Raw genomic sequence first — 41,720 nt, forward strand, 5'->3', positions numbered from 1 at the left:
GCCGATGGCGGGCCGCGGGTGACTCAGATGGACTTCTAGCCGCAGCTCAGCCGCGGAACCACTTGTCCTTGTCCTCCTCGGGAGAGTCGACCGGCTCGGGAGCGAACTCGGGCGTGCCCTCCGAGGTGGGCTTGACCGCGGTGTCGCCACCGCCCAGGTCGTCGTAGGACGCCTGGTCGGGGGCGGCCGGCGGGGGCGGCGGGACCTCGGCGGCGTACGGGTCGGCCGGGGCGATCGGGTCGGTGAGCGGGTCACCGGTGACCCCGGCCTGCGGGGCAGACGGCGCCGGCGGAACCGGCGGAGCCGGCGGGTAGCCGCCGTACTCGCTGCTCGAGGACGAGCCGGTGGTCGACTCCGGAGCGGCCTCTGGGGTGGACTCCGGGACGGAGCCGTTGCGGTGCAGCTTTTCGGAGGCGACCTCGGCCGCGGCCGTGACCTTCTCCTTGGCCTGCTCCGCGTAGGGACCGGCCTTCTCCTTCACCGTGGCGGCGTAGGGACCGGCCTTGGCCTTGGCGGCCTCGGCATAGGGAGCAGCCTTCTCCTTGATGGGCGCCGCCTTCTCCGAGGCGGTCGCGAGGGCCGACTGGACGCGCGGGTCATGGGTGACCTTGTTCGCGCCGGCCTTCAGCTGCTCAGACTTGTTCTTGACCAGCACGCCGACACCAACGGCAGCGATGGCAAGCAGGATGAGCTTTTTCACTTCTTGACCTTCCGAGAGACAGCTTTGGTTCTGTTTGATGGGTATACGCCGGTGAACCCAAACCTAGGCGTCAAACACAAGATCAAGTCCCCCGACATGCCTAGTCTCTAACGGACCAGGCGATTCCGTCGAGGATGTCGGACTCAGAAACCAGAAGAGACTCGACCTGCGAGCGCCTCAGGATCCGACTGAGGATCACTCCACCGGCGGCGATCACGTCCGCTCGGCCGGGGTGCATCCAGGGCAGCGCCAGCCGCTCCTCGACGGTCATCGCCAGCAGGCGGTCGACGAGCCGGTAGACGTCGTCGGGCGCGATCTCGGCGTGATCGGTGGCGGTGCGGTCGTACGCAGCCAGCTCGAGCAGCCCCATGGCCAGCTGGATCATGGTGCCGCCGACGGCGACCACGGTGTTGGCTGTGGCCGGCTCGACGGGGCAGGCGTCGAGGTGCGCGTCGATGTCGCGTACGCAGGCCTCGATCTCCTCCCGCGTGGGCGGGTCGGAGCGCAGGTGACGCTCATGCAGACGCACCGAGCCGATGTCCATGCTGTCCGCCTCGCCGACGCTCGACGCCGAGCCGTCGCCGAGGATCAGCTCGGTGGACCCACCGCCGATGTCGATCACGAGCACCGGCGGCTCCGGGGTGCCGCGCAGGTTGCGGACCGCGCCGCCGAAGGAGAGCGCCGCCTCCTCCGCCCCGGTGACGACCTCGGGCGTGACCCCGAGCCGAGCGCGTACGCCGTCGATGAAGGTCGCCGCGTTGGCGGCGTCCCGGGTGGCCGAGGTGGCCACGAAGCGCACCTTCTCGACACCGTTCTCGCGGATCAGCGTCGCGTACTCGTCGATGGCCCCGAAGGCGCGCTGCAGGGCCTCCTCCGCGAACACGCCGGTGCGGTCGACCCCTTGGCCGAGGCGGACCATGCGGGCCTCACGTACGTCCTCGTTCAGGCCGTCGGCGGTGACCGTCGCGATCAGGAGCTTGATGGTGTTCGTGCCGCAGTCGATCGCAGCAACCCTCGTCACTGCTCCTCGTCCTCCAGCTCCAGGTCCACGCAGGGACCGGACTTCCACCACTCGCCGAGGCGCTCGAGCACCTCGTCGCCGAGCGGGTTGACGCCGGGGCCCTGGGCCAGGGCCTGGCCGGCGAGGACGTGCAGGCACTTGACCCGGTTGGGCATCCCACCTGCGGAGATGCCGTGGATCTCGGGCGGGTCGCCGAGCTCGTAGCGAGCCTCGAGATAGGCCTCGTGGGCCTTGGCGTAGGCGACGGCGAGCTCCTCGTCGGACGCCAGCCGCGCCTCCATGTCCTTCATCACGTGGGTGCCCTCGAGGGTGCCGATCTTCGAGGCGGCACGCGGGCAGGTGAGGTAGAAGGTCGTCGGGAACGGGGTGCCGTTGGGCAGCCGCGGCTCGGTGGTCACCACATCGGGCAGCGAGCACGGGCAGCGGTGCCCGACCTCGTGGATCCCCCGTGGCTCGCGTCCCAGCTGTGCCGTGATCGCGGACACGTCCTTGGGATCGATCGCCATGTCTTCAGTCTTTCTTCTGCTTGGGCGGGTCGATCTCCGACTCCGGCCCGTCTCCTGTCTGCTCCGGCGGGTCACCGGCCAGCAGCACGGAACCCCACGCATCGTCCCACCAAGCCTTCGGCTGCTCCGCACTGCCCACCTTGCCGGGGTCGGTGAGCTCCGGCTCGGTCTGGATGCGCTCGCCGTTCTCGTCGAGGGCGACGTACGCCGTCTCGCCCGGCATCACGAAGCCGAACCGCTCCCGGGCCTGCTGCTGGACGTAGGCAGGGTCCTCCCAGCGACGGGTCTGCTCCTCGAGCTGCTTGATGTGTTCCTTGCGCTCGGCGATCTCGGTCTGGAGGGCGTTGATGTCATGGCGCTGCTGGATGTAGGCGCGCAGCGAGGAGGCGTAGGAGATCACCATCACGGAGGCCACGACGATGATCATCATCGCCCGGCCGGTGAGCTTGGGCCGACGCAGGCGTTTACGCAGCGCATCGATGCCGCCGATCGACGCCGGGCGGGCAGGGATGGGAGCACGCGGCCGTCGCCCCGGCCCCTGTGGGGCCCGAGGACCGCGTACGCGCTTGCTCTGACCGGGTCCCTGCGTTGCCACGTCGCTCATCCTCCCATCCACGACCTACCTCCTGGCGGCAGACGCGCGGCGGCCCGTGTCCTGAGGACACGGGCCGCCGCGGCGTACGGAACTACCTACGCCTGGTAGCGCGGGAAGGCGGAGGCGCCGGCGTAGCGGGCGGCCTCACCGAGCTCGTCCTCGATGCGGAGGAGCTGGTTGTACTTCGCGACGCGCTCGGAGCGGGCCGGGGCGCCGGTCTTGATCTGGCCGGAGCCAACGGCGACGGCGAGGTCGGCGATGGTGGTGTCCTCGGTCTCGCCGGAGCGGTGGGACATCATCGTCTTGAAGCCGGCGCGGTGAGCCATGTCGACGGCGTCGAGGGTCTCGGTGAGCGTGCCGATCTGGTTGACCTTGACCAGCAGCGCGTTGCCCTGACCGCCCTCGATGCCGCGGGCGAGGCGCTCGACGTTGGTCACGAACAGGTCGTCCCCGACGAGCTGGGTCTTGGAGCCGATGGCGTCGGTGATCGCCTTCCAGCCGTCCCAGTCCTCCTCGTCGAGGGGGTCCTCGATGGAGACGATCGGGTAGGCCGCGACGAGCTCCGCGTAGTAGGCGGTCATCTCCTCGGCGGTCTTCTTCGCGCCCTCGAAGAGGTACGCACCGTCCTCGTAGAACTCCGAGGCGGCCACGTCGAGCGCGAGGACGACGTCCTTGCCGAGCTCGTAGCCGGCCTTGCCGATCGCCTCGGCGATCAGGTCGAGGGCGGCGCGGTTGGACTCGAGGTTGGGGGCGAAGCCACCCTCGTCACCGAGGCCGGTGGCCAGGCCCTTCTCCTTCAGCACGGACTTCAGCGCGTGGTAGACCTCGGCGCCGATGCGCAGCGCCTCGGCGAAGGTCGGCGCACCGATCGGCGCGATCATGAACTCCTGGATGTCCACGTTGGAGTCCGCGTGGGAGCCACCGTTGAGGATGTTGAGCATCGGCACCGGAAGCACGTGGGCGTTGGGGCCACCGACGTAGCGGAACAGGGAGAGACCCGCCGAGTCGGCGGCTGCCTTGGCGACCGCGAGCGAGACGCCGAGGATCGCGTTGGCGCCGGCCTTGGCCTTGTTGGGGGTCGCGTCGGCCTCGATCATCGCCTGGTCGATGGCACGCTGGTCGTCGGCGTCGAAGCCCTCGACCGCGGGCGCGAGGATCTCCACGACGGCGGTCACGGCGTTCTGCACACCCTTGCCGCCGTAGCGCTCGCCACCGTCGCGCAGCTCGACCGCCTCGAAGGCTCCGGTCGAGGCGCCACTGGGGACCTGGGCGCGGGCGAAGGTGCCGTCGTCGAGGACGACCTCAACTTCGACAGTCGGGTTGCCTCGCGAATCGAGGATCTCGCGGGCGCCTACGGCGTCGATCGATGCCACTGAACTACTCCTGGGTCAGGGACGGGACGGGTGTCGTCCGTCAGCCTATTACCCGGCCGGATGGGCCTGGCGATTGGAACGTTAACCGGTCGGTAGGGCCACTCCTACCCGCGCCCACCTGGTGTTCACGTCGAGGTCCGCACCTCGTCACCACGTCGATGCCTCCGGGTGCGGTGCCGCCCGGATCGTTCCTCCGGCAACAATTCCCCGAGAGGAACCCTCACATGCATCTCCGCAAGAACCGCCTCGCACTCGCCGGGTTCGGCGTCCTGGCCATCGGGGGCCTGGGCGTCTCGCTGATGACCGTCCTCGGTGGCACCGCCACCGCCGATCCTGGCCGGCACCGCGAGTTCAGCCGGCTCGCGACCTATCCGGTCTTCCAGAACGTTCCCGCCGGGGTCGACCCGGCCGACCCGACCGTCGCCGAGATCTCGGCCGTCTCCGAGGACGGCAGGACACTGGCGTACACCGACGCGGCCGGCGGCCGGATCGGCTTCCTGGACATCACCGACCCCTCCTCGCCGAAGGGCATCGGCAGCCACGACGTCGCCGGCGCGAAGGGCGGCTCGCCGACGTCGGTCTCGATCGTGGGCGACTATGCGCTCGTCGTCGTCGACGAGTCGACCTACCCCGGCCTCGAGGACACCGAGTGGGAGGACGAGGAGCCTGCCGTCGGCACCCGTGCCGGGCGGATCGACGTGATCTCGCTGGCCGCCCCGCACGAGGAGGTGGCCTCGTACGACCTCGGCGGTCAGCCCGACTCGATCGCGGTCAGCCCCGACGGGACGTACGCCGCGATCGCGATGGAGAACCAGCGCAACGAGGCCGTCACCCCTGCCGGCGGCGAGGAGGGCGACCTGCCCCAGGCACCGGCCGGATCGGTCAAGGTCGTCGGTCTCGACGGCGAGCCGGCCGAGTGGCGGATCACCGACGTGGCGCTGCCCGCCTCGCTGTTGAAGGGGCTGGACACTCCGGAGGACGCCGAGCCGGAGTACGTCGACATCAACGCCGACAACCAGCTCGCGCTCACGCTGCAGGAGAACAACGGCGTCGCGATCATCGACCTTCCGTCCGCGACCGTCGAGACGGCGTGGAGCGCCGGGAACGCGGTCGTCTCCGGTGTGGACGCGAGCAAGGACGGGTTGTTCAACCCGGTCGACACCATCGATGCGCCGCGTGAGCCCGACTCGATCCAGTGGGTTGGCAAGGGTCTGGTCGCCACCGCCAACGAGGGTGACTGGAAGGGCGGCACCCGCGGCTGGACCGTCTTCCGCGCCGCGACCGGCGAGGTGGTCTGGGACGCCGGATCCACCTTCGAGGACCTCGCCACGAAGTACGGCCTGCACAACAACGACCGCGCCGCCAAGAAGGGCGCGGAGCCCGAGGGGCTGGCCTTCGAGACCTTCGGCGGTGTCCCGTACGCCTTCGTGGGCTCCGAGCGCAGCAACTTCGTGGCCGTCTACGACATGCGTACGCCTTCGGCCCCGAGGTTCACGCAGGCGCTGCCCGCGACCAACGGGCCCGAGGGACTGCTGCCGATCCCGTCCCGCAACCTGCTGGCGATCTCCTCGGAGGAGGACTCTGCCGAGGACCTGGTGCGGGCGTCGGTCTCGCTCTACGGGTTCGGCCGGAAGTCATCGTCCTTCCCGACCGTGGAGTCGGCCTCCCGGAACGGCAAGCCGATCGGCTGGGGTGCGCTCGGCGCGCTCTCGAAGGTGCCCGGCGAGCCCGGCAAGCTCTACGCCGCCAGCGACGCAGCCTATGCCACCGGCCGGATCTACACCCTGGACGTACGCCGCTCGCCGGCCGTGATCCGAGCCGTCCTCGAGGTCACCGACTCCTCGGGCGAGGTGGCCGAGGGGCTCGACATCGAGGGCCTGGCCGCCCGGCGTGGCGGCGGCTTCTGGGTGGCGAACGAGGGCGCGACCGGTGCAGGGAACGCGCTGCTCCGCCTCGACCGCGACGGCCGGATCGCCGAGACGGTGCCGCTGCCCACCGAGATCGCCGAGAAGGTCGGCAAGTGGGGCCTCGAGGGCGTCACGGTGACCGGGAAGCGCCGCTCGGAGAAGGTGTACGTCGCGCTCCAGCGCCCGCTCTGGGCCGACTCGACCGCGAAGAAGCCCGGCGTGGACGGCGCGAGCACCGCCCGGATCGGTCGCTACACCCCGGCGACGGGTGAGTGGGAGTGGTTCGGCTACGGCTTGGAGTCGACCTCGGTGGCCGGTGACTGGCTCGGGTTGTCCGAGATCACCGCCGTCGACGACGACACCCTCGCGATCATCGAGCGCGACAAGCAGAACGGCACCACCGCCGCGATCAAGCGGGTCTACACGATCGACGTGCCCCGCCAGGGCGTCACCGGACTCAGCCCGGTGACCCCGCTGCGCAAGCGCCTGGCGTACGACCTGCTGCCTACGCTGCAGGCCGGCCACGGATGGACCCAGGAGAAGCTCGAGGGCTTCACCATCGGAGCCGACGGACGCGCCTACGCGGTCACCGACAACGACGGCCTCGAGGATGCCACCGGAGAGACGGTCTTCCTCGACCTCGGTCGAGCAGCCAAGCGCTGAGGATCAGCATCACGCTGGCCCGTCACCGTCTCGGTGGCGGGCCAGCGTGATTTTTTGGACCGGTCAGTCTTCGGAGCAGCGGTCGGCCGGAAGATGCGTACCGGCCCACTCGGTGAGCGCGCCGAGGGTCGGCGCGAGCGCGGCACCGGATCCGGTGAGCGCGTAGCGGACCGCCACGGGCGGGCCTGGGTCGACCTCGCGGGCGAGCAGGCCCAGGCCGGCCAGCTCGCTGAGCCGCTCGGAGAGCATCGAGTCGCTGATGCCGGCCACCGCTCGCTTGAGCTCAGCGAAGCCGAGCGGGCCCTGGGTCAGGCTGCCGAGGATCACGCCGTTCCAGCGCTTGCCGAGGAAGTCGAAGGCCCGCACCAGCGCGGCACTGCACACCTGCGGATCGTGTGCGGGCTTCGTCGCGGGCATGCATCCCAGCGTACAGGACTTGCCTGAATCCCGAGGTACTACTATTTTCGAAGTAACCGGAATATCCCTAGTAACCACGGAGTTCAGAGCAACATGACCGAGACCACTGCCCTCGAGACCACTACGCTCGAGAAGCTGGACGACCGCGGCCGCCAGATCGTCTTCACCGGTGCGCGCACGTCCAACACCTTCGCCGACACCCCTGTCACCGACGACGAGCTCGCCGACGTCTGGGAGCTCACCCGCTGGACTCCGACGATGGCCAACACCCAGCCGCTGCGCGTCGTGTTCGTGCGCACGGGAGAGGGCAAGGAGCGCCTCCTCCCGCACATCGCCGAGGGCAACCTCGAGAAGACGAAGGCTGCCCCGGCGACCGCGATCGTCGCCTACGACAACAACTGGCACGAGGAGATCCCCAACGTCTTCCCGATCCGCCCGGAGATGAAGGACTACTTCGACGCCGACGAGGCCGCCCGCCACGGCGCCGGTGGCTGGTCCGCCGGCCTGCAGGCCGGCGCCTTCATCCTCGCGGTCCGCGCTGCCGGGCTCGCCGCCGGTCCGATCGCGGGCTACGACACCGCGGGCGTCGACAAGGACTTCTTCCCCGAGGGTGACTGGACCACCAAGATGATCGTCAACATCGGCCACCCGGGCGAGAACCCGTGGTTCGACCGTCTCCCCCGCGTGGAGACCGAGGCCGCGGTGAAGTGGGCCTGACCTGCTGAACTGTTCGTTCGAGGCGCTCGCCTGCCAGCACGGCAGGCGAGCGCCTTATTGTTTTCGCCGGAATACAGTTAGCCAAGCTAAACTTTGCCTCGATGTCCGTGACCCACACCAGCCCCCGCCTCACCTTCGCCATCGTCGCCATCGGCGTCTGCTCCTACTCCTTGCTGCAGTCGGTCTCCGTGCCGACGATGCCGCTGATCCAGACCGAGCTGGAGACCGACCAGGCGACAGGGTCCTGGATCCTGACCGCCTTCCTGCTCTCGGCCTCGGTCGCGACCCCGATCATCGGCCGGATGGGCGACTCCTTCGGCAAGCGCCGGATGTACGTGTGGAGCCTGGCCGCCCTCACCGCCGGCGCCCTCCTCGCCGCCGCGGCGCCCAGCATCGAGGTCATGATCGGGGCGCGGGTACTGCAGGGGCTGGGTGGCGGCACCCTGCCGCTGGCCTTCGCGATCCTGCGTGACGAGCTGCCCAAGGAGCGCGTCGCCGGTGCGATCGCGGTGACCTCGTCGCTGCTCTCGATGGGCTTCGCAGCCGGAATCGTGCTGGCAGGTCCGGTCGCCGAGACGCTCGGCTTCCGGGCACTGTTCCTGCTGCCCGCCCTGGTCGCTGCCGGTGCCGCGATCGCCGCGCTGTGGCTCGTGCCCGAGTCGCCGGTGCTCACCCGTGAGCCGATCCCGCTGCTCCCCGCCGTGCTTCTCGCCGGCTGGCTGGTCGCGCTCCTCCTCGGTGTCAGCCGGGCGCCGTCGTGGGGCTGGACCTCGCCCGCCACCATCGGTCTGCTCGGTGCCGCCGTGGTGCTCCTGGCCACCTGGATCCGGGTCGAGTGGACCGTACGCCAGCCGCTGGTCGACCTGCGCCTGATGGGCCGCCGCGGCGTCTGGACCGCCAACCTGGTCGCCCTGCTGATCGGCATCGCGATGTACGCCTCCTTCGGCTTCATCCCGCAGCTGACCCAGACCCCGCCGTCGGCCGGCTACGGGTTCGGCGCGTCGGTCACCGTCGCCGGCTACCTGATGCTCCCGACGGCCATCACCTCGTTCCTGTGCGGTCTGGTCAGCGCCCGGCTCGCCGAGCTCATCGGGATGCGCCGCATCCTGGTCATCGGCGGGCTGCTCACCGCGGTCTCCCTCGCCATGGTCGCCTTCGTCCACGACGAGCCGTGGCAGATGTGCGTCGCCGCCGGGCTCTCCGGCTTCGGCACCGGCCTGGTCTTCGCCAACCTCGCCAACGCGGTCGTCGCTGCGGTCCCACCGGAGCACACCGGCGTGGCCACCGGGATGAACGCCAACATCCGCACCGTCGGCGGCACCATCGGCACCGCGGTCATGACCTCCCTGGTCACCGCCCACACCCTGCCGTCCGGCTACCCGACAGAGCAGGGGTACATCAACGGCTTCGGCTTCCTCACCGTCGTCGCTCTGGGCGCGGCCCTCGCGGCCATGCTCATCCCCCTGGCTCCGCGAAAGGTCGCCCCCGTCGGCCGAGAGGTCACGTACGCGAGCCGAGGCGTCGCTCCCGTCGGCCGAGACGGCACCGAGATGCCGTGTCGGCCGACGTAAGTGCCGTCTCGGCCGACGTAGGTGCCTATTCGGCGGGGTGGGCGCGTTCGGCGGCCTTGGCGGCCGACCAGAGCTTCTCGACCTCTTCGAGGGTGTAGCGGCGACCGGAGGCGGCCTCGGGGCCGAAGACGTGCGGGTTGCGGCGCTTCATCTTGGCGGTGAGGCCGGCGATGACGTCGTCCATGGTGAACTCGCCGGCCTCCTCCGCGATGGCGGCGTGGAAGTAGACCTGAAGCAGCAGGTCGCCGAGCTCTTCCTTGAGGTGCTCGGGGTCGGCCTCGTCGATGGCCTCGAGGACCTCGTCGGACTCCTCGCGAAGGTACTGCGCGAGCGATGCGTGAGTCTGCGACGACTTCCACACGCACCGTTCACGCATCAGCCGCATCAGTTCGAGGAACTCGACGAGCCCCTCCCCCGATGCGTACGTCCTGCCCTCGTCGTCTGCTGGGTTCAATCCAGCGCCCCGAACGCACTCAGGCACTGCCGCAGCAGCACTCCCCGACCACCCTCCATGTCGCCGACGACCTCGTCGGAGGCGGCCTCGGCCGGCGTCATCCAGGACAGCTCCAGGGCGTCCTGGCGCGGCTCGCACTCGCCGGTCACGGGGATGACGTAGACCAGCGAGACCGCGTGCTGGCGCGCGTCCTGGTAGCGCTCGCCGGGCCACGGGAAGTATTCGGCGACGGTCACCGGCACCGTGGTCAGCGGCAGGGTCGGGAAGGCGACCGGGCCGAGGTCCTTCTCCAGGTTGCGCATCAGCGCGTCGCGGATCCGCTCCCCGTGCAGCACCCGGCCTGAGACCAGCGACCGGGTGATCGTCCCGGTCGTGGGTGAGCCGCGCAGCAGCAGCCCGACCTCGGTGACCCGGCCGTCGGGGTCGACACGTACCGGCACCGCCTCCACGTAGAGGATGGGCACGCGCCCGCGGGTCTCGCCCAGCTCCTCCTCGGAGAGCCACCCGGGCTCGGTGTCCCACTCGTTGCCGAAGGGCTCCTCAGGGAAGGACTGCTCGCCGAAAGCCTCCATCGTCATGCGTCGATCCTGCCAGACACAGGCGTACGTCACGGAGCGACGGCGCCGCAGTGTGGACTCTCACCGCCGCAGGAGGAGGAAGCTGTCGGCCTTGAACGCCTTCTCGACCATCCACCAGGAGAAGCCGTCGTAGTAGGGGCGCGCCTCGTCGCGGCCCAGGATCCGCGGCTGGGTGGCGGCGTGGTCGCGGCCCTTCCAGGTGATCGTGCACTCGCCGGCGGCCAGTACGTTGCGGACCCAGTTGGTGCCGGCACCCCACGGGAGCGTGATCACGAACTCGTCGTCGGTGTGCAGCAGTGCGACCGGGAGGCTCAGGTCGCGTCCGGTCTTGCGGCCTCGGTGGTGCACCACGGCCCAGAGCGGGAACAGGCGGCGCCCGGCCAGGGTCCGCATCATCGGGGCGGTCGCCTTCGCCATCCGCCAGGAGTCGTTGCTGGGAGTGATCGTCGTCATGCTCCCCACTGTGCCCAGGGTCGCGGGGTCGCCGCTTCCCGGACAGTGGGCAGGCGGACTGACGGGTTCCCGTCAGTGTTCCTCAGGCCGCGCCGTTGCGGATCGCCCAGGCGGTGGCCTCGGCGCGGCTGCGTACGCCGAGCTTGCGGTAGAGGTTGGCGGCGTGCCGCTCGACGGTGTGCTCGGTGATGCCGAGGTCGCGGGCGATGACAGCGTTCGTACGTCCCGTGGCGATCAGCCGCAGCACCTCGTGCTCGCGCGTGGTCAGTGCCGTTGTGGCCTGACCCGAGGCGGGCGCGGACCCGCGGTGCACCTCACCGGTCAGGAACCAGCGGCTCACCATGGCGAGGTCACGGGCTCCGCCCTCGACGAACAGCGTCGGAGTGCTGCCCTCGAGCTCGACCAGCGTCCCGTTGCGTACGCCGTCGGCCAGCCGCCGGGACACCTCGACCGGGATCTGGCTGGCTGCCTGCCGGTGCAGCACGAGCGTCGGCGCCACCACCTGGTCGAGGAGGTCGCTGACGTCCATCCGGGCGGCCTCCGCGAACCAGTCGCGGGCGACCGCGGGCGTCGCGGCGGTGCGGAACGCCTCGGCGACGCGGCCGGCGTTCTCACCCGACCCCCATCCCAGCCAGGCGGTCGCGGCGGCGTCGGCGAAGAGGTCCCAGTCCTGCTCGACCAGCGACAGCAGCGCCTGTGTCTGCGCGGGGCTCATCGCCTCGCGCATCCGCGCCGCTCCTCCGAACAGGAGCATCCGGTCGACGCGTTGCGGGTTGGCCGCTGCGTACGCCACCGCGGCCGCGACCGCGTGGTAGTAGCCGAGCAGGTTGACCCGGTCGGCGCCGACCGCCTCGATGACCGCCTCCAGGTCGCGCAGGTGTGCGTCGAGGCCGAGGTCGCCGGCGCGGCGGTCCGAGGAGCCGGTGCCGCGGCCGTCGTAGAGCACCAGCGTCAGGTCCTGGCTGAGCCGTTCGTAGGCCATCCGCAGCGCGGGCACCCGCCACTGCGCCCGGATGTTGCTGAGCGAGGGCATCCAGATCGTCACCGGCCCGCTCCCGACGGCCTGGTAGGCGATCGCGATGTCGTCGCTGGTCTGCGCGTAGCGCACCTCTGGCTCGCCGGTCACGCGGCCATTCTTGCGCGTGGAATGCCCCAGTAGCGTCGTTGTCATGAACCGAGTCCTCCTCATCGGGCTGGCGCCCGAGGCAGTCGATCTCTCCGACGCACCCATCGACCTGGCTACGTTGAAGGAGCGGATCGCCGTCGGCAACGCCGAGGTCGCCGAGGCCGGCTACGACGCGCTCTCCTGCGAGATCGGCACCGGCGTCGACAACGCCGTCTCGCAGGTGCGCGAGGCGCTCGGACAGAAGACCTGGGACATCGTCATGATCGGCGGCGGTGTCCGGGCCGTCCCGGCCCACACCGAGCTCTTCGAGGCGATCGTCAACCTGGTCCACGAGCTCGCGCCCGGAGCCCGCTTCGCCTTCAACGCCGGCCCGGATACGACCCTGGCGGCGCTGCGCCGCGCAGCCGGCACTCGCACCTGAGTCGGCTGACTCAGGTGTCGAGCCGCGCCAGGGCGGCGTCGTACAACGTCTGCGCTGCCTCCGCGGCCGCGTCGGCGGCGGCGTGCGTCACCGGCTTGCCGAGATAGTTGTTGGCGTTGCGGTCCAGGCGCATCACGTCGTAGTGGGCGGCCGCGTCACGCGGCGGCGGGGTGTCGAAGATCGCAGCGAGGAACCTGCCGACCTTCACATGGCCACCAGCGCCGTACGTCGTCTTGTAGCCATAGCCGGCAAGGACCGCCTCGCCGACGTCGTGGGCGGCCTTGTAGGCGAGGTTGTAGCGGTTCTCGGTCCGGGTGACGTTGGGTACGTCGGCGAGGGCCGACTCGGCGCCGGCGAGGAAGGCCCGGGCCTTCTTCTCATCCGGCCTCACGGCACGCAGGGCGCCGGAGCGTACGAGCGCGTCAACCGCCTTCTGCTGCGCCGGCGTCAGCGGCAGGGGCATCCGGTCCTCCTCCATAGATCTCGATCACCGGGCTGGCCCGGACCTCCTCGAGGAACCCGGTCTGCTCCTCGGCCTCCTCCGGGCTCATGATCGTCGGGTTCACGATGCGCCCGACGTTGTCGGAGACCTCCCGGCAGACGCGGTAGACCGCCCGTGCGTCGGGACTGCCGATCACCATCAGGTCGATGTCGTTCGGCGGCGGCCCCGGCTCGCCCTTCGCCCTGGCCGCGAACGAGCCGAACAGGAACGCCCGTTCGATCCCGCCGACGTCTTCGAGGGCCTCCCGGAGCAGCACGACCGGGCCGGTCACCGTCAGCAGGATCTCTCGCGTCGGCGCCAGCAGCGGGCTCTGCTCGTTTCCCCTGATCAGCCGGGTCCTGCCGACTCGGCGGTCGACGAGCAGACCCGCCTCGAGCAGCCGCGCGACCTCGCGATGGACCGTCGGATAGGGCAGTCCAGCCCGCTCGGCGAGGTCGGTCATGCTCATCTCCTCTGCCGGGAGCAGCAGTTCCGAGAGCAGCAGCGCCTGCGCCTCCGACCGGAACAGAGGCGCGAGCACCGGAGCCTGACTTCTCACAAAATGGATAATAACCTCCATTTTGTGGATATGTCACCCCTTCGGCCCGCAGCTCACGCGGCGACAGGCGTGTTCAGGGCGGCCGCGAGGCCCGGCATCCCCGACCCCACCTGGATGACCACGTCAACAGTCTCGTCCCGAAGGTGCGCTCGGTGGGTCAGCACCGTCGCAAGGACACTGAGCCAGGACTGCACGACCGCCCCCGTCACACGGTGAGCGGGTGTCGCCTGACGTACGTCATCCAGCAATGGCGCCGAAAGCGCGACCGACAGGTCGGGAAACATCGATGGACCATGGATGGCTGCGACCTGGAGATCCCCACGGGCGCCCATCACCAGCTCGTTGTCCACCAGGCGCCAAGCACGAGCTGCCGCAACAGCCGCGCCGGCGTCGACCAGCAACCCGACCACGACGTCGACAATGTGCGGCGCAGCATGCCATCGTCCATCGGGCGGCAGGCCGTCGATCGTCGCAGCGAACGCGACCGGACCCGTCCCGGTCAGCTCTTGGTCCGTGGTGAGCTGGTCCGCGACCGCAACCGTCAACAGATGACTGATCACGATCGTCTTGACCATCCGCCGAAGGTTCTCCTCCGGGAAGGGGTCGTCGCTGTTATCGCTGTCCAACCAGTCGCGCGCAGCCGGCCAAGCGGCGCGGCTCCAGGTGAGACCGATTCCGTCGACCAGCGTCGACGTGTCCTGGGCAAGGCGGTCGAGCGCGGCACTTCTCCCGACGCTTCGCGCCGCCGCGCGCGCCACCAGTTGCGGATGACCGGCGGCTCTCGCCGCCTCCAAAGGAAACGCGATGTTCACCAACCCGATCATGTCCTCTGGCGAGAAGGCGCAGATCACGCCAGCGTGAGCGGCCACCAGCGGCGTACGCGGTCCCCATCGCTGGTGCGGATCCCAGGATGGAACGGAAGGCAGTGCCCATATCCCACCGGGAGCGCCATCTGAGCGCCGGAAGCCCGCGCTGAGTCCGGCATACTCAGCTTCAGCAACATCGATCGCGTCATCATCCATCGCTACGAGCGCCCCCTCGGGCACACGATGGAGCGACCAGCGCAAGGGTATGACGCTCGATGGCTCCGCCTGGTAGGCGTCGAGGCTGGCTGCCTCCACGGGGGCGCCGAGCTCGAAAGTGACCTGCACCATCCCGGCGTCGAACCGCTGGCTGTACGTATCGCCCGGGGCGATACGACCATCGATCAGCCGCCAGGCAAGCTCATTGAGGATGACAGCCGCATCGTGGGAGCTGAACCGCCAGTCATGGCCGGGGTCTTCGCCGGCATTGGGCCGCGCCCACATGTGCACCTCAGGCAGCCCGCGTTCGGCCAATCCGACCGTGTAGGCGAAGTCTCGACTGTCGTCCTCGTTGTGAAAGACCGCCAGGACTTGCCAGGACGGCTCCCTCGAAAGCTCCTGCTTCTCCGTCATGTGCCCACCGTAGATCTGAGCACCGACATCGAGGCCGGGCTCAGGCCGCGAGGCGCTTCACAGCCAGCGTCGTACAACGTCTGCGCAGCGTCGGCCGGGAGATCTCCCCATCCAAAGGTAGGTTCCCCACGCACCGGAGCGTGGGGAACCTACCGACGAGGTGGGAAAGATCCGGGTGAGTGGGGAAATGCCCGGCCCCGGCGCCGCATCACTTCAGCGGGTCGATGATCGCGTCGATGACGACCCGGGCCCAGTCGAGGAGATCCGGGCCGTCGAGGGGCTTGGCGGGGAAGCCGGAGGAGACCGGGCGCGGGACCATGATGGTGTCCAGCTGCGGCTTGACCAGGGACTTCGGGTACATCCGGTTGAGCCGGACGACACGGGAGTCGGGCAGCGAGACCGGGTGGAAGCGTACGTTCTTGCCGGCCAGGGTCACCTCGGAGACGCCGGCCTGGCGGGCGCGGGCGCGGAAGCGGGCGACCTGGAGCAGCGAGGAGACCTCCGCGGGCGGCTTGCCGTAGCGGTCGAGGAGCTCGGCGGCGACCGACTCCACGTCCTCGTCGGAGCGGACCTCGGCCAGGCGCTTGTAGATCTCCAGGCGCAACCGCTCCGAGGGGATGTAGTCGTGGGGCAGGTGGGCGTCGACGGGGAGCTCGATGCGTACCTCGTTGAGCTCTTCGGCGGCACCGTCCGGGCCGGCCTTGAACTCGGCCACGGCCTCACCCACCAACCTCACGTAGAGGTCGAAGCCGACGTCGGCGATGTGGCCGGACTGCTCGCCGCCGAGCAGGTTGCCGGCGCCGCGGATCTCGAGGTCCTTCATCGCGATCGCCATGCCGCCGCCGAGGTCGGAGTGCTGGGCCAGCGTGGCCAGGCGCTCGTGGGCGGTCTCGGTCAGCGGCTTCTCGCCGGGGTAGAGGAAGTAGGCGTAGGCGCGCTCACGCGAACGGCCGACGCGGCCGCGCAGCTGGTGGAGCTGGCTCAGACCCAAGGTGTCGGCGCGCTCGATGATCATGGTGTTGGCGTTGGAGACGTCGAGGCCCGACTCGACCAGCGTGGTGCACACCAGCACGTCGAACTCCTTCTCCCAGAAGTCGACCATCACCTGCTCGAGCTGCTTCTCGTTCATCTGGCCGTGGGCGACCGCGACCCGAGCCTCGGGCACCAGCTCGCGGATCCGCGCGGCCGCCTTCTCGATCGAGTTGACCCGGTTGTGGATGTAGAAGACCTGACCCTCGCGGAGCAGCTCACGCCGCACCGCGGCGACGATCTGGCGATCCTCATAGGCCCCGACGTACGTCAGGACCGGGTGTCGCTCCTCGGGCGGCGTGGTGATCGTGGACATCTCCCGGATGCCGGTGATCGACATCTCCAGGGTGCGCGGGATGGGCGTGGCCGACATGGACAGGAAGTCGACCGAGGTGCGCAGGCGCTTCATCGCCTCCTTGTGCTCGACGCCGAAGCGCTGCTCCTCGTCGACGACGATCATGCCGAGGTCCTTGAACCGGATGTCCTTGTTGAACAGGCGGTGGGTGCCGACCACGATGTCGATGGTGCCGTCGGCGAGGCCGGCCATGACCTCGGCGGCCTCCTTGTCCGTCTGGAACCGGGACAGCCCGCGTACGTTGACGGGGAAGCCCGACATCCGCTCCATGAAGGTCGACAGGTGCTGGGAGACCAGCAGCGTCGTCGGCACCAGCACGGCGACCTGCTTACCGTCCTGGACCGCCTTGAACGCCGCCCGCACCGCGATCTCGGTCTTGCCGTAGCCGACGTCACCGCAGACCAGCCGGTCCATCGGCACCGGCCGCATCATGTCCTGCTTGACCTCGTCGATGACCGCGAGCTGGTCGGCGGTCTCCTGGAACGGGAAGGCGTCCTCGAGCTCGCGCTGCCAGGGGTTGTCGGGGCCGAACTGGAAGCCCTTGGTCGCCTGCCGCGCGGCGTAGAGCTTGATCAGCTCGGCGGCGATCTCGCGGACCGCCTTGCGGGCACGGGCCTTGCGCTTCTGCCAGTCCGCGCCGCCGAGCCGGTCGAGGCTCGGCTGCTCGCCACCGACGTACCTGGTGACCTGGTCGAGGGCGTCGGCCGGGACGTAGAGCCGGTCGGCCGGACCGCCGCGCTTGGAGGCGCCGTACTCCAGGACGAGGTATTCGCGGGTCGCGCCCTGCACTTCGCGCTGCTTCATCTCGATGAACTGGCCTACGCCGTGCTGCTCGTGGACGACGTAGTCACCGGGCTTGAGCTCGAGCGGGTCGATCTGCTTCTTGCGCCGCGCCGGCATCTTGACCATGTCGCGCGTGGACGACTTCTGCCCCGAGATGTCCTCACCGGTGAGCACCACGAGCTGGTTGCCCTCGTCGACGAAGCCGTGGTTGAGCCGGGCGTGGACGACGGTGACCGTCTTGTGGACGGGCTTGGCGCTCTCTTCGTCACCCTCTGCCAGGCGGGCCGGGACGTCGCGCTCCCCCAGGGCCTCGACCGTACGTTGCGCCGTGCCGTGCGCGGGCTGGACCACGACCACGCGATAGGAGTCGTCGCGCCAGTTCTCGATGTCGGTCAGCGCGGCAGCGGTGTCGCCGCGATAGGCCTTCGCGGGCTGCCAGTCGATCTTGCGGGTGGAGACGCCCACGACGTCGGGGTCGGTCTCAGCGGCCTGGTCGTCGAGGCCGAACGGGCTGACCGACCACCACGGCTTGCCCTGGGCGATGGCGTGGGCGCGTACGTCGGCGAGGTCGCGGTAGGAGGCCGCGGAGAGGTCGATCGGGGCGACTCCCCCGCTGGCCGCGGCGGCCCAGGAGGCGCCGAGGAACTCTTCGGCGGTGGCGACCAGGTCGTGGGCGCGGCTGCGGATCCGCTCGGGGTCGAGCAGCAGGACGTGGCTGTCATCCGGGATCAGGTCGAGCAGCAGCTCCATGTCGTCGACGAGCGCGGGCGCGAGCGACTCCATGCCGTCGACCGCGATCCCGGCGGCGATCTTGTCGGTGAGCTCGATCAGGGTGGGGTGGGCCTCGCCCAGCTTTCGCGCCCGGTCCCGGACCTCCGGGGTGAGCAGGAGCTCGCGGCACGGCGGCGCCCAGAGGCGTTCGGTGGCCCCACCGTGCTCCTCAGCGATGGCGCGCTGGTCGGCGACCGAGAAGTGGCGGATCGAGTCGACCTCGTCGCCCCAGAACTCCACGCGTACGGGGTGCTCCTCGGTCGGCGGGAACACGTCCACGATGCCGCCGCGGACGGCGAACTCACCGCGCTTCTCGACCAGGTCGACGCGGGAGTAGGCCGCGTCGGCGAGCTTCTGCACGACGACATCCAGGGTCGCCTCCTGACCGGTGATCAGCTCGACCGGCTCCAGGTCGCCGAGGCCCTTGACCTGCGGCTGCAGCACGCTGCGAACAGGGGCGACGACCACCTTCAGCGGGCCGTGGGCACCGTCCGCGTCGGGGTGGCGGAGGCGGCGGAGCACGGCGAGCCGACGTCCGACGGTGTCCGACCGCGGGGAGAGCCGCTCGTGCGGCAGCGTCTCCCAGCTCGGGTAGAAGGCGACCGAGTCGGGCGGGAGCAGGTCGGTCAGGTCGCTGACCAGATCCTCGGCCTCGCGAGAGGTCGCGGTGACCGCGAGGACGGTGCGCTCCTGGCGTACGAGCCCGGTGACCACGAACGGGCGCAGCGCCTCCGGCCCGGTGACGTCGAGCGCCAGCATCCGGCCGCCCTTGGCCTCCGCCATCACCTCGCTCAGGGCAGCATCGCGCAGGACGAGATCGGCGAGCGGGGCGAGGATCACGGGTGACTCCAAAATGACGGCAAGCACGAGAGCCCCCGGCCGGAAAGACAGGGGGTGCTGGCACCAGTCTAGAAGACATGTGTAAAGACGTTTGACTTCGAGCGCACGCGAGGCCGGAGCGTGGATCGCATGAGATACACGACCATCGGAACAGGCGCCGGGTCACGGCACGTCAGCAAGCTCGCGCTCGGCGTGATGCGGTTCGGGACGGACACGGACGTCGAGACGTCGTACGCGATCCTCGACCGCTTCGTCGAGGCCGGCGGCACCTTCGTCGACACCTCCAACAACTACGCCTACTGGGCCAACGGCACCCAGGGCGGCGAGAGCGAGACCGTGCTCGGGCAGTGGCGCCGGGACCGCGGGATCGGCGAGGAGCTCGTCATCTCCACCAAGGTCGGCGCACGCCCGACCGACGTCGTCGAGCGCGTCGAGAACGGATGGCTGAACCAGCGCAACCGCACCTGGGAGGGGCTGGCTCCGGAGAACGTACGCGAGCAGGCCGACCGCTCCCGCGAACGCCTCGGCGTCGAGCGGCTCGACCTCTACTACGCGCACGTGCCGGACACGAAGGGCGTGCCGCTGGAGGAGTACGCCGCGGGCTTCGCCGCCCTCGTGAAGGACGGCGTCATCGGCCAGTTCGGGCTGAGCAACCACTGGTCCTGGCAGGTCGAGCGGGCTCGGGCGGTCAACCCGGAGGAGGCCCGGCCGAGCGTGCTGCAGTATCACCACACCTATCTGCGGATGCGTACGGACATCCCCAACCCACGGCTCTCCATCGACGGCGAGATCGGCGTCGCCGACGCATCCCTGCTCGCCTACCTGCGCGCAACGCCGGGGCTGACGCTGGTCGCCTACACACCGCTGCTCAGCGGGGCCTACACGAATCCTTCGAAGCCGCTCGATCCCGCCTACGACCACCCCGGGACGACCGCACGCCTCGCGGTGCTCGACGAGGTCGCCGCCGAGACCGGCGCGACCCGCAACCAGGTCGTGCTGGCCTGGATGCTCGGCGACGCCCTTCCGGTGATCCCGCTGGTCGGAGCCTCATCTGTGACCCAGATCGACGAGAGCCTGGCGGCGGTCGACCTGGAGCTCAGCGAGGAGCAGAGGGCTCGGCTCGACGCTGCTGGGCGATGAGCTCGGCGTCCGGGTCGGTCTCGCCCACGGCCGCGGCGTAGTAGGAGACCTTGAACTCGATCGCGTCGAGATGGGCCGCCGTCTCCTCCAGCTGCGCGCGTACCCGGTCGCGGTGTGCGCGCAGGAGGGCGAGGCGGGCCTCCTCGTTGCCGGAGCCGTCGCGGACCATCTCGGCATAGCGCCGGATCTCCCGGATCGGCATCCCCGTCGAGCGCAGCCTGGTGATCAGGGTGATCCAGCCGAGGTCGCCCTCCGTGTAGGCGCGGTGGCCGGAACCGTTGCGGCCGACCCCGAGCATCAGCCCGTCACGCTCGTAGTAGCGCAGCGTGTGCGCCGTCAGGCCGGTCCGCGCGGCCACCTCGGCGATGCTGAGCCCGTTGCTGTGCGCCTGCGTCGTCATGGACTCCAGTCTCCTGGTTCGAGTGCACTCGAAGTCAAGTAACTCAGAGCGCCGAGCCGCCCGTCACGTCGAGCGTCTCGCCGGTGACCCATCGCGCCTGGGGCGAGGCGAGGAAGCCGACCGCGTCGGCGACGTCTTCAGGGGTGCCGATCCGGCCGAACACCGACAGCGCGTCGGCCTGCGCCCTCGGCCCGGGCAGGTTGATCCAGTCGGCGTTGATGTCGGTCTCGATCACGCCGGGGAGAACCGCGTTGACCGTCGCCCCACGTGCGGCGAGCGGCGCGGCCAGGGAGCGGGTGAGGTTGTTGATGCCGGCCTTGGCCGCGGCGTACGCCAGATGGGTCGGCGCCGCCACCCGGGTGTAGCCGGTCGACACGTTGATCACCCGGCCGCCCTCGCGCAGGTGCGGCGCGACCGCTTGGGTCAGGAACATCGGCGCGATCAGGTTGACCTCGAGCACGCGGCGCGCGGTGGCCGGGTCGAGCTCGTGGAGTTCCTGGTTGCCGTTGATGCCGGCGTTGTTGACCAGGATGTCGAGGCCGCCATCTTCGACCAGCGCCGCCTCGGTCCATGCCTCCGCGATCTCGGCCGCCGCCTTCGCGCCGTCCTCGCCGAGGTCCGCCTCGATCAGGACCGCCCGGGCGCCGGCCGACTCGACGAGCCGCGCGGTCTCCTCGGCGGCCGCGCGGTTCGAGCCGTAGTGGATGCCGATCCGGCCGACACCGTCGGAGGCCAGACGTACGGCGATGGCACGGCCGATCCCGCGCGAGGCTCCGGTGATGAGTGCGTTGCGGGTCATCTCGGACTCAATTCTGTAGTGGTCGCTAAATAATGTGGTGAGGGTTAATGTAGGGATCACTATGGAAATGCGCAAGCCCTCCCGCGGACGACCGCGCTCCTTCGACGAGGACGCGGTGCTCGACGCGGTGATGCGGGCGTTCTGGGAGCACGGGTACGAAGGCACGAGCGTCGCGACGCTCGAGGCCGCGACCGGGCTGAAGGCCCCCAGCCTCTACGGGGCGTTCGGCTCCAAGGAGGTGCTCTACCAGACCGCGCTCGAGCGGTACGCGAGCGAGCATGGCACCGTGCTGCGGCCCGACGGGCCCGCTCGCGACGCCATCTCGGAGTTCCTGTACGAGGCGGCCGACCAGTTCAGCGAGAGCGGGCTGCCGCCGGGCTGCATGGTCTCGACGGCCGCGCTGGCGCTGGGCACCGCCCAGCGCGGCGTCGCCACCCGCCCGGCGAAGATGCGCTCCGAGACGCTCGCCGGGATCGAGCAGCGACTGCGGACGGCCGTCGCCGAGGGCGAGCTGCCGGACGGAACCGACACCGGCGCCCTGGCCCGGCTCTTCGGCGCGGTGATCCAGGGCATGTCGGTGCAGGCGATCGACGGCGCCACCCGGCAGGAGCTGCGCGGCCTCGCCACGGCCGCGATGGCTGCGTGGCCACGATGACGATTCGCGGATCGCTGAGAGCCAGGACGTACGTCGCCGGGGCGGCTGCCCTCCTGCTCGCGCTCAGCGCCTGCGGCGGGACACCCGAAGCCGAACCGTCGCCGACGACCAGCGCGTCGGCTCCCTCGACGTCGGCGGAACCGTCACCCAGCGACGTACCTTCGTCTTCCTCTCCGACTGTCACGGAGCCAGGGTCGGTGCCGCCGCCGTGGCTCGGCACCCGGGTGCTGAAGGAGGACGCGGAGGGCTACGGGATCGCCGGGCCGACGCCGAAGGAGCTGCGCAACCGGGCGTGGACGCTTCCGGACATGATGCCGATGCTGCCCGGTGACGGCTTCACAGCCGAGGTCGACATCGCGCCGGACGAGGTGATCGCGCGCTCGACCTGGGTGCCGGGATGCCCGGTCTCGCGGCGGGAGCTGGCCTGGGTACGGATGACGTTCTGGGGCTTCGACGGCGCCCGCCACACCGGCGAGATGCTGATCAACGCCCGGGTCGCCGAGGACGTCGTCGGGGTCTTCCGGCAGCTCTACGAGGCGAGATTCCCGATCGAGCAGATGGACATCACCACGAAGGCGGCCCTGGACGCGCCGCCGACGGGCGACGGCAACGGCACCGGCGGCTTCGTCTGCCGCCCGTCGGTCGGCCAGACCTCGTTCTCCCAGCACGCCTACGGCCTGGCGATCGACCTGAACACCTTCCAGAACCCGTACGTCAAGGGTGACCGCGTCATCCCCGAACTCGCCCGCTGGTACCTGAACCGGTCCAGGAGGGCGCCCGGGATGATCCACCCGGACGATGTGGTCGTCCAGGCCTTCGCCGACATCGGCTGGGAGTGGGGCGGCGACTGGAACTCGCTGAAGGACTACCAGCACTTCAGCGAGAACGGCACCTGACTCAGGCGGACTCGGTCTCGGCGAGCTCGCGCTTCCAGTCGCGGAAGGTCTCCTCGGTGCGGCCGCGGCGCCAGTAGCCGGAGATGGAGAGGTCGGCCTTCGGGACGCCGCGCTCCTTGAGGAGATAGGGGCGGATGCCGTGCATGGTGACCGCGGCCTCGCCGTGGACGAAGGCGTGGACACGGCCGTCGAGCCACTTCAGGTCGCGGATGGCGGTGACCAGCGGCTGCTCGTGGCCCTCGGCGTCCTCGGCGGCGTGGTGGGTGTGGCCGCCGGTGACCAGCCAGGTCACCTCGACGCCAGTGGGGTGGTCGAGGGGCTGCTCGTGGCCCGGCGCCGGGATGTCGATGACGGCGTAGCCGCGGGCGTCGGAGGGCAGTGCGGCCAGCGCGGCGCGGATGGCCGGCAGGGCGGTCTCGTCGCCGGCGATCAGGTGCCAGTCGGCCTCGAGGTCGGGCGAGTAGGCACCGCCGGGGCCGCGAGCCGCGAGGGTGTCGCCGGGCTTGGCCGCGGCGGCCCAGGGGCCGGCGTACCCCTCGGTGCCATGTACGACGAAGTCGATGTCGAGGGTGCCGTCCTCGACCGAGGGGTTGAGAGCGGTGTAGGTGCGCACCACCTGGCCGTCGTTCTGCTCGAAGACGAGCTTCACGTAGCGGTCGGTGAAGACGCTCGACGAGAAGGCACTCAGGTCCTCGGAGCGGAAGCTCACCCGGATCATCGTCGGACTGAGTCGCTCGGTGGCGGTGACGACGAGGATGGTCTCAGGCTTGGCGGGACGGGTCATGTAGGCAACCCTAACTTGCCTTCAAACACGCCGCGGTCAACCCGCCGACCGGGTGGAGTGCGTGGACCGGGGCTGGGTGGCCTCGGCCGGGAGGGCCGGCGAGGGGATGTCGGGAGCGGGGCGCTGGGGCTTGGCGACCAGCGACAGGCTCGGCTCGAGCACCCGCAGCAGCGACTCGACGTGGCCACGGGCCTCGGTCACCAGCCGCCGGGCCTCGCGCGGGGTCCGCTTCCGCAGGTCCTGCAGGTCGTCGTCGGCCGGCCGCCGGACCCGCCGCCGGGCCTTCTGCAGCGGCGCGAGCTGGACGAGCGTACGCACCCGGGTGGCCGCATCCGCCTCCGAACCCGCGGGGCCACCCAGGGCCGTGCGGCCGAGCAGGTCGCCGAGCGCGGCGATCTCGACGAGGGTGAAGGTGCGCTTGACCGCGGAGGGCACCAGCCGGGCGACCTCGCTGCGGTGGGAGCGTTCGGCGGTGATGATCAGGTCGGCGCTCTCGATGTCGTCGACGTCGAGCGGGTAGGCTTGGTGCCTGGTCAGCCTGACCCCGGCGAGAGCGACCTCGGAGGCGATCATCGGGTCCATGTCGTAGCCCTCGAGCGCCTCGCTGCCGGCCGAGATCACCGTGATGCCGTGGCGAGCGAGCCCACCGATCTGGCCGACGCCCTCACGGAGCATCGCCTCGATCGCCGGCGATCGTCGTACGTTCCCGCTGCAGACGACCAGGATCGTCGCGGTGTCCATCCCTGCCTACCTTCGAAAAAGTTGCCTGCCGGTTCTCGAGCGTGGACCTCACATCCACGCGGCCAACCCCCCGAACGTGACGGACAGACATTACGCAGTCGACGTACGCCTCCAGAAACCGACGGCGGATCAATCCCCCATTTGGGTGAACGAGCCGGGCACCCGGCCCTGTCATCCCCAAAACGGGGTGAGGATGTGCGATGGCCCCGCGGCCCCGCCCTGACGGCGGATGAGTCACGGACGAGCAGCCTGGCAAAGACATCGGATGGAGTGGCCTGTTGGACCTGCGCGACTATGTCGCTGCCCTGCGGAAGCGCTGGTACATCGTCGCGGTGCTCGCGATCATCGGTGCCGGCGCGGCCTTCGCGCAGGCGCACGCGAGCCCGCCGCAGTACCGCGCGCAGAGCACCGTCTTCGTCTCGATCGCGCAAGGCGCGACGACCCAGGAGCTGGTCCAGGGCTCGACCTTCACCCAGGACATCGTCCAGTCCTACGCCAAGCTTGCGACGATGCCGGTGGTCCTCGACCAGGTCATCTACGACCTCGACCTCGACACGACCCCCAAGGCGCTGGCCGAGACGATCACCGCCGAGAACCCGCTCGACACCGTGATCATCGAGATCGACGCGGTGGCCACCACGAGCACCGGCGCCTCCGACCTCTCCAACGCGGTCGCCGACGAGCTCACCACCACGATCACCAACCTCTCCCCCACCTCCAACAAGAAGTCCGCTGTGCAGGTGACCGTGGTCGCCCGTGCCGACCCGCCCGAGGAGGCGTTCGCACCGCGTACGCGACTGGCCGCCCTGGTCGGTTTCGCCGGCGGCTTCGGCCTCGGTGTCGCGATCGCCGTGGTCCGCGCCCTTCTGGACACCCGGGTCAGGACCGCGGCCGAGCTCGAGCAGCTCACCGACATGGGGCTCCTAGGGGCGATCCCCCGGCGCCGGGGCCAGCGACGCTCGCGTGGCGCGGTGACCGCCATCGACCCGCACAACGTCGCGGCCGAGGCCTATCGGAGATTGCAGACCAACCTGCAGTTCCTCGACGCCTCCGCGAGGGTCCGCTCGATGGTCGTGACCTCCTCGATCGGCGGCGAGGGCAAGTCGACCACCTCGATCAACCTGGCCCTGGCGATCGCGGAGCAGGGCCAGCGCGTGCTGCTGGTCGACGCCGACATGCGCCGCCCCGCGGTCGCCGACTACTGCGGCCTGGAGGGTGCGGCCGGACTGACGACGGTGCTGATCGGGAAGGCCGAACTCGGCGACGTCGTCCAGGTCTGGGGCGACGCCAACCTGCACGTGCTCACCATGGGTGAGATCCCGCCCAACCCCGCGCAGCTGATCGGCTCGCCGCGGATGGTCGACCTGCTGGAGGAGGCGCGGGACGGCTACGACGTGGTCATCCTCGACTCCCCGCCGCTGCTTCCGGTGGCCGACGGCGCGATCCTGTCCCGGCTGACCGACGGCGCCCTGGTCGTCGCCAACTGCCGTACGATCCACCGCCCGCAGGTCCTGGAGGCCATCGACAGCCTCGAGGCCGTCGATGCTCGCTGCCTCGGCATCGTCGCCAACCAGGTCCGTGACACCGCCGCGCACACCTACTACGGCCAGCCGGAGCAGGGCTGGTTCGCCCGCCTCCTCTCCGGTCTCGTACGTCCCCGGGAACCGCGGCAGCAGGGCTACCCGGCCGCCGGGAGCTGAGCATGGCCGTCGCTACGGCGGTCCGGGTCCGCACCGGTCGCACCGGGCGTACCCGACGCGCCGAGCGCACCGGCTGGGAGGTGCTGACCGCTCTCCTGGCGGGGGCGGCCGCCTTCCTCGCCGGGACCGACTTCGATCTCGTCCGTGGACTGACCGTGGGCGGACTGATGGGTGCGGCCCTGGCGCCGGTCTGGATCCGGGAGGCGAGCCGCTACCGCGGTGCGGCCCTGGGCGGCGTACTCCTTCTTGCCTGTCTCTTCTCCGCCCTGGCGCTCGCCACCTGGCGCTCGGCGACCCACCCACCGACCGAGGCCGGCGTGCTGTTCGAGTTGCTGCCGGTCGTCTCGGCCGCGATGTGCGTCGGGGCGCTGCTGTGGGCGCAGCGCGTGCTGTCGCCGGGGGTCGTGGTGTGCCTCTACGCCCTCGGCTCGTTCATGACCGCGACGATGGGCTCGCGGTTCGCCGAGGACCCGTGGCGGTTCGGGTTCTCGATGCCCGCGACGATGCTGCTGCTGGGAGTCTGCCTGCTCATCCGGCGGCGACCCCGAAAGCGGCTCCTCGCCGACATGACCGTCCTCGGGATCCTCACCGCGGTCACCGCGCTGTCCGGAGCCAGGTCGATGAGCGCGTTCTTGATCATGACCGCGGTGCTGCTGCTGTGGCAGCACCGGCCGAGGACAGCCAAGCGGACCACCTCGGCGCTGCTCTCGCTGGTGCTGGTGGGGGCCTTGGGGCTCGGGCTCTACCAAGCGCTGGAGGGTGCCGCACTCGACGGCTACCTCGGCCAGTCGGCCCAGGAGCGCACCGAGGAGCAGACCCAGGCGGCCGGGTCGCTCATCCTCGGCGGCCGGCCCGAGATCGGGGCCACGGTCGCGCTGATGCTCCACGAGCCGCTCGGCTACGGCGCCGGCGTCATGGCCACGCCGACCGACATGCAGGCCGCGAAGCAGGGCATGTCTCTTCTGGGCTACGACCCCGACAACGGCTACGTCGAGCACTACATGTTCGGCACCCGGATCGAGGTGCACTCGCTGATCGGCGACCTGTGGATCTGGTTCGGGCTCGCCGGACTGGTGCTGGCGGGATGGCTGCTGTGGCTCGCCACCATCTATCTGGGCCGCAGCATGGCCAACCGCACCGGCACCGCGCTCGGCATCTTCCTCGCCCTGCAACTCGGCTGGAACCTCTTCTTCGGCCCGATCATCAGCTCGCTTCCCCCGCTCGCGCTCGCGCTCGGGGTGTTCCTGCTCCAGCGCAAGGAGACTGCCGCCTCGCCGTCTGCGCCCGTTCAGATGTCACGGAAGCCGCCGGCGCGACGGCAACGCCAGGGCCGTCGGAACCAGCGCGCTCGCCGCCGCTACCTCGCCGGAGGTCCGCAGCGTGCGTGAAGGCTGGATCGACTCCGCACGCGGCGTGGCGATCATCCTCGTGGTGCTCTTCCATGCCGTGATCAACCTCGACCTGGTCGGCCTCGCCGGCCCGTGGTCGCGGCTTGCCTACACCCTCGACACGTTCCGGATGCCGCTGTTCTTCTTCCTCTCCGGCCTCCTCGCTCCCTCGCTGCTCGCCCGGCCGCTGCGGGAGGTGCTGCGCACCCGGTGCCTGAACCTGATCTACCTCTACGTCCTGTGGTGCCTGCTCCTCGGTATCTTCCGCGGGCTCCTGCCGCATCCGCCGCCCGACGCCTTCGCGTCCCTCGCCCGGATCCTGGTCGAGCCCAACGTCTACCTCTGGTTCCTCTACACGCTGTGTCTGTTCACGCTCGTAGGATGGCTGACCCGTCGGCTCCCCGCATGGCTCGTCGTCGGCGCCGCGCTGATCGTCTCCGCGGTCTTCGCCGCCGGGCTGGTCTCCACCGGCGACGTCCCGTGGGACAAGACGTTCCGCTACTGGTTCTTCTTCGTCCTGGCCTCCCGCGCCGCGCCCACGGTGCGCTCGGTCGTGCCGCGGATGCGGCTGGCTCACGTGGTCGGAGCAGGCGTGGCGTACGTCGTGGTCTTGGGGTTCTTCCTCTACGTCGCCGACGACCGGATCATCTTCGTACGCCCGATGTTGGGCCTGCTCGCGGTGGCCGCCGGCTGCGGGCTCGGGGTGATCATCGCCCGCGTTCCGGCGCTTGATTTCGTACGCCATCTCGGCACCCGCACACTGCCGATTTACGTCGTCCACGCCTTCCCGATCACCGCCGCCGCGGCGCTGCTCACCCAGCGCAACATCGACTGGCCACCGGGGACCGGGCTGGTGGCGGTGCCGCTGCTGACGCTCGTCGCGATCCTGCTCGCGCTGGCTCTCGACCGGCTGATCACCGGCCGCATCCGCGGCATCTTCGACTTCCCTGTCGCACGCTGGACCGCCAAGGGCCCGGCCGGCGTGGGTCAGCGGGCGTACTCGGTCACGTAGGAGCCCCAGGCGCCGCGGAGCATACCGAGGCCGCGGAGGAGGGTGCGGGTGCCGCGGGCGTGGTGGGTCAGCGAGCCGGTGAGGCGGCCGACGACGAGACGGGCGGATCCGCCCAGGACGCGGACGAGGCCGCGGGCGGTGGCGCGCAGCCGCGCCACCGGTCGGCGGCTGGAGGGGGCGAGGTAGACCTGGACGCGGGAGTCCGAGTTGCCGATGCGTGCGGCGCGGGCGCGCACCCACTCCGGTGTCGCGCGGTCGGCGGGGACCAGGTCGTCGACGGCAGCCTCGTCGCACCACACGATCCGGCCACCGGCGGCGGAGAGGGTGCGGGTGAAGACGGTGTCGGAGCCACCGGAGAGGCCGAAGCCGAGATCGAAACGGAGCTCGCCGACCTGGCTCATGTCGAGCAGGAGGTTGTTGGTCGCCGCGGTGGTGACGACGGTGCCAGTGGGGTGCCGCAACCGCCGGAAGAATCCGCCCGCGGTGATCCACGGGTCCGGCTCGACGGTGAACGTGGAGAGCACCGGCCCGACGACGGCAGCGGCGCCCGTCTCCTCCCGACAAGCGAGCAGAGTCGGCAGCCACTTCTCCGAGGGCTGCTCGTCGTCGTCGATGAAGACGACGACCGCCTCCGGACCGGCCTCGGTCAGCGCCCGGTTACGGGCGGCGGCGATCCCGGGAGTGGGCTCGTGGACGTAGACGACGCGTACGTCACCCCCGGCCGCCTCCGCCACCGAGGATGCGGCGCTGGGCTGCTCGTCGTTGTCCACCACGAGCAGCCGAGCGCCAGGAACCAGATCGAGCTGGGCCCGGAGCATGCCCACCGCCCCGGCCAACCCCTCAGGGCGCCGATAGGTGAGCATGCAGACCCAGACCGCCCGGGTCATCGGAGTCGGATCACTTGATCGTGACCGTCACCCAGTCGGAGCGGGAGATGTTGCCGAGCGGGTCCACTGCCTCGATCTTGTACTTCTGCGACGAGCGACTGGTGCGGCCGGTGTCGGTGAAGGTCATCGCGGTGTGCTTCCAGAACGGGGCCGAGACCTTCACGGTCTTGATCGGCGTGGAGTCGAGCGAGCCGCGGTAGAGCTTGTAGGTGACGGTCGCGTTGTCCTTGTCGGGGTTGCCAGGCCACTTCAGCGTGGCCTTGCCCGCGGAGGGTGAGGAACCGGTCAGGGCCCACTTGGCGCCCTTCAGCGTCGGACCGACCTTGTTGGGTGCGACGTCCTTGACGGCGAAACGCACCAGACCCTGCTGGGCGACGCCGTTGACCTTCAGGAACTCACCGCCGTACACCACGTAGCTGGCGTTGGCGGTCACGGTCCAGGTCGACTGCTTGGCGCTGGTGTAGGTGCCGTTGGTCCACTTCGGGTACCACTCCAGGAACTCCGGACGCGGGGTGCCGGGGTGGTCGGCGTAGCCGTACTTGTCGTCGGCGATGTTGGTGCCACGTACGTCCTGGGTGGTCGCGGTGGCGTGGTACCACGCCCGCGGCTTGGTCTCCGGGAAGCCACCGGAGGTATCGCAGCCGTGCTTGTGGCTGGCTTGGTAGACGGTCTCGGCGGTCGGCCAGACGGCGTAGGTGTCGCCGTGGCAGTCCTCGAGCCAGGTCAGCTTGCCGGTGGCCCAGTCGGCCTTGAAGGAGCCTTCGAAGTTGCCACCGCTGCCGTAGTCGTAGCCGGTGCCGTAGAAGCTGGTGCCGTCGGACTCGAGCGACAAGATCGCCGCCTCGGCGCCGCCGTTCCGGATCTCGGTGTTGACCGGCAGCGCCAGCGAGCTGCCCGAGGAGACCTCGAGCCGCGCCACCCCATAGCCAGGCGACGAAGAGCCGTTGACGCTGGTGAACGCCCCGCCGATCACGATCTTGGTGCCGTCGGAGGAGACCACGATGTCGTTGACGTTGCCGCCGGCGAGCTTGGGGTTCATCGGCAGCAGGCCGGTGCCGGTGTCGCTCGGCTTGACGGCGGCCAACTTTGTACGTGCCGTGTTGTCGGCAGAGGTGAACACGCCGCCGTAGAAGACCGCGGTGGACGTGGCCGCGACCGCGTTGGTGGTCGAGTTGAAGATCGGCCGGAAGCTCGTCACCTTGCCGGTCGCGAGGTCGATCGCCGCGCCGCGGTAGCGATTGACGCCGTCGATCTGGGTGAAGCCGCCCGCGACGTAGAGCAGCTTCTTGTCGGGCGAGAGCGCCATGTCCTTGACCTGGCCGTTGAACTTCGGCGCGAAGGTGGTGACCAGCTTCCCGGTCGAGAGCCGGTAGGCCAGCATGTTGGACCGGGCCGTCTCGCTGGCGCCGGCCGCCGCACCCGCCGGGCGAGCGGAGGTGAAGCTGCCGCCGACGTAGACGATGTCGCCGACGATCACCTGCTTCCAGGCGACACCGTTGATCTGCACGGTGGGAAGTACGTCGGCCGCGACCGTCTTCGGCAGGTCGGTATCGGTCGGCGCGGTGTCCGCCGATGCGGAGGTCACGGAGGTCGCCAGGGTCAGGCTCGTTGCCACGAGCAACAGAACAGCCAGGATCGGCTTCATCACATCTCTCATCTGGGGGGAGGGTTATCGCTGGGGACGGCCCTTGAAGACCACCACGTCGGCGCCGTTGCCCAGATCGAGCTCGACGCGTACGGGGCGGGCTTCCTCAGGGATCTGGAAGACGTAGACGCCGTTGGCCGACTCGCCGTCCGCGACCGAGGCCGGGAACGGCACCTCGCCGTCGGAGGCGACGCTGACCGCAGGGGTGCGCTCAGGCCCGTAGTAGGCGTTGACCACACCGAGGCCCAGGTCGAGCTTCTTCCCGGTCTGGTTCTTCACCTTCACCGTGATCGCGAGCGCCGGTCCGCCGATCTCGCCGGGCAGACTCGCCGTGGCCTGGACCGAGTCGATCCGGGCCAGCCGGGCCGTCACGCCCGGGGACGTGGTCGCCACGGCCTTGAGACCGAGCGCGCGGTTGTCGTCCGACGGTTTCCCCGCCTCGTCGTCCTCCGAGTCGGAGGACGATGTGGACTCCTTCTCCGACGGGGTCGCCGTCGGAGAGGGGGCGGCGGCCACCGTCGAGTCCGACCCGGCGTTCGCCGGACCGGACGGGTTGCGCACGATGAGCACGACCGCGACGCTCACCAGGACGACGGCAGCGACAGCTGCCGCGACGTACATCCTCGAGCGCGGGACTTGACTGAGCATGGGGGATCTTCCGCGGGCGGGTCGGACAAAGACATCGATTCAAAGACGTTGGATTAAAGCCCAAGCCGGACGCCCGTGGGGGGATCCGCGCACGCGCTCCCCAAGATCGGGTATGCCTCCTACGGCTCGATGACCTTCAGGTCGTCGTAGCCGACGCTGACCGGCGTGGTGCCGATCGTCGAGGCGCCGAAGCTGCGCAGCATGACTCCGCCAGCGACCTGGTTGGCGAGGGTCGAGTCGGAGAGCTCGTACGTCCAGCCCGACGGCTCCGCGGAGCCGGCCGGCCACACCTTGGTGCGCACGGTCGCCGGTGCGGTGCCGGTGACCTGGAGGCGGACCGTCAGCCGGTCACCGCCAGTGACGCTCAGGCCCGGGACGGCGTTGGCGCCGACGACCGGGGTACCGCTGCGGACGAGATGGAGGCCGACGGTGCCGTCCGGGTTGAACCGGAGCCGTGAGGCGTAGTGGTTGATGCCGGAGACTCGGGCACCGAGGATCGACCAGACGTAACCCGCGTCCGGGAGCCGGGAGGCGGCGACGCTGACGGTGGCGTCGACATCGGTCGCTGAGACCTCCTCGAGCCGGGACTCGGTGGTTCCACCGGGGGTGACGGAGTGCCAGCCGCGGCCCTCGGAGACCGAGAAGTTGCCGGCGGTGCCGGTGCGGGCCCAGGTGCCGCCGGTCTCGGCCGTCCCCCAGCCGCTCGCCTCGGCACGTTCGAAGGTGTCCCCGGCGACGGTGCCCTCGGCCGGCGGGACGGGCTCGCCGTCGACCTCGACGGTGACCCACTCGGTGGGCGACTGGTTGCCGAACGCGTCCTCGGCGACGACGCGGTAGCGCTGGGTGGAGCCCGGCGGTGCCTCGGTGTCGAGGAAGCTCTGCGTGGTCTGCTTCCAGAACGCGGCGGTGACGGCGTTGGTGTGGATCGGCGCGACGTCGGTCGAGCCGCGGTAGACCTTGTAGGTCACGGTCGCGTTGTCCTTGTCGGCGTTGCCGGGCCAGGTCAGCCGGACCTGGCCGTCGGCCGGAGAGGTCGCGGTGAGCCCGAACTCCGCGCCCGACAGGGCTGGGCCGACGTCGTTGGGGGCGATCGTGTTGACCGCGAAGCGCACCAGTCCCTGCTGGGCGACGCCGTCGACCTTCAGGAACTCGCCGCCGTAGACGACGTAGTCGGCGTTGGCCGTCACCGTCCAGGGCGCCTGGTTGGCACCGGTGAAGGTGCCGGGGGTCCACTTCGGGTACCACTCCAGGAACTCCGGACGCGGAGTCCCGGGGTGGTCGGGGTAGCCGTAGATGTCGCGGGTGTTGGTGCCGCGTACGTCCTGGGTGACCGCCGTCGAGTGCTGGAAGCTGCGCGGGCTGGTCTCCGGGAAGCCGCCGGAGTTGCCGCAGTAGTGCTTGTGGCTGGCCTGGTAGACGACGTCGTCGGTGGGCCAGATCGAGTAGGTGTCGCCGTGGCAGTCCTCGAGCCAGGTCAGCTGGCCCGTGGCCCAGTCGGCCTTGAAGGTGCCCTCGGAGTTGCCGCCGCTGCCGTAGTGGTAGCCGCTGCCGTAGAAGCTGGCGCCGTCGCTCTCCAGGGCGAGGACCGCGGAGTTGGTGCCGGCGTCGCGGAACTCAGAGTTGACCGGCAGCGCCATCGAGGCGCCGGTCGCGACCTTGATCCGGGCCAGGCCGTAGCCCGGATTGGAGGAGCCGTTGACCTTGGTGAAGTTGCCGCCGATCACGATGTCGGCACCGTCGGGCGAGACCACGACGTCCTGCACAGACCCGTTGGAGACGGTCGGGTTCATCGGGAGCAGCTGGGTGCCGGTGTCGCTGGGCCGGACGGCGGCCACCTTCGTACGCGCGGTGTTGTCGGCAGAGGTGAAGACGCCGCCGTAGAAGACCGCGTCGGCGGTGGCCGCGACCGCGTTGGTGGTCGAGTTGAAGATCGGCCGGAAGCTGGTCAGCGCCCCGGTGGCCAGGTTGATCGCCGCGCCGCGGTAGCGGTTCACCCCGTTGACCTGGGTGAAGCTGCCGGCGAGGTAGAGCAGGGACTTGTCGGGCGAGAGCGCCATGTCCTTGACCTGGCCGTTGAAGCTCGGCGCGAAACCGGGGATCAGCTCGCCGGTCGAGAGCCGGTAGGCCAGCATGTTGGACCGCGGCGTCTCATCGGTGCCCGCCGCAGCACCCGCCGGGCGCGCCGAGCTGAAGCTGCCACCGACATAGACGATGTCGCCGACGATCACCTGCTTCCAGGCGACCCCGTCGATCTGCACCGTCGGGAGTACGTCGGCCGAGACCGTCTCCGGCAGCTCCGGGTCGACCGGAGCCGTGTCCGCCGTCGCCCCTCCCGACATGACCAGGCTGCTCACCCCGAGAACAGCTGCGACCGCTCCCGCCGCCAGCAGACGCCATTCGTGAATCCGCGTCATCATCCATCCCTGCACAAGGCGGCCACCTCGGCCGCGACACGGCAGTGTCGCGGACACACACGGTCATCCGCCCGTCAATCGCACGTCCGATCCCCTGAATCGGGTATGTGTGGGGGCGTAAGCATCCAACGCTCGCAAACTGCGTGGTTCAGGGGGCAGACTCCCACACCGTCAGTTGGATGCAGAGTCCACAGGAAGGCGTACGTCTCTTGGCTGTCCCGTCCCGGGTCCTTCTCGGTATATCCACGGTCGCCACCGTTGTCGCGCTGGGCTCGACCTACGCGCTGACCTCCGGCCCCGCCGAGGAGCCCACGCCGCGTGCGGAGAGGAACTACGGCGATCTGCCGCCCGACGACTTCGGCGGGCCGGTGACGCTGACGCCGTCCCCCTCGCCCTCGGTCTCTCCCTCTGCGTCCTCGACGCGCTCGGCCAAGCCCTCCGACGGCGCGGAGCCGAAGAAGCGGCCCACGGACTCGGGGAAGCCGAACCGCTCCGGCGATCGGCCGGGCGAGCAGGGCCCGCGCGAGGGTGAGCCGCTGAGCTCACCACCACCGGCGGGCGGCGCTCCGGGGCCGGGCGACACCGGCGTACCTCCGAAGAAGAAGCTGCGCGTCCATCGCGGAGACCTGATCATCAGGACCCCTGGGAAGGTCGTCGACGGGCTCGAGGTGCACGGCCGGATCAACGTCGAGGCGCCGAACGTGACGATCCGCAACACCAGGGTGATCGTGCCGACACGGTCGGAGACCGCTGGGATCTCCAACAACAACGACAACGGTCGCGGGATGCTCGTCAGCAACGTCGAGGTGCTGGCCGAGAACGCCGCACCGGGCGTCAACGGCGTGGTCGGCCACGACTTCACGCTCCAGAGCTCCGAGATCCATCACGTCACCGACCAGGTCCACATCACCGGCAGCAACGTGACCGTGCGCGACAACTGGTTTCACGACAACTACCACTTCGAGAGCGACCCCTACCAGGGCGGCGGTGCCTCCCACGACGACTCGATCCAGATCATCGGCGGCGGCAACATCACGATCGCGAGCAATCGCTTGACCGGCGCCTACAACGCCGGCGTGCAGATCACCCAGAGCATCGGGGACGTCAACGGGGTCACGATCCGCGACAACCTCCTCGGCGGAGGCGGCTGCACCGTCAACATCGCCGAGAAGGGTCGAGGCCCGGTCGACGGCCTGGCGATCCGGGACAACCGGTTCCTCAGCGACCAGCGGATCGACGGCTGCGCGATCATCCACCCGTCCTCGACGAAGGTCAGCCACTCCGGCAACGTCTGGGACGACTCCGGCCGCCCGGTGGCCCTCAGCCGCGGCTGACCTTCTGGGCCAGCGCACCCCTCACGGTCACCACCAGCGACATCACGTCGCGGCGGATCGGCGGGATGAGCAGAAGAATTGCGTACGCCGCGGCCCCGGCCACCACGCAGACCGACACCGTCACCGCGGGGTGCTGCCCGTGAAGGGCCTCGGCGGTGGCGTACGCAGCGGCCGCGACCGCCCCGGCGACCACCAGGATGCGGGCGGCACCGAGATAGAGCGGGCCGACCCGGAGCTGGGTGCGGCGGGAGATCCACCACAGCGACAGCGGCCACTCCAGGAGATGGGCGGTCGCGTAGCCGACCGCTACCCCGGTGACCCCGTACTGCACCCCGACGAGCACGCAGAGGACCTTCAACGCCGAGGCGACCAGGGTGTAGTGGCGCAGCTCTGTGATCAGCCCGTGAGATAGATAGACCCAGTAGCCGACGTAGGCCAGCGTCTGGAACAGGCCCGCGCAGGCGAGCAGGGCGACGATGCCGGCGACGTCCCAGCCCGGACCGAGCAGGAGCGCACAGACCGGGGCCGCGGCGCCCGCGACCAGGCCGAGCCCGGCGCCGAGGCTGTAGCCGAGCGCGACCTGGCCGCGCTGCACGAACCGCTGGGTCAGCGCCGGGTTGTCGCGGATTCGGCTCAGCACCGGCAGTGCGACCGTCGTGGTGGGGCTGCGCAGCTGGACCAGCGGGTTCATCAGCAGCTGCCAGGCGCGGTTGTAGGTGCCCAGCTCGTGGGCGCCTAGGCGGGTACCGATGAGGACCGAGTCGATGTTGCTGGCGGCATAGTTGATCAGCTGCGTACCCGCCAGCGACCAGCCGAAACGCAGGAATCCGCCCATCTCGACACCACGGCGGGGGCGGCCGGGGAGCCAGCCGGCGAACGCGCCGATGGCCACCAGGCCGACAGCGGCTTGGACCAGCTGCTGGACGACGAGGGCCCAGTAGCCGGCGCCGTTGGCCGCTGCGTACGCTGCGATCCCGAGGGCCAGCAGGGGCGCCAGGACTGTGGCGGCGGCGAGCCTGGTGAAGAGCAATCGACGGGTGAGGTCGGCGCGATACTGCGCGCCCATGCCGTTGAGGACGAACATCCCCGCCATCGCGGAGGTGAGGGCCGTCAGGGCCGGCTCGTCGTAGAGGGCGGCGACGAGCGGGGCGGCCGCGATGACGACGAGCGCGAGGCCGACGCCGAGGGCGGTGTTGAGCCACCACAGGTTCGACTGCTGCGCCCGGGTGAGCACCTTGGCCTGGATCGCGGCGGTCGAGAGCCCGAAGTCGCGGAAGATCTCGGCGACCGCGACCACCGCGAGCACCATCGCGACCAGGCCGTAGTCGCGCGGCGTGAGCAGCCGCGACAGCACCACGACCGAGGCGATCTGGACCAGGATGCGTACGCCCTGGCCGCCGAGCACCACCATCCCGCCGCGGGCAGCGCTCCTGCCGAGGCCGCGCCGCTCGGTGTCCTCCACGCTCAACCGAGGACCTCGGCCGCGATCTCCTCGCGGTAGCGCTCGGCGCCGAAGCGCTCCTCGGCGTCCTTGCGGCCCGCGGAGGCGAGCTCGGCGGCGAGGGTGGGGTCGGCGGCGAGCCGCTGGATCGCGTCGGCGAGGTCGGTCGCATCGCCCGGGGTCACGAGAAGGCCGGTCTCGCCGTCGGTCACGATCTCGGCCAGGCCCTGCACGCGGCTCGCGATCAGCGGCCGCTCGGCGAACAGCGCCTCGACCGCGACGTTGCCGAAGGGCTCGACGCGCGAGGGCACCAGTACGACGTCGGCCTGCTCGAGCTCGCGGGCGGGCTCGGCGACGTAACCGAGGAACTCGACGTTGCCGGCGAGGTCGCTGTCGGAGGCACGAGAGCGGAGCTCCTGCTCGAACCACTCATAGCCCGCGAACACCGACCCGCACACCCGCAGCCGGGCGTCGATCCCCCGGCGGCGCACCTCGGCGAGCGCCTCGAGCGCCACGTCGGTCCCCTTGCGCGGCGAGAGCCGCCCGACCAGCACAAGCCGCAGCGCCTCGTGCGGCATCCGGTTGCGCGCCGACACCACGGACTCCGGTCCCGGCACCCCGTTGTAGACGACGGTCGTACGCCGCCCCAGCACCTTCACCGTGTGCGTGAGGACGTCGCGGGATGCCCGCGAATTCGCCACCACGCGGGTGGCCAGCAGGAGCGGAGCGGTCAGGGCGAGGCGTACGGGCTTCGGCTGGTCGTCCTCGGCCTCGTGCACGTGGCAGACCACGGGGACGCGGGCCGCGCGCGCGACGACGATCCACCACGGGATCGTCACGGTGTTGACCAGCACCCGGCTCGGCCGGACCCGTCGCCACAGCCGCGCCGCACGGACCCAGAAGACCATCAGCGCCGCGGCCAGGCGGACCAGTCCGATGGGACTGAGATACGCCTTGCGCAACACCGGGAACGCCATCACCTCGACGCTCGCACCGGCCGCCTCGAGGAGCGGGAGGAGCGGTCCGCGCTCGGGTACGACGACGGTGACCCGCTGTCCCGCCTGGTGCAGCCCACGCACCGTCTCGACCAGCTGAAGATCGGAACCGTAGACGTCCGGCGACGGGTGGGCGACCAACAAACGCATGATGGGCAACGGTATGTCACCGGCAAGGCCCGGGCCGAAGGTCCTGGCAAAGTCCTACCCAGATCTGGGGAGCAGACGGCCTCGGCGACCTGGAGCGATGGAGGGTCGTCTAGGGTTCCGACGTCACTCACCCCCACGTATGAGCGAAGCAGGATCGAGCATGGCCGCGACCGGCGCCGAACGCGCCCCAGCCGGGTTCCGTGCACATCTGGAGGCGCTGGCTCAGGCTCAGAAGCCCTCGCTCAACACCGCGGCCTACTCGCGCCTCGTCAACCGGCCCGCCGGCCGGGTCGTCGCCGCGGCCGCGCACACCGTCGGCGCGAGCCCCAACCAGGTGACCGCGCTGAGCGCGACGCTCTCGGCGGCCGGACTGGCGGTGCTCGCGCTGGTCGAGCCGCGCTGGTGGACCGGGATCCTGGTCGCGGTGCTGCTGGCCGCGGGGTACGTGCTCGACTCCTCCGACGGGCAGCTCGCCCGGCTGCGTGGCGGCGGGTCGCGCTCGGGTGAGTGGCTCGACCACACCATCGACTGCTTCAAGACCGCCAGCCTGCATCTGGCGGTGCTCGTGTCCTGGTATCGCTTCGGTCCGGTCACCGACGGCTGGCTGCTGGTGCCGCTGGGCTTCGAGGTGGTCGCCGTGGTGACGTACTTCGGGCTGATCCTGATGCCGACGCTGCGCCCGGCCCCTGTGACCGAGCCTGCCGGGTCGCCGGCGGCGGTCCACGAGAACCCGCTGCGCAAGTGGGCGCTGCTGCCAATGGACTACGGCGCGCAGTGCTGGATGTTCGTGCTGCTCGGCTTCGGGGTGGTCTTCTCATGGGTCTACGCCATGGTCTTCGTCTGCAACGCCGCCGCGCTGGCCATCGCGCTACGGAAGTGGTGGCGTGAGCTGCGCGTGCTCGACGGCTCGGTCGAGGTCTCGTCGTGAGCGAGCTCTCCCGGCTGGCCGTCGTGGTGGTCAGCTATGGCGATCCTGCGCTGCTGGAGCGGCACACGACCCAGGTCGCCGCCGCGCTCCCGCCCGCGCAGATCGTCGTCGTCGACAACCATTCGACCGATTCCCATCGCGACGCGGTCCGGGCCCTCTGCGAGCGCGAGGGCTGGACCGGCGTCTTCCCCGGCACCAACACCGGCTTCGGAGCCGGCTGCAACCTGGGCGCCGCGGCCGCACTGGCCGAAGGTGCCGAGGTGCTGCTCTTCCTCAACCCGGATGCCACGATCGACACCGAGTCGGCCGTACGCCTCATGTCCGCCGTCGAGGCCGAGCCACTCCTGCTCGCCGGGCCGACCGTGCTCGGCCCGGACGGCGAGGTCGCCTCCGCGGGCCTCGATCTCGACCTCGACACCGGGATGATGCGCCCCTGGCGACGCCGCTCCGAGCACCCCGAGGCCGAGACGCTGCCGTGGGTCACCGGGGCCTGCTTCGCGGTCACGCGTGAGCTGTGGGAGCGGCTGTCCGGCTTCGACGAGCGCTACTTCCTCTACTGGGAGGACGTCGACCTCTGCGCCCGGGTCCAGGCGCTCGGTGGCCGGGTCGCCGTCATCGACGGGGCCACCGCGATCCACTCAGGCGGCGGCACCCAGCGCGCGGAGGGTTCCCGCGCCAAGTCGCCGGCCTACTACTACTTCAACATCCGCAACCGCGCCCTCTTCGCGCGGACCTGGCTCAGCCAGGAGCGTCAGCGAGCCTGGCGTCGCGGGGCCGCCGGGGCTGCGTACGAGATCCTGATGCGAGGTGGCCGACGACAGCTCCTGCACCCGGTACGCCCCGTCTCCGCGGTCGCCCGTGGGCTGCGCGACGGGCGCCGCGACCGGCCGGTCCGGGTCCTGGCGTCGGCCCGGGAGCTGCGCGCGACGACCAACCCCTACATCGTCCAGCTCGTCGAGACCCTGGGGCAGCGCGACGACACCGAGGTCGTGCTCTTCGGCTTCGCCCGGGCGATCGCGGGCCGCTACGACGTCTTCCACGTGCACTGGCCCGAGCTGCTGCTGACCTCGGCACGCACCCCGCTGCGCCGACTCGCCCGCCGCCTGCTCACCACCGCGTTCATCACCCGTCTCCGGCTGACCCGGACCCCGGTCGTACGCACCTGGCACAACCTCGTCCGACCCGACGGCCTGAGCCGCTGGGACCACCTGCTCCTCAACGCCCTCGAGCGCCGCACCAGGCACGTCATCCGGCTCACCGACCAGACCGCTCCCCCGCTCGACGTACCGACCTCGACGATCCTCCACGCCCACTACCGCGACTGGTTCGAGCCGGTGCTCGTGCCCGTCGAGCCCGTCGAGAGACGGGTCCTCTACTTCGGTCTGATCAAGCCCTACAAGGGCGTCGAGCAGCTCCTGGACGCGGTCGCCGACAGTCCCGAGGCAGGCCTGGACGTACGCCTCGTCGGCTCCCCCTCCGACCCCGCCCTAGCCGATCAGGTCCGCGCCGCAGCAGCCGCCGACGCCCGGATCAGTGCCGACCTCACCTACGCCGACGACGCCACCCTGGCCGCCGAGATCGCCGCCGCCACGTTGGTCGTACTGCCCTACAAAGCCATGCACAACTCCGGCGCCCTGCTCCTGGCTCTCTCACTCGACACCCCGGTCCTGGCCCCCGACAACGAGGTCAACCGTCGCCTGGCCGAGGAGGTAGGCGAAGGTTGGCTCCACCTCTTCGAAGGCACCATCACCATCGAGGACCTGGAGCGTGCGCTGAAGGCAGTCGCCACGTCCCCGCCCGATGGGCGTCCTGATCTTTCGGCTCGGGAGTGGCCCGAGTCTGCTGCTCTTCACGCTGCCGTGTTTCGGGCTTCGTTGTACCCGTAGGTCCCGTCTTTTTCGGGCCGGCGATCAGACAGGTTGTACGTCGTCGGCGTGCAGGTTGCCGGCTGTTGCTAGGTGGTTGGTGTTTGCCGCAGCGGATTCAGTTGGGTGCGTGCTTGAGCCGTGGGTTGGCCGTGCAAGGACCGCCCGGTGCCCCGTGGGCGCCTATGACAGTGGGCGCGACCTTCTGAACCGTTCACAAGGGAGCCGTCGCTTGGCCGGGGCGGGTTCGGTGCCGGCAGGGTCATCAGTTCCCCACTGATCCGGAGAGTTCCCCACGGGCGTGGAGGTTCCCCACCCTCCGGAGCGTGGGGAACCTTCGCCGCAGTGGGGAAAAGTCCCCATCAGGAGGGAAGCGGCCATTGTGGAGTCGAGGGAGCTGGCCAGAACGCTCGTGGGGCACCAGGACGGACGGCTTCAGCGAGCGCTGAGACCGGTCAGCGGTGGGGTCATCAGGTCTGGCGGGCAGGACCCGGTGGAGTGATTCACGGGCACGGCCAGTTAAGGGCGACGGGTGAACCGGATCGTGCCATCCGGTAGCCGCTCATGGCCGTAAGCCGGGTTGTGCGCCAAGCGGTGATGATGAGGGCACAACAACGCCCCGTCCTTCAGATCCGTCTTCCCGCCCGCCGCCCAGGGTTCTAGATGGTGGGCATCGCACCACTCCGGTGGCATGTCACAACCCTCGGCCTGGCAGCACTTCCGCTGCAACCGCATCGCCTTGCGCTGAATCGGCTGGAAGAACCGACTGCCACGACCGGCATCGAGGACCTCACTGTCGCCGCCCAACACCCAGGGGATGATGGTGGCGTTGCAGGCCATCCGCCGGGCTTCGGCCGCACTAATGGTGGTGCCGTTGGTTTCGTCGTAACCGAGGGTGGCGATGCCGAGGTCCTTGCGGAGCTCCTCGAGGGAGATGACCACGTTGATGGTGGTCGCGTCACCACCGTGACGCGGCAACGCCGCCGGGTCGACGGTCTCCAACAGTCGTGAGAAACCCTGGCCCATCAACCGCTCCCACGGCGGCAACGGGGCACCCTTGCCGACCAACTGCTGCTTACGGGGTTGAGCCCAGGCCTCGACCAGCCGCTTGAACCGCATCCCCATCGAAGTCGGCAACACAC

38 protein-coding genes are annotated in these 41,720 nt (G+C 70.1%); 13 read left to right on the top strand and 25 right to left on the bottom strand.

The genetic code is table 11. From position 1 onward, the window contains the following. Positions 1–46: 46 nt before the first annotated feature. From ABZU72_RS25900 to eno, 5 genes are all read right to left on the bottom strand, one after another. Positions 47–700 carry a hypothetical protein gene (locus ABZU72_RS25900; RefSeq protein WP_355021653.1) on the bottom strand — a complete coding sequence of 218 codons (654 nt, stop codon included), beginning with the start codon at positions 698–700 and terminating at the stop codon, positions 47–49. Positions 701–800: 100 nt separating this feature from the next. Then, a complete protein-coding gene (locus tag ABZU72_RS25905) occupies positions 801–1,721 on the bottom strand; it encodes a Ppx/GppA phosphatase family protein (protein WP_355021654.1) in 921 nt (306 codons plus the stop codon). Beyond that, a complete protein-coding gene (locus ABZU72_RS25910; protein ID WP_355021655.1) occupies positions 1,718–2,227 on the bottom strand; it encodes a DUF501 domain-containing protein in 510 nt (169 codons plus the stop codon). The genes ABZU72_RS25905 and ABZU72_RS25910 overlap by 4 nt, the downstream gene beginning before the upstream one ends. A gap of 4 nt (positions 2,228–2,231) precedes the next feature. Then, on the bottom strand, positions 2,232–2,822 hold the full coding sequence (locus ABZU72_RS25915) for a septum formation initiator family protein (protein WP_355021656.1): 591 nt from the start codon (positions 2,820–2,822) through the stop codon (positions 2,232–2,234). Between the two features lie 95 nt (positions 2,823–2,917). Further along, entirely contained in the window at positions 2,918–4,195 is a 1,278-nt protein-coding gene (eno, locus tag ABZU72_RS25920; protein ID WP_355021657.1) for a phosphopyruvate hydratase, read from the bottom strand. 224 nt (positions 4,196–4,419) lie between these two features. Here eno and ABZU72_RS25925 point away from each other — a divergent pair, with 224 nt between their 5' ends. Continuing rightward, positions 4,420–6,765 carry an esterase-like activity of phytase family protein gene (locus tag ABZU72_RS25925; RefSeq protein WP_355021658.1) on the top strand — a complete coding sequence of 782 codons (2,346 nt, stop codon included), beginning with the start codon at positions 4,420–4,422 and terminating at the stop codon, positions 6,763–6,765. A gap of 63 nt (positions 6,766–6,828) precedes the next feature. Here the strand turns inward: ABZU72_RS25925 and ABZU72_RS25930 are convergent, their stop codons facing one another. Continuing rightward, positions 6,829–7,182, bottom strand: coding sequence for a helix-turn-helix domain-containing protein (locus tag ABZU72_RS25930; RefSeq protein WP_355021659.1), 354 nt, complete (start codon positions 7,180–7,182; stop codon positions 6,829–6,831). 93 nt (positions 7,183–7,275) lie between these two features. Here ABZU72_RS25930 and ABZU72_RS25935 point away from each other — a divergent pair, with 93 nt between their 5' ends. Both ABZU72_RS25935 and ABZU72_RS25940 read left to right on the top strand, forming a co-directional pair. Then, positions 7,276–7,899, top strand: a complete 624-nt coding sequence (locus ABZU72_RS25935; RefSeq protein WP_355021660.1) for a malonic semialdehyde reductase — start codon at positions 7,276–7,278, stop codon at positions 7,897–7,899. A 101-nt stretch (positions 7,900–8,000) separates the two neighbouring features. Continuing rightward, complete coding sequence (locus tag ABZU72_RS25940; protein WP_355021661.1) at positions 8,001–9,470, top strand: MFS transporter; 1,470 nt, start codon at positions 8,001–8,003, stop codon at positions 9,468–9,470. 25 nt (positions 9,471–9,495) lie between these two features. Here ABZU72_RS25940 and ABZU72_RS25945 read toward each other — a convergent pair whose 3' ends face one another. The 4 genes from ABZU72_RS25945 to ABZU72_RS25960 form a co-directional block, all read right to left on the bottom strand. Then, positions 9,496–9,924: a MazG nucleotide pyrophosphohydrolase domain-containing protein gene (locus tag ABZU72_RS25945; protein WP_355021662.1), complete on the bottom strand. Its 429-nt coding sequence runs from the start codon at positions 9,922–9,924 to the stop codon at positions 9,496–9,498. Beyond that, positions 9,921–10,502, bottom strand: a complete 582-nt coding sequence (locus tag ABZU72_RS25950; RefSeq protein ID WP_355021663.1) for an NUDIX hydrolase family protein — start codon at positions 10,500–10,502, stop codon at positions 9,921–9,923. Before ABZU72_RS25950 ends, ABZU72_RS25945 begins: the two co-directional genes overlap by 4 nt. Positions 10,503–10,562: 60 nt before the next feature. Then, positions 10,563–10,955, bottom strand: a complete 393-nt coding sequence (locus ABZU72_RS25955) for a hypothetical protein (RefSeq protein ID WP_355021664.1) — start codon at positions 10,953–10,955, stop codon at positions 10,563–10,565. An 82-nt stretch (positions 10,956–11,037) separates the two neighbouring features. Beyond that, a complete protein-coding gene (locus ABZU72_RS25960; RefSeq protein ID WP_355021665.1) occupies positions 11,038–12,081 on the bottom strand; it encodes an alpha/beta fold hydrolase in 1,044 nt (347 codons plus the stop codon). Positions 12,082–12,124: 43 nt separating this feature from the next. Here ABZU72_RS25960 and ABZU72_RS25965 point away from each other — a divergent pair, with 43 nt between their 5' ends. Continuing rightward, the gene (locus tag ABZU72_RS25965) at positions 12,125–12,502 is read left to right on the top strand and encodes a hypothetical protein (RefSeq protein WP_355021666.1); all 378 of its coding nucleotides are present in this window, start codon (positions 12,125–12,127) and stop codon (positions 12,500–12,502) included. Positions 12,503–12,512: 10 nt separating this feature from the next. Here ABZU72_RS25965 and ABZU72_RS25970 read toward each other — a convergent pair whose 3' ends face one another. The 4 genes from ABZU72_RS25970 to mfd all read right to left on the bottom strand — a co-directional run bounded on the left by ABZU72_RS25970 (position 12,513) and on the right by mfd (position 18,699). Beyond that, positions 12,513–12,965 (bottom strand): hypothetical protein, encoded by a 453-nt coding sequence (locus tag ABZU72_RS25970; protein WP_355021667.1) that lies wholly within the window; start codon positions 12,963–12,965, stop codon positions 12,513–12,515. After that, positions 12,925–13,542, bottom strand: coding sequence for a MarR family transcriptional regulator (locus tag ABZU72_RS25975; protein WP_355021668.1), 618 nt, complete (start codon positions 13,540–13,542; stop codon positions 12,925–12,927). The genes ABZU72_RS25970 and ABZU72_RS25975 overlap by 41 nt, the downstream gene beginning before the upstream one ends. A 53-nt stretch (positions 13,543–13,595) precedes the next feature. Continuing rightward, a complete protein-coding gene (locus ABZU72_RS25980) occupies positions 13,596–14,978 on the bottom strand; it encodes a hypothetical protein (RefSeq protein WP_355021669.1) in 1,383 nt (460 codons plus the stop codon). Between the two features lie 208 nt (positions 14,979–15,186). Continuing rightward, positions 15,187–18,699 carry a transcription-repair coupling factor gene (mfd, locus tag ABZU72_RS25985; protein ID WP_355021689.1) on the bottom strand — a complete coding sequence of 1,171 codons (3,513 nt, stop codon included), beginning with the start codon at positions 18,697–18,699 and terminating at the stop codon, positions 15,187–15,189. Positions 18,700–18,885: 186 nt separating this feature from the next. On the opposite strand from mfd, the gene ABZU72_RS25990 reads away from it, so the two are divergent. Then, positions 18,886–19,896 carry an aldo/keto reductase gene (locus tag ABZU72_RS25990; protein ID WP_355021670.1) on the top strand — a complete coding sequence of 337 codons (1,011 nt, stop codon included), beginning with the start codon at positions 18,886–18,888 and terminating at the stop codon, positions 19,894–19,896. On the opposite strand, the gene ABZU72_RS25995 is transcribed toward ABZU72_RS25990, so the two are convergent. Together ABZU72_RS25995 and ABZU72_RS26000 are read right to left on the bottom strand one after the other, a co-directional pair. Beyond that, entirely contained in the window at positions 19,853–20,296 is a 444-nt protein-coding gene (locus tag ABZU72_RS25995) for a MerR family transcriptional regulator (protein ID WP_355021671.1), read from the bottom strand. The two genes, ABZU72_RS25990 and ABZU72_RS25995, sit on opposite strands and share 44 nt — an antisense overlap. Before the next feature lie 43 nt (positions 20,297–20,339). Then, the gene (locus ABZU72_RS26000; RefSeq protein WP_355021672.1) at positions 20,340–21,095 is read right to left on the bottom strand and encodes an SDR family oxidoreductase; all 756 of its coding nucleotides are present in this window, start codon (positions 21,093–21,095) and stop codon (positions 20,340–20,342) included. A 67-nt stretch (positions 21,096–21,162) separates the two neighbouring features. Between ABZU72_RS26000 and ABZU72_RS26005 the strand changes: the two genes are divergently transcribed. Then, positions 21,163–21,750 (top strand): TetR/AcrR family transcriptional regulator, encoded by a 588-nt coding sequence (locus ABZU72_RS26005; protein WP_355021673.1) that lies wholly within the window; start codon positions 21,163–21,165, stop codon positions 21,748–21,750. Beyond that, positions 21,747–22,646, top strand: coding sequence for a M15 family metallopeptidase (locus ABZU72_RS26010; RefSeq protein WP_355021674.1), 900 nt, complete (start codon positions 21,747–21,749; stop codon positions 22,644–22,646). The genes ABZU72_RS26005 and ABZU72_RS26010 overlap by 4 nt, the downstream gene beginning before the upstream one ends. A 1-nt stretch (position 22,647) precedes the next feature. Here ABZU72_RS26010 and ABZU72_RS26015 read toward each other — a convergent pair whose 3' ends face one another. Together ABZU72_RS26015 and ABZU72_RS26020 are read right to left on the bottom strand one after the other, a co-directional pair. Further along, positions 22,648–23,430: a siderophore-interacting protein gene (locus ABZU72_RS26015; protein ID WP_355021675.1), complete on the bottom strand. Its 783-nt coding sequence runs from the start codon at positions 23,428–23,430 to the stop codon at positions 22,648–22,650. Positions 23,431–23,466: 36 nt separating this feature from the next. After that, positions 23,467–24,171, bottom strand: a complete 705-nt coding sequence (locus ABZU72_RS26020) for a hypothetical protein (protein ID WP_355021676.1) — start codon at positions 24,169–24,171, stop codon at positions 23,467–23,469. A 278-nt stretch (positions 24,172–24,449) separates the two neighbouring features. Here ABZU72_RS26020 and ABZU72_RS26025 point away from each other — a divergent pair, with 278 nt between their 5' ends. Genes ABZU72_RS26025 through ABZU72_RS26035 form a run of 3 tightly spaced genes read left to right on the top strand, consistent with a single transcriptional unit; the run spans position 24,450 to position 28,271 of the window. Then, positions 24,450–25,871 carry a polysaccharide biosynthesis tyrosine autokinase gene (locus ABZU72_RS26025; protein ID WP_355021677.1) on the top strand — a complete coding sequence of 474 codons (1,422 nt, stop codon included), beginning with the start codon at positions 24,450–24,452 and terminating at the stop codon, positions 25,869–25,871. Between the two features lie 2 nt (positions 25,872–25,873). Further along, positions 25,874–27,259, top strand: a complete 1,386-nt coding sequence (locus ABZU72_RS26030; protein ID WP_355021678.1) for a hypothetical protein — start codon at positions 25,874–25,876, stop codon at positions 27,257–27,259. Beyond that, on the top strand, positions 27,252–28,271 hold the full coding sequence (locus tag ABZU72_RS26035; RefSeq protein ID WP_355021679.1) for an acyltransferase family protein: 1,020 nt from the start codon (positions 27,252–27,254) through the stop codon (positions 28,269–28,271). The genes ABZU72_RS26030 and ABZU72_RS26035 overlap by 8 nt, the downstream gene beginning before the upstream one ends. Here the strand turns inward: ABZU72_RS26035 and ABZU72_RS26040 are convergent. The 4 genes from ABZU72_RS26040 to ABZU72_RS26055 all read right to left on the bottom strand — a co-directional run bounded on the left by ABZU72_RS26040 (position 28,247) and on the right by ABZU72_RS26055 (position 33,865). Further along, on the bottom strand, positions 28,247–29,158 hold the full coding sequence (locus ABZU72_RS26040) for a glycosyltransferase (RefSeq protein WP_355021680.1): 912 nt from the start codon (positions 29,156–29,158) through the stop codon (positions 28,247–28,249). The genes ABZU72_RS26035 and ABZU72_RS26040 overlap by 25 nt on opposite strands. 10 nt (positions 29,159–29,168) lie before the next feature. Next, positions 29,169–30,815, bottom strand: coding sequence for a hypothetical protein (locus ABZU72_RS26045; protein WP_355021681.1), 1,647 nt, complete (start codon positions 30,813–30,815; stop codon positions 29,169–29,171). A gap of 12 nt (positions 30,816–30,827) precedes the next feature. Beyond that, positions 30,828–31,451 (bottom strand): hypothetical protein, encoded by a 624-nt coding sequence (locus ABZU72_RS26050; protein WP_355021682.1) that lies wholly within the window; start codon positions 31,449–31,451, stop codon positions 30,828–30,830. A gap of 119 nt (positions 31,452–31,570) precedes the next feature. Beyond that, positions 31,571–33,865: a hypothetical protein gene (locus ABZU72_RS26055; protein WP_355021683.1), complete on the bottom strand. Its 2,295-nt coding sequence runs from the start codon at positions 33,863–33,865 to the stop codon at positions 31,571–31,573. Between the two features lie 179 nt (positions 33,866–34,044). Between ABZU72_RS26055 and ABZU72_RS26060 the strand changes: the two genes are divergently transcribed. Next, entirely contained in the window at positions 34,045–35,199 is a 1,155-nt protein-coding gene (locus tag ABZU72_RS26060) for a right-handed parallel beta-helix repeat-containing protein (protein ID WP_355021684.1), read from the top strand. Here ABZU72_RS26060 and ABZU72_RS26065 read toward each other — a convergent pair. Together ABZU72_RS26065 and ABZU72_RS26070 are read right to left on the bottom strand one after the other, a co-directional pair. Next, on the bottom strand, positions 35,186–36,661 hold the full coding sequence (locus tag ABZU72_RS26065) for a lipopolysaccharide biosynthesis protein (protein WP_355021690.1): 1,476 nt from the start codon (positions 36,659–36,661) through the stop codon (positions 35,186–35,188). The two genes, ABZU72_RS26060 and ABZU72_RS26065, sit on opposite strands and share 14 nt — an antisense overlap. A gap of 2 nt (positions 36,662–36,663) precedes the next feature. Further along, positions 36,664–37,785 carry a glycosyltransferase family 4 protein gene (locus tag ABZU72_RS26070; RefSeq protein ID WP_355021685.1) on the bottom strand — a complete coding sequence of 374 codons (1,122 nt, stop codon included), beginning with the start codon at positions 37,783–37,785 and terminating at the stop codon, positions 36,664–36,666. A 160-nt stretch (positions 37,786–37,945) separates the two neighbouring features. Here ABZU72_RS26070 and ABZU72_RS26075 point away from each other — a divergent pair, with 160 nt between their 5' ends. Together ABZU72_RS26075 and ABZU72_RS26080 are read left to right on the top strand one after the other, a co-directional pair. Continuing rightward, positions 37,946–38,713, top strand: coding sequence for a CDP-alcohol phosphatidyltransferase family protein (locus tag ABZU72_RS26075; protein ID WP_355021686.1), 768 nt, complete (start codon positions 37,946–37,948; stop codon positions 38,711–38,713). Further along, on the top strand, positions 38,710–40,599 hold the full coding sequence (locus ABZU72_RS26080) for a glycosyltransferase (protein ID WP_355021687.1): 1,890 nt from the start codon (positions 38,710–38,712) through the stop codon (positions 40,597–40,599). Before ABZU72_RS26075 ends, ABZU72_RS26080 begins: the two co-directional genes overlap by 4 nt. A 498-nt stretch (positions 40,600–41,097) precedes the next feature. Here ABZU72_RS26080 and ABZU72_RS26085 read toward each other — a convergent pair. After that, a partial coding sequence (locus tag ABZU72_RS26085) for a DUF222 domain-containing protein (RefSeq protein ID WP_355021688.1) occupies positions 41,098–41,720 on the bottom strand: 623 nt, incomplete at its 5' end.

Source organism: Nocardioides sp. NPDC004968, from assembly GCF_040608935.1.
Taxonomy (GTDB): Bacteria; Actinomycetota; Actinomycetes; order Propionibacteriales; family Nocardioidaceae; genus Nocardioides.

Coding starts and splice junctions, on each gene's coding strand:
- ABZU72_RS25910 (WP_355021655.1), bottom strand. CDS start 2,227: ATGGCGATCGATCCCAAGGACGTGTCCGCGATCACGGCACAGCTGGGA.
- ABZU72_RS25925 (WP_355021658.1), top strand. CDS start 4,420: ATGCATCTCCGCAAGAACCGCCTCGCACTCGCCGGGTTCGGCGTCCTG.
- ABZU72_RS25930 (WP_355021659.1), bottom strand. CDS start 7,182: ATGCCCGCGACGAAGCCCGCACACGATCCGCAGGTGTGCAGTGCCGCG.
- ABZU72_RS25935 (WP_355021660.1), top strand. CDS start 7,276: ATGACCGAGACCACTGCCCTCGAGACCACTACGCTCGAGAAGCTGGAC.
- ABZU72_RS25940 (WP_355021661.1), top strand. CDS start 8,001: ATGTCCGTGACCCACACCAGCCCCCGCCTCACCTTCGCCATCGTCGCC.
- ABZU72_RS25950 (WP_355021663.1), bottom strand. CDS start 10,502: ATGACGATGGAGGCTTTCGGCGAGCAGTCCTTCCCTGAGGAGCCCTTC.
- ABZU72_RS25955 (WP_355021664.1), bottom strand. CDS start 10,955: ATGACGACGATCACTCCCAGCAACGACTCCTGGCGGATGGCGAAGGCG.
- ABZU72_RS25965 (WP_355021666.1), top strand. CDS start 12,125: ATGAACCGAGTCCTCCTCATCGGGCTGGCGCCCGAGGCAGTCGATCTC.
- ABZU72_RS25970 (WP_355021667.1), bottom strand. CDS start 12,965: ATGCCCCTGCCGCTGACGCCGGCGCAGCAGAAGGCGGTTGACGCGCTC.
- ABZU72_RS25980 (WP_355021669.1), bottom strand. CDS start 14,978: ATGACGGAGAAGCAGGAGCTTTCGAGGGAGCCGTCCTGGCAAGTCCTG.
- mfd (WP_355021689.1), bottom strand. CDS start 18,699: ATGGCGGAGGCCAAGGGCGGCCGGATGCTGGCGCTCGACGTCACCGGG.
- ABZU72_RS25990 (WP_355021670.1), top strand. CDS start 18,886: ATGAGATACACGACCATCGGAACAGGCGCCGGGTCACGGCACGTCAGC.
- ABZU72_RS25995 (WP_355021671.1), bottom strand. CDS start 20,296: ATGACGACGCAGGCGCACAGCAACGGGCTCAGCATCGCCGAGGTGGCC.
- ABZU72_RS26000 (WP_355021672.1), bottom strand. CDS start 21,095: ATGACCCGCAACGCACTCATCACCGGAGCCTCGCGCGGGATCGGCCGT.
- ABZU72_RS26005 (WP_355021673.1), top strand. CDS start 21,163: ATGCGCAAGCCCTCCCGCGGACGACCGCGCTCCTTCGACGAGGACGCG.
- ABZU72_RS26010 (WP_355021674.1), top strand. CDS start 21,747: ATGACGATTCGCGGATCGCTGAGAGCCAGGACGTACGTCGCCGGGGCG.
- ABZU72_RS26015 (WP_355021675.1), bottom strand. CDS start 23,430: ATGACCCGTCCCGCCAAGCCTGAGACCATCCTCGTCGTCACCGCCACC.
- ABZU72_RS26020 (WP_355021676.1), bottom strand. CDS start 24,171: ATGGACACCGCGACGATCCTGGTCGTCTGCAGCGGGAACGTACGACGA.
- ABZU72_RS26030 (WP_355021678.1), top strand. CDS start 25,874: ATGGCCGTCGCTACGGCGGTCCGGGTCCGCACCGGTCGCACCGGGCGT.
- ABZU72_RS26040 (WP_355021680.1), bottom strand. CDS start 29,158: ATGACCCGGGCGGTCTGGGTCTGCATGCTCACCTATCGGCGCCCTGAG.
- ABZU72_RS26045 (WP_355021681.1), bottom strand. CDS start 30,815: ATGAGAGATGTGATGAAGCCGATCCTGGCTGTTCTGTTGCTCGTGGCA.
- ABZU72_RS26050 (WP_355021682.1), bottom strand. CDS start 31,451: ATGCTCAGTCAAGTCCCGCGCTCGAGGATGTACGTCGCGGCAGCTGTC.
- ABZU72_RS26055 (WP_355021683.1), bottom strand. CDS start 33,865: ATGACGCGGATTCACGAATGGCGTCTGCTGGCGGCGGGAGCGGTCGCA.
- ABZU72_RS26060 (WP_355021684.1), top strand. CDS start 34,045: ATGCAGAGTCCACAGGAAGGCGTACGTCTCTTGGCTGTCCCGTCCCGG.
- ABZU72_RS26070 (WP_355021685.1), bottom strand. CDS start 37,785: ATGCGTTTGTTGGTCGCCCACCCGTCGCCGGACGTCTACGGTTCCGAT.
- ABZU72_RS26075 (WP_355021686.1), top strand. CDS start 37,946: ATGGCCGCGACCGGCGCCGAACGCGCCCCAGCCGGGTTCCGTGCACAT.